At 71.7% G+C, this 44,203-nt stretch carries 43 protein-coding genes, 1 pseudogene and 1 riboswitch (1 of these 45 cut by a window edge); of the genes and pseudogenes, 11 read left to right on the top strand and 33 right to left on the bottom strand.

Translation table 11 applies throughout. The annotated features are described in order from the left end of the window. Window positions 1-48 precede the first annotated feature (48 nt). The 3 genes from ACFWZ2_RS27380 to ACFWZ2_RS27370 are packed head-to-tail and all read right to left on the bottom strand — an operon-like array spanning window position 49 to window position 3,622. Entirely contained in the window at window positions 49-1,185 is a 1,137-nt protein-coding gene (locus ACFWZ2_RS27380; RefSeq protein WP_384550058.1) for a bifunctional 2-methylcitrate synthase/citrate synthase, read from the bottom strand. Between the two features lie 20 nt (window positions 1,186-1,205). Next, the gene (prpB, locus tag ACFWZ2_RS27375; RefSeq protein WP_384550056.1) at window positions 1,206-2,114 is read right to left on the bottom strand and encodes a methylisocitrate lyase; all 909 of its coding nucleotides are present in this window, start codon (window positions 2,112-2,114) and stop codon (window positions 1,206-1,208) included. Then, a complete protein-coding gene (locus tag ACFWZ2_RS27370; RefSeq protein WP_384550054.1) occupies window positions 2,114-3,622 on the bottom strand; it encodes an MmgE/PrpD family protein in 1,509 nt (502 codons plus the stop codon). Before ACFWZ2_RS27370 ends, prpB begins: the two co-directional genes overlap by 1 nt. Window positions 3,623-3,824: 202 nt before the next feature. Here ACFWZ2_RS27370 and ACFWZ2_RS27365 point away from each other — a divergent pair, with 202 nt between their 5' ends. Then, window positions 3,825-5,270, top strand: a complete 1,446-nt coding sequence (locus ACFWZ2_RS27365; protein WP_384550052.1) for a short-chain fatty acyl-CoA regulator family protein — start codon at window positions 3,825-3,827, stop codon at window positions 5,268-5,270. 53 nt (window positions 5,271-5,323) lie between these two features. Then, a complete protein-coding gene (locus ACFWZ2_RS27360; protein WP_384550050.1) occupies window positions 5,324-5,905 on the top strand; it encodes a histidine phosphatase family protein in 582 nt (193 codons plus the stop codon). 16 nt (window positions 5,906-5,921) lie between these two features. On the opposite strand, the gene ACFWZ2_RS27355 is transcribed toward ACFWZ2_RS27360, so the two are convergent. From ACFWZ2_RS27355 to ACFWZ2_RS27335, 5 genes and pseudogenes are all read right to left on the bottom strand, one after another. Then, complete coding sequence (locus tag ACFWZ2_RS27355) at window positions 5,922-6,221, bottom strand: hypothetical protein (protein WP_384550049.1); 300 nt, start codon at window positions 6,219-6,221, stop codon at window positions 5,922-5,924. A 115-nt stretch (window positions 6,222-6,336) separates the two neighbouring features. After that, the gene (locus ACFWZ2_RS27350) at window positions 6,337-7,095 is read right to left on the bottom strand and encodes a CbtA family protein (protein ID WP_384550046.1); all 759 of its coding nucleotides are present in this window, start codon (window positions 7,093-7,095) and stop codon (window positions 6,337-6,339) included. A gap of 21 nt (window positions 7,096-7,116) precedes the next feature. Next, a complete protein-coding gene (locus ACFWZ2_RS27345) occupies window positions 7,117-7,338 on the bottom strand; it encodes a CbtB-domain containing protein (protein ID WP_384550044.1) in 222 nt (73 codons plus the stop codon). A gap of 34 nt (window positions 7,339-7,372) precedes the next feature. Then, window positions 7,373-7,524, bottom strand: a riboswitch (cobalamin riboswitch). A gap of 98 nt (window positions 7,525-7,622) precedes the next feature. Continuing rightward, entirely contained in the window at window positions 7,623-8,348 is a 726-nt protein-coding gene (locus ACFWZ2_RS27340; protein WP_384550042.1) for an alpha/beta fold hydrolase, read from the bottom strand. A 190-nt stretch (window positions 8,349-8,538) separates the two neighbouring features. Continuing rightward, a pseudogene (locus tag ACFWZ2_RS27335) lies at window positions 8,539-9,555 on the bottom strand (alpha/beta hydrolase family esterase); the annotation flags it as partial. Window positions 9,556-9,960: 405 nt separating this feature from the next. On the opposite strand from ACFWZ2_RS27335, the gene ACFWZ2_RS27330 reads away from it, so the two are divergent. Then, entirely contained in the window at window positions 9,961-10,779 is an 819-nt protein-coding gene (locus ACFWZ2_RS27330; RefSeq protein WP_384550040.1) for a 3-hydroxybutyrate dehydrogenase, read from the top strand. A gap of 73 nt (window positions 10,780-10,852) precedes the next feature. After that, the gene (locus tag ACFWZ2_RS27325) at window positions 10,853-12,805 is read left to right on the top strand and encodes a helix-turn-helix domain-containing protein (protein ID WP_384550038.1); all 1,953 of its coding nucleotides are present in this window, start codon (window positions 10,853-10,855) and stop codon (window positions 12,803-12,805) included. On the opposite strand, the gene ACFWZ2_RS27320 is transcribed toward ACFWZ2_RS27325, so the two are convergent. After that, the gene (locus ACFWZ2_RS27320) at window positions 12,768-13,457 is read right to left on the bottom strand and encodes a 3-oxoacid CoA-transferase subunit B (protein ID WP_384550036.1); all 690 of its coding nucleotides are present in this window, start codon (window positions 13,455-13,457) and stop codon (window positions 12,768-12,770) included. The genes ACFWZ2_RS27325 and ACFWZ2_RS27320 overlap by 38 nt on opposite strands. 3 nt (window positions 13,458-13,460) lie before the next feature. After that, window positions 13,461-14,222: a CoA transferase subunit A gene (locus ACFWZ2_RS27315; RefSeq protein WP_384550034.1), complete on the bottom strand. Its 762-nt coding sequence runs from the start codon at window positions 14,220-14,222 to the stop codon at window positions 13,461-13,463. A 474-nt stretch (window positions 14,223-14,696) separates the two neighbouring features. On the opposite strand from ACFWZ2_RS27315, the gene ACFWZ2_RS27310 reads away from it, so the two are divergent. Continuing rightward, window positions 14,697-16,076 carry an alpha-amylase family protein gene (locus tag ACFWZ2_RS27310; RefSeq protein ID WP_384550032.1) on the top strand — a complete coding sequence of 460 codons (1,380 nt, stop codon included), beginning with the start codon at window positions 14,697-14,699 and terminating at the stop codon, window positions 16,074-16,076. A 103-nt stretch (window positions 16,077-16,179) separates the two neighbouring features. Here the strand turns inward: ACFWZ2_RS27310 and ACFWZ2_RS27305 are convergent, their stop codons facing one another. The 4 genes from ACFWZ2_RS27305 to ACFWZ2_RS27290 form a co-directional block, all read right to left on the bottom strand. Beyond that, on the bottom strand, window positions 16,180-17,577 hold the full coding sequence (locus ACFWZ2_RS27305; protein WP_384550030.1) for an MFS transporter: 1,398 nt from the start codon (window positions 17,575-17,577) through the stop codon (window positions 16,180-16,182). A gap of 156 nt (window positions 17,578-17,733) precedes the next feature. Further along, on the bottom strand, window positions 17,734-19,179 hold the full coding sequence (locus ACFWZ2_RS27300) for a tannase/feruloyl esterase family alpha/beta hydrolase (RefSeq protein WP_384550028.1): 1,446 nt from the start codon (window positions 19,177-19,179) through the stop codon (window positions 17,734-17,736). 185 nt (window positions 19,180-19,364) lie between these two features. Next, window positions 19,365-19,721, bottom strand: coding sequence for an STAS domain-containing protein (locus ACFWZ2_RS27295; protein WP_384550026.1), 357 nt, complete (start codon window positions 19,719-19,721; stop codon window positions 19,365-19,367). A 120-nt stretch (window positions 19,722-19,841) separates the two neighbouring features. Then, on the bottom strand, window positions 19,842-20,606 hold the full coding sequence (locus ACFWZ2_RS27290) for an SDR family oxidoreductase (RefSeq protein ID WP_384550024.1): 765 nt from the start codon (window positions 20,604-20,606) through the stop codon (window positions 19,842-19,844). A gap of 243 nt (window positions 20,607-20,849) precedes the next feature. On the opposite strand from ACFWZ2_RS27290, the gene ACFWZ2_RS27285 reads away from it, so the two are divergent. After that, window positions 20,850-21,743, top strand: coding sequence for a helix-turn-helix domain-containing protein (locus ACFWZ2_RS27285; protein WP_384550022.1), 894 nt, complete (start codon window positions 20,850-20,852; stop codon window positions 21,741-21,743). Between the two features lie 35 nt (window positions 21,744-21,778). On the opposite strand, the gene ACFWZ2_RS27280 is transcribed toward ACFWZ2_RS27285, so the two are convergent. The 3 genes from ACFWZ2_RS27280 to ACFWZ2_RS27270 all read right to left on the bottom strand — a co-directional run bounded on the left by ACFWZ2_RS27280 (window position 21,779) and on the right by ACFWZ2_RS27270 (window position 23,844). Further along, a complete protein-coding gene (locus ACFWZ2_RS27280) occupies window positions 21,779-22,183 on the bottom strand; it encodes a RidA family protein (protein ID WP_384550021.1) in 405 nt (134 codons plus the stop codon). 124 nt (window positions 22,184-22,307) lie between these two features. Next, complete coding sequence (locus ACFWZ2_RS27275; protein WP_384550018.1) at window positions 22,308-22,700, bottom strand: PRC-barrel domain-containing protein; 393 nt, start codon at window positions 22,698-22,700, stop codon at window positions 22,308-22,310. 175 nt (window positions 22,701-22,875) lie between these two features. Further along, on the bottom strand, window positions 22,876-23,844 hold the full coding sequence (locus ACFWZ2_RS27270; protein WP_384550016.1) for an MBL fold metallo-hydrolase: 969 nt from the start codon (window positions 23,842-23,844) through the stop codon (window positions 22,876-22,878). A gap of 146 nt (window positions 23,845-23,990) precedes the next feature. Here ACFWZ2_RS27270 and ACFWZ2_RS27265 point away from each other — a divergent pair, with 146 nt between their 5' ends. Together ACFWZ2_RS27265 and ACFWZ2_RS27260 are read left to right on the top strand one after the other, a co-directional pair. After that, a complete protein-coding gene (locus ACFWZ2_RS27265; RefSeq protein WP_384550014.1) occupies window positions 23,991-24,821 on the top strand; it encodes a helix-turn-helix domain-containing protein in 831 nt (276 codons plus the stop codon). A 98-nt stretch (window positions 24,822-24,919) separates the two neighbouring features. After that, complete coding sequence (locus ACFWZ2_RS27260) at window positions 24,920-26,221, top strand: hypothetical protein (protein ID WP_384550012.1); 1,302 nt, start codon at window positions 24,920-24,922, stop codon at window positions 26,219-26,221. Between the two features lie 18 nt (window positions 26,222-26,239). Here the strand turns inward: ACFWZ2_RS27260 and ACFWZ2_RS27255 are convergent, their stop codons facing one another. From ACFWZ2_RS27255 to ACFWZ2_RS27240, 4 genes are all read right to left on the bottom strand, one after another. After that, window positions 26,240-27,880 carry an acyl-CoA dehydrogenase family protein gene (locus ACFWZ2_RS27255; RefSeq protein WP_384550010.1) on the bottom strand — a complete coding sequence of 547 codons (1,641 nt, stop codon included), beginning with the start codon at window positions 27,878-27,880 and terminating at the stop codon, window positions 26,240-26,242. A 28-nt stretch (window positions 27,881-27,908) separates the two neighbouring features. Next, window positions 27,909-28,517, bottom strand: coding sequence for a TetR/AcrR family transcriptional regulator (locus tag ACFWZ2_RS27250; protein WP_384550008.1), 609 nt, complete (start codon window positions 28,515-28,517; stop codon window positions 27,909-27,911). Between the two features lie 55 nt (window positions 28,518-28,572). Then, window positions 28,573-29,331, bottom strand: coding sequence for a hypothetical protein (locus ACFWZ2_RS27245; RefSeq protein ID WP_384550007.1), 759 nt, complete (start codon window positions 29,329-29,331; stop codon window positions 28,573-28,575). 338 nt (window positions 29,332-29,669) lie between these two features. After that, window positions 29,670-30,587 carry a LysR family transcriptional regulator gene (locus tag ACFWZ2_RS27240; RefSeq protein ID WP_384550005.1) on the bottom strand — a complete coding sequence of 306 codons (918 nt, stop codon included), beginning with the start codon at window positions 30,585-30,587 and terminating at the stop codon, window positions 29,670-29,672. 70 nt (window positions 30,588-30,657) lie between these two features. Between ACFWZ2_RS27240 and ACFWZ2_RS27235 the strand changes: the two genes are divergently transcribed. Next, entirely contained in the window at window positions 30,658-30,972 is a 315-nt protein-coding gene (locus ACFWZ2_RS27235) for a hypothetical protein (RefSeq protein WP_384550003.1), read from the top strand. A 127-nt stretch (window positions 30,973-31,099) separates the two neighbouring features. After that, the gene (locus tag ACFWZ2_RS27230; protein ID WP_384550001.1) at window positions 31,100-32,239 is read left to right on the top strand and encodes a PQQ-dependent sugar dehydrogenase; all 1,140 of its coding nucleotides are present in this window, start codon (window positions 31,100-31,102) and stop codon (window positions 32,237-32,239) included. 212 nt (window positions 32,240-32,451) lie between these two features. Here ACFWZ2_RS27230 and ACFWZ2_RS27225 read toward each other — a convergent pair whose 3' ends face one another. After that, a complete protein-coding gene (locus ACFWZ2_RS27225; protein ID WP_384550000.1) occupies window positions 32,452-32,862 on the bottom strand; it encodes a VOC family protein in 411 nt (136 codons plus the stop codon). A gap of 122 nt (window positions 32,863-32,984) precedes the next feature. On the opposite strand from ACFWZ2_RS27225, the gene ACFWZ2_RS27220 reads away from it, so the two are divergent. Next, window positions 32,985-33,518, top strand: coding sequence for a putative immunity protein (locus ACFWZ2_RS27220; protein WP_384549998.1), 534 nt, complete (start codon window positions 32,985-32,987; stop codon window positions 33,516-33,518). A 28-nt stretch (window positions 33,519-33,546) separates the two neighbouring features. Here ACFWZ2_RS27220 and ACFWZ2_RS27215 read toward each other — a convergent pair whose 3' ends face one another. From ACFWZ2_RS27215 to ACFWZ2_RS27165, 11 genes are all read right to left on the bottom strand, one after another. Continuing rightward, window positions 33,547-34,506, bottom strand: a complete 960-nt coding sequence (locus ACFWZ2_RS27215; protein ID WP_384549996.1) for an alcohol dehydrogenase catalytic domain-containing protein — start codon at window positions 34,504-34,506, stop codon at window positions 33,547-33,549. Between the two features lie 28 nt (window positions 34,507-34,534). Next, the gene (locus ACFWZ2_RS27210; protein ID WP_384549994.1) at window positions 34,535-36,298 is read right to left on the bottom strand and encodes an MFS transporter; all 1,764 of its coding nucleotides are present in this window, start codon (window positions 36,296-36,298) and stop codon (window positions 34,535-34,537) included. Further along, entirely contained in the window at window positions 36,298-37,209 is a 912-nt protein-coding gene (gene aepX, locus ACFWZ2_RS27205) for a phosphoenolpyruvate mutase (RefSeq protein WP_384549992.1), read from the bottom strand. The genes ACFWZ2_RS27210 and aepX overlap by 1 nt, the downstream gene beginning before the upstream one ends. Beyond that, complete coding sequence (locus tag ACFWZ2_RS27200; protein ID WP_384549990.1) at window positions 37,206-38,366, bottom strand: thiamine pyrophosphate-dependent enzyme; 1,161 nt, start codon at window positions 38,364-38,366, stop codon at window positions 37,206-37,208. Before ACFWZ2_RS27200 ends, aepX begins: the two co-directional genes overlap by 4 nt. A 2-nt stretch (window positions 38,367-38,368) precedes the next feature. Continuing rightward, window positions 38,369-39,211 (bottom strand): TauD/TfdA dioxygenase family protein, encoded by an 843-nt coding sequence (locus tag ACFWZ2_RS27195; RefSeq protein ID WP_384549988.1) that lies wholly within the window; start codon window positions 39,209-39,211, stop codon window positions 38,369-38,371. Further along, entirely contained in the window at window positions 39,208-40,269 is a 1,062-nt protein-coding gene (locus ACFWZ2_RS27190) for a polyprenyl synthetase family protein (RefSeq protein ID WP_384549986.1), read from the bottom strand. The genes ACFWZ2_RS27195 and ACFWZ2_RS27190 overlap by 4 nt, the downstream gene beginning before the upstream one ends. Further along, window positions 40,266-41,195 carry an SAM-dependent methyltransferase gene (locus ACFWZ2_RS27185; protein WP_384549985.1) on the bottom strand — a complete coding sequence of 310 codons (930 nt, stop codon included), beginning with the start codon at window positions 41,193-41,195 and terminating at the stop codon, window positions 40,266-40,268. Before ACFWZ2_RS27185 ends, ACFWZ2_RS27190 begins: the two co-directional genes overlap by 4 nt. 74 nt (window positions 41,196-41,269) lie before the next feature. Then, window positions 41,270-42,646 carry a cytochrome P450 gene (locus ACFWZ2_RS27180; RefSeq protein WP_384549983.1) on the bottom strand — a complete coding sequence of 459 codons (1,377 nt, stop codon included), beginning with the start codon at window positions 42,644-42,646 and terminating at the stop codon, window positions 41,270-41,272. Then, a complete protein-coding gene (locus ACFWZ2_RS27175; RefSeq protein ID WP_384549981.1) occupies window positions 42,643-43,647 on the bottom strand; it encodes a hypothetical protein in 1,005 nt (334 codons plus the stop codon). Before ACFWZ2_RS27175 ends, ACFWZ2_RS27180 begins: the two co-directional genes overlap by 4 nt. Beyond that, window positions 43,644-43,877 (bottom strand): hypothetical protein, encoded by a 234-nt coding sequence (locus ACFWZ2_RS27170; RefSeq protein ID WP_384549979.1) that lies wholly within the window; start codon window positions 43,875-43,877, stop codon window positions 43,644-43,646. The genes ACFWZ2_RS27175 and ACFWZ2_RS27170 overlap by 4 nt, the downstream gene beginning before the upstream one ends. Window positions 43,878-43,944: 67 nt before the next feature. Beyond that, a protein-coding gene (locus tag ACFWZ2_RS27165; RefSeq protein ID WP_384549977.1) for a hypothetical protein crosses the window boundary here: on the bottom strand, window positions 43,945-44,203 show its 3' portion. It continues 92 nt past the right edge of the window; 259 of the gene's 351 nt are visible here — the last part of the coding sequence; its start codon lies off the right edge, out of view; the stop codon is at window positions 43,945-43,947.

The raw sequence follows: 44,203 nt of genomic DNA, 5'->3' as shown, positions 1-44,203 counted from the left end.
GCATCCCTCACACCGAACCCAACGATCCGATGATCGGAAAGACACCCCCTAGGGCTCCGTCGGCACCGGTCGTTGGCCGGGGCCGTCGTACGAAGCGAGGGGTCGGATCAGGGCGTTGTGGGCGAGCTGCTCGGTGATGTGCGCGGTCCAGCCGGTGATGCGGCTCATCACGAAGATCGGTGTGAAGACCGGGATGTCGAAACCCATCAAGTGGTAGGCCAGGCCCGCCGGATAGTCCAGGTTCGGGTGGATGCCCTTCGTGGTGAGCATGGCCTGCCGCAGTGCGGCGTGCAGGGTGGCCATGCGGGTGGCCTCCGGGTCGGCGGCGCGGGCGACGAGCCGGTCAAGGGCCTCCTGCATGATCGGGACGCGGGAGTCGCCGTGCTGGTAGACGCGGTGGCCGAAGCCCATGATCTTCCGCCGTGCGGCGAGGGCGTCCCGCAGCCACCGTTCCGCGTTCCGCGGCTCGCCGATCTCGTTGAGCATGTGCATCACGGCCTCGTTGGCACCGCCGTGCAGCGGCCCCTTGAGGGCGCCGATCGCGGCGGTGACCGCGCTGTAGAGGTCGGAGAGGGTGGAGGTGACCACGCGGGCGGTGAACGTGGAGGCGTTGAAGCTGTGTTCGGCGTACAGGACGAGGGGGACCTCGAAGCAGTGGACGACGTCCGGGTCCGGCACGGCGCCGAAGCACATGTGGAAGAAGTTCTCCGCGTACCCCAGGGCGGGGTCGGGCGCGATGGGCGCGAGGCCGCGCCGGCGGCGCTGGTCGGCGGCGACCACGGTGGGCAGCCTCGCCAGCAGGGTCAGGGACTTGGTCCGGTGGGCGGCGAGGCTGCCGTCGTCCTCGGTGGGGTCCTCGGCGCCGAAGAAGCTCACCGCGGTGCGCAGTACGTCCATGGGGTGGCATGTCTCGGGCAGCCGGGCGAGCAGCTCGGAGGTGGTGCGGTCCAGGGGGCGCAGGGCGCGCTCGCGGGCCTGGAACTCCCGCAGTTGTCCGGCGTCGGGCAGCTCGCCGTACCAGAGGAGGTGGGCGACCTCCTCGAAGGAGCGGCGGGCGGCGAGGTCCTGGACCGGATAGCCGCGGTAGGTGAGGGAGTTGGTGTCCTGGATGACGGTGGAGATCTCGGTGGTGTCGACGACGACACCGGCGAGGCCGCGGTGGATGCCGGGTGCGGTGGTGGACATGGGCGGATGCCTCCGGTGCGTCAGGTGCCGGGCGGGAGCGTGAAGTCGTAGACGGCCGAGTCGAAGGCCGCGTACTCCTCGTAGCCGAGGAGTTCGTACAGGCGGGAGCGCGTCTGCATGCGGGGCAGCAGCGCTTCCTGGGTGCCGTCGGCGGCGATCGTGCGCAGGCCGTCCTCGACGGCGCCCATGGCGAGGCGCAGCAGGGTGACCGGGTAGAGGGCGATGTTGTAGCCGAGGTCCGCGAGGGCCCGGGTGTCGAGCAGGGGTGTCTTGCCGAACTCGGTCAGGTTCGCGAGGAGCGGCACGTCCACGGCCTTGCGGAACGCCGCGTACTCGGACGCGTCGGCGAGCGCCTCGGGGAAGATCGCGTCGGCGCCCGCGTCGACGTAGGCCTTGGCCCGTTCGATCGCGGCGGGCAGTCCCTCCACGGAGCGGGCGTCGGTGCGGGCCATGAGCAGGAAGTCCGGGTCGCGCCGGGCGTCGACCGCGCCCCTGACGCGGCGCACCATCTCCTCGCGGGGTACGACGGTCTTGCCGTCGAGGTGCCCGCAGCGCTTGGGGTTGACCTGGTCCTCCAGGTGCAGCCCCGCCAGGCCCGCGTCCTCCAGGAGCTGGACGGTGCGGGCCGCGTTCATGGGCTCGCCGAAGCCGGTGTCGGCGTCGATGAGCACGGGCAGATCGGTGACGCGTGTCGTCTGCTGGGCGCGGGCCGCGATCTCGGACGCGGTGGTCAGTCCGATGTCGGGCAGGCCGAGGTCGGCGGCGAGCACCGCGCCGGAGAGGTAGACGGCGTCGAAGCCGGTGTCCTGGATGAGGCGCGCGGAGAGCGGGTTGAGCGCGCCGGGCATGCGCAACAGGCGCCCGGTGGCGAGCTGTTCGCGGAAGGCCCTGCGGCGCTCCGCGGGTGTCGTGCGGGTGTGGAGCAGCATCAGAAGAGACCTTTCGGGAGCCGCGCGTCGTATGCGGCGATCGCGTCGGTGTCCACGGCGGGGAACAGTCCGTCCAGGTCTTCGGCGCCCGGCTCGCCCAGGCGTTCGGCGGCGGCCAGGAAGCGGTCCTGTGCCGCGGGGGCGACGATCCCTTCGGCGAGGGTGCGGAACTTGGCCGTATAGGCGGGGCGGTCGAAGGGCCGGGCGCCGGCCGGGTGGGCGTCGGCGACGGCGAGTTCGTCCTCGATCACCGTCCCGTCGTCGAGGGTGAGGACCGCCCGTCCGCCGAAGGCACGGCGGCCGGGGTCCGGGTCGTGGTAGCGGCGGGTCCACTCCGGGTCCTCGACCGTGCTGATCTTCCGCCACAGTGCGACGGTCCCGGGGCGGCGGGCGCGCTCGGGTGCGTAGGAGCGTTCGTGGTGCCACGTCCCGTCCTCCAGGGCGACCGCGAAGATGTACGGGACCGAGTGGTCGAGGGTCTCGCGGCTGGCCGTGGGGTCGTACTTCTGCGGGTCGTTGGCGCCCGAGCCGATCACGTGGTGCGTGTGGTGGCTGGTGTGCAGCACGATCGACCGCACCCGGTCCAGCGGTCCCGCCTTGTCGCGCAGGCGCCGCGCCAGGTCGATGACGGCCTGCGCCTGGTATTCGGCGGAGTGTTCCTTGGTGTAGGTGTCGAGGATCGCGCGGCGCGGCTCCCCGGGCCCGGGGAGCGGGACGGTGTAGTCGGACTCCGGTCCGTCGAGCAGCCGGGCGAGGAAGCCGTCCTCGCCCTCGTAGATCGGGGACGGGGACGTCTCGCCGCGCATGGCCCGGTCGACGGCCTCGACGGCGGCCTTCGTGGCGAACGCGGGGGCGTACGCCTTCCAGCTGGAGATCTCGCCCTTGCGGGACTGCCGGGTCGCGGTCGTGGTGTGCACGGCCTGCTGGACGGCCTGGTACACGGTCTCGACGGGCAGCCGCAGCAGGGCGCCCAGGCCGCCCGCGGTGGCCGCGCCGAGGTGGGCGACGTGGTCGATGCGGTGCTCGTGCAGGCAGATGCCCTTGACCAGGGCCACCTGGATCTCGTACGCGGCGACGACGCCGCGCAGCAGGTCGCCGCCCGTGCGGCCGGTGTGCTGGGCGACGGCGAGCAGCGGCGGGATGTTGTCGCCGGGGTGGGAGTAGTCGGCCGCCAAGTACGTGTCGTGGAAGTCGAGTTCGCGCACGGCGGTGCCGTTGGCCCAGGCGGCCCATTGGGGCGGGACCCGGGTGCGGGATCCGAGGACCGAGGCGCCGGGCGTGCTCGCACGGTGCGCGGTGGCCTGGGCGCGGGCGACCGCGACCGGGCGCCTGGTCAGCGACGCGACGGCGACCGCCGCGTTGTCGATCACCCGGTTGACGGCCATGGAGACGCTGTCCGCGTCGAGTTCTTCGGTGGCGGTGGCCATGGCGGCGAGTTTCCAGGCGAGTTGGTCCTCGCGCGGCAGTCGGTCGGTGCTGGGGTGTACACGGACGTGGTGCTCGATCACGACGCTCCTCGTGGGGGTTCCCGAAGGTCCTTACGAGAGCGAGACTGCCCCGTCGGCGCCGGGCGGGCCAGCGTCCGCGGCTGTGGAATTCGTACAGCTCTGAGCTGGGAATCTGCGAAATGTGCGAACTCTGCGGATGCTATGTTCGCAAGGACCGCCGCCCCGCCGTGCCGACCGGGCGGCCCGCGGAGCGAGGTGTGCCATGGCCCAGCGAAAGACCGTACGGAAGGTCTACGCGCCCGCCCGGCTGCGTCGGCTGCGCCGCGAACACGGCATGAACCAGATCGACATGGCCCGCGCCCTGAACATCTCCTCCAGCTACGCCAACCAGATCGAACAGGGTCAACGCCCGCTCACCGGCCCGGTGCTGCGCCGGATCGCCGAGGTCTTCGGCGTGGACACGGAGTACTTCTCCGACGCGGACGAGGACCGGCTCGCCACCGATCTGCGGGCCGCGCTCGCCGACGAGGCGTGCGGCGTGCCGCTGCCCGACGCCACGGAGATCGGCGAGGCCGCACGGGATCACCCCGGGGTCGCCCGCGCGCTGGTGGCCCTGCACCGCCGCTACCGCGACGCCGCCGAGCAGGCGGCCGCGCTCGCCGCCCCGCACCCGGGCGGCACCGCCCTGCTGCCGCCGGGTGAACCGCACGACGAGGTACGGGACTTCTTCTACGCCCATCACAACCACTTCGAGCCGCTGGACACCGAGGCCGAGCGGCTCGCCGAGGCGCTGGAGCTCCAACCAGGCCGTGCCTCCGGGCCGTTGGGCGCGCGGCTCACCGACCGGCACGGCATCCGCGTCGTGCAGGCCGCGCCCGGCGGCTCCGGCGACGCCCGGCGCTTCGACCCCGACGCGGGACTGCTGTTCCTCTCCCCCTGGCTCAGCGAAGGACAGCGCGCCTTCCAGCTCGCCACCCAGCTCTGCCTGCTCGAACACGGCACGCTGCTCGACCGACTCGCCACCGCAGCGCCCGAGTTGACGTCACCGGCATCGGCGGCGCTGGCCCGCATCGGGCTCGCGAACTACTTCGCCGGTGCCCTCCTCATGCCGTACACGTCCTTCCACTCGACGGCCGAACAGGTCGGCTACGACATCGAGTTGCTGTCCGCGCGCTTCGGCGTCGGCTTCGAGACCGTCTGCCACCGCCTGAGCACCCTGCAGCGCACCGGGCAGCGGGGCGTGCCGTTCTCGTTCCTGCGTGTGGACCGTGCGGGCAACATCTCCAAACGGCAGTCGGCGACCGACTTCCACTTCTCCCGGCTCGGCGGCACCTGTCCCCTGTGGACGGTCTACGAGGCGTTCTCCGCGCCGGGCCGGATCCTGACCCAGGTCGCCGAAATGCCGGACGGGAAACGCTCGTTCTGGGTGGCGCGGACCATCACCCGCGGCGGCTTCGGTCACCACGCCCCGCGCGCGGAGTTCGCCGTGGCGCTCGGCTGCGAGCTGCGTCATGCGCACCGTCTGGTCTACGCGGAGGGCGTCGCCCTCGACGAGCCACGGGCGGCGACCCCCATCGGCCTGGGCTGCCGCATCTGCGAGCGGCGGGACTGCGCCCAGCGGGCCAGGCCACCGGCCGGTGGGCGGCTCGCCATCGATCCCGACCGGCGGACCTACGTCCCCTATCCCGTCGATGCCCGCACCCGCTGAACCCGCCGCCCGCATGACCGCGCCCGCCCCCACGTACCCGAAGGATTCCCCTGGTGACCAGCCGCGTCCTGTTCGTCTCGCCCGCCATGAACGCGTCGCTGCGCGAGGCCCGTTTCGACGACGGCGCCCCGCTCGACGACCGGGGCCTGACCGCGGCGCGCGCCGCGGCCGGATCCCTGTCCGCGCCCGCCGCCTCCGCCATCGTCGTCTCGGACAGCCCTCGGTGCCGGGGAACAGCGGAGGCGCTCGGGCTCGGCCCGGTGACCGCGCCCAGGGAGCTGACCGGCATGGACATGGGGCGCTGGCGGGGCAGGACCCTGCACGAGGTGAGCGCCGGGGAGCCGGAGGCGGTGGCCCGATGGCTGACCGATCCGGACTGCGCGCCGCCCGGCGGGGAGTCCGTGGCGGCCTTCTGCGCGCGCGTCGCGCGCTGGCTCGACACCGCGCCGACCGGCGACGGACGGATCGTCGCCGTCGTCGAGCCGGAAGTGGTGCGCGCCGCGGCGGTCCATGCGACGGGCGCTCCACCGGCCGCGCTCTGGCGGATCGATGTGGCACCGCTGACGGTCACGGAGTTCAGCGGCAGGTCCGGACGGTGGAACGTGCGGCTCGGTCACGCCCTGGACACGCCCTGAACCCACGGGAGTTGACTCAGTGGGCCGGAGCGTCCCGGTAGCGGCTCAGTGCCGCGGCGACGGCGCAGCGCACACACGTGGCGTCCGCCGACGGCTCGGCGCCGCAGGTGTCCCCCGCGCAGTCGCCGATGAGCAACTCCAGCTCCCGCACCAGGCGTTCGGTCCGCTTCGCCTGCTGGGCGAGGACGCGGACGCGGGCGCTCTGGCCGCCTATCTGCCGTCGGCTCGCGACCAGTTGCTCGTACTCACCGGGGGTCAGGGCCACCGCGTCGCGGCCGCCGAGAGTGATGTGTCGCGGCTGCAGTTGTCTGGCCACTCGGCTCCTCGATTCGTCGCCTGATCGTGGTGGTTCCTGTGCAACGCGAGAGGGCCCCCGGATGGTTCCGGGGACCCTCGCGTACGACGGATCGAGCCAGGTGCGACGGACCGGGTCAGCGCCCGGCCGACACCACCTCACCAGGCGCCGCGACCGGCCGTGGCCGCAGCAGTCGTTCCGCCAACTCGCCGAAGAGCAGGCCGAATCCGGCCCACAGCGTGATCTGCGTGGCGAGCGCGGAGAGCCTGAAGCGCCACAGCAGCGCCGCGGGGAAGTGCTCCGGCACCTCGTTGACCACGGGCAGGATGGCGAACGCGATCCCGATGACCACGGCGAATCCGGCGAGGGAGACGACCGTGGCGTACCAGGTGCCGATCCTGGGGGCGAGCCGCTTGCCCAGGATGGTGGCGCCGACCGCGAGGAGCACGCTCAGCACCATCATCAGCACATACAGGGTGGTCCGCTTGCCGATGGTGTCGGGGTTGCCGACGGCGGGCGGATTGGCCGGGTACTTGAGGAACGGGACGACGTACACCGCGAGCAGCGCGCAGCCGGAGAGCAGCAGCGCGGTGGCGCGCGGGCCGAAGTTCCCGACGCGGCCCAGGGCGTAGCAGTAGGCGAGTGCGGCGATGCCGCCGAAGGCGACCCCGTAGACGAGGACGCCGGTGGCGAGACCGGCCGTGGACTGCAGGCTCCGGGAGACGAGTTCGGCCTCGCCCTCGTGGGAGTGACCCGCGTGGGCCTCCTCGAAGCCGATGGCGCTGTCGACGTTCGGCTCGCCGAGGAAGTAGGCGACGACCAGGGCGAGCACGCCGGCGGCCAGGCCGGCGAGCATGCCCCGAACGAGCAGATTTCTTACGGTTGTCGAGTTCATGTGCGCGCGGCGTTCCTCTGGTCAGTGGCAGGGGAAGCCGAGCAGGTGGCGGGCGTCGTGCACCCACTCATGGACCTCCGCGCCGCTGAACACGGAGGTGGCGCCCTGTTCGGCGCCGACGAAGTACAGCAGGACGAGCATCAGCACACCGAAGAAGACCGCCCAGGGGGCGATCGCCTTCAACGGCAGCTTTGCGGGTACGACAGGGGTGGTGGCGGTCGGCTGGGCGACGTGCTGCGCCATGGCAGGGCCTCCTCGGGAGTTCGCGTCCCATCTCGGTGGTGCACAGGACGACGGCAACGGGTCTGACTCACAAGCGCTCCGGGGACCGCTTGCACACAGTGGCGCGACCGTGCCGGGCTCTCACCGGCTTCCGTTTCGTACCGTCGTCGATAACCAACTGAACGTACCGCCTGTCGCGTGCATGGCCAAGATGGCATCCCTCACTCCCGTTCACGCCCGCGCACGCCCCCCCTCCGGCTCGTCGGCCGCCTGACATGCGCGCCGGTTGCGTCGTCGGACTCTTGTCAGGCGAGCTTGAGCAGCAGCCCGGCGAGGTCCGCCGGTGCGGTGATCATGCAGTCGTGTCCGGCCCGCAGCTCCCACACCTGGGACGGGGTTCCGTTGGGCTGCACCGCGGGGACCGGCCGTCGGACGATGCCTTCCGGCACACCGACCACGCAGTGGATGTGCGTCCGCGGGATCGCGTCGACGGCCGGGGCGTCCAGTCGGACCGGTTGCCGCAGGCAGCGCACCGACTGGTCGGAAAGCATCGAGCGCAGCCAGGCGACGTCCGCCGGGTCGGTGACGCCGAACAGGCCCGCGGGCGGCGGCATTTCGGGGAGCGGCGGAACCCGCCAGCCGCTCTCGGAGCGCACGGCGCGGTCGATCAGGGCCCGGGTCGCGGGCTGGACGTCGGCCGCGCTTTCGCCGTGCTCGGGGACCATGGCGTCGAGGTACACCAACTCGCCGATGCGAGCGGGGACTTGGTTGGCGACGGAGGAGATGACGAGTCCCGCGTAGCTGTGTCCCACGAGGATCACCTCGGTGAGGTCTGCCTCGACGATCAGCCCGACGATGTCGTCGACGTGCGTGTCGAGCCCCACATCGGGGCCGAGCAGATGGGCCTTGTCGCCGTGGCCGGTCAGCGACGGCGCGAACACCCGGTGTCCGGCGGACGCCAGGAGCGGGATCACCCGCTCCCAGCACTGTCCGCTGTGCCAGGCGCCGTGTACCAGCAGATAGGTCGACATGAGGGTGCTCCTTGCTGTGCCGGGGGTCGGCTCGGGGGTCGTCGGCCATGCTGCCGACCGGGCGCCGGGCCAGCCAGTACCTCCCCGGTCCTGGGGGTGACAGGGCCAGGCACGCCGCGGCGGCGCGAACTACCGTGGGGAAGAGGTCGCGATGCTCGCCGGGGTCAGCGCCGAGTGAGGAGTGCCGCTAGCCGCCGAGTCCGAAGAACTTCGTGATCCAGTGGCTGGAGCAGATCGAGTCCAGGAAGTACGGGGCGCCGGTGCTGCCGCACTGTTCGGGGCCGGTCCCGGGGTCGACGGGAGTGCCGTGGTTGATGCCGGGAACCTTGTTGACCTCGACGGCCACCGTGCCGTCGGAGGCCACGTATTCGTCGTGCTGGGTCGCGTTGGGGCCGATGGTGGAGCTGCGGGTCGGAGTCTGGGAGAGCCCGTGCAACTCCGTCCACTGATCGCGCAGTTCGGTCGCGTTGCGCGGTACGACCGTCGTGTCCTTGTCGCCGTACCAGATCGCGGTGCGCGGCCACGGCCCCCCGTACGACGGGTATGCGTCACGCACCCGCTGGGCCCACTCGCCCGGGCTCAGATCCACTCCCGGGCTCATGCACTGGAAGGGGGTGCTGCCCTTCGTGCAGTTGTAGGGCAGGCCCGCGACGATCGCCCCCGCGGAGAAGACGTCGGGGTAGGCGGCCAGCATGACCGAGGTCATGGCACCGCCCGCGGACAGGCCGGTGACGAAGACCCGCTCGGCGTCGCCGCCGTAGGACGAGACGGCGTGGTCGGCCATCTGCCGGATCGAGAGGGCCTCACCCTGGTCGCGCCGGTTGTCGGTCGACTGGAACCAGTTGAAGCACTTGTTGAGGTTGTTCGACAGGGTGGTCTCGGCGAGGACCAGGATGAACTTGTCACGGTCGGCCATGTCCGGCAGGCCCGAGTGGTCGGCGTACGTCTGGGCGTTCTGTGTGCACCCGTGCAGCGCGACGACCACGGGCGCGTGCGCGGGCAGCGACGCGGGCTTGTACACGTACATCTTCAAAGCACCGGGATTGGAGCCGAAGCCGGACACCGGCGTGAGGCCGACCGCGGCGCTCGCGGACTGCGCGGGACCGGTGAGGACGAGCGGGAGGGCGAGGGCGGCGACGGCGACGAGACCTGCCGTGAGACGGCCCCACCGTCCTCGTGGCCGCGCGTGATGTGGGGGGACAGACATGCGGAACACTCCTTGATGTCGATGCACGCCCGGCGTCTCGGGGTCGCCGACGCGGCGGTGTGATGTGCGATGCCGCGCCGGAAGCACCGGGCGTGGTTCGGAACCGTAAGGTCCGCCCCGTCCCGCCACCATGGTCGCGGGCACCACATGCGCGGGTACGGCCCGCGCCGGCACACGGATTGCGCGGCCCCGGCCGCCCTGCTATCCGACTCGGCCGTCACGCGGGCGAGTTCAGGGATGTCGCCCCACGGGCACGAGCACGGGCACGAGCACGACGAGGGACCGCACCGGGCGGTGACCTCGTGCCGCGTACGCTCACCATGTGTTCCCCACCCACCCGTTCGCCGTCGGGCATGGCGCCTCACGCCATGTCCGGACCCGGGCCCGCTGCCTACCGTGAAGGCCATGAACAGCACCCGCACCACTGAGGGCGACGCCGTCCGCGCCGTCGGCCCCGATGCGTCCTTCGCTCCCGCAGACCGCTTCCTCAAGGGGCGAACCGCCCTGGTGACAGGCGCCGCGAGCGGCATCGGGCGGGCCTGCGCCGTCGCCCTCGCCGACGCCGGGGCCCATGTGCACGTCGTCGACCTGGCCGCGGAGGCCGCCGAGCGGGTGGCCGAGGAGATCGGCGGCGTCGCCCGCGTGGCCGACCTCTCCGACATGGCGGCCGTCGACGGTCTCCCCGCCGACGTGGACATCGTCGTCAACAACGCCGGGCTCCAGCATGTCGCGCCGCTGCACGCATTCCCGCCCGACCGCTTCGCCCTCATCCAGAAGATCATGGTCGAGGCCCCGTTCCGCATCATCCGGCGCACCCTCCCCCACATGTACGCGCAAGGGTGGGGCCGCGTCGTGAACATCTCCTCCGTGCACGGGCTGCGGGCCTCCGCCTTCAAGGGCGCGTACGTCGCCGCCAAGCACGCGCTGGAGGGGCTGAGCAAGGTCGCAGCCTTGGAGGGGGCCGCCCACGGCGTCACGTCGAACTGCGTGAGTCCCGCCTACGTCCGCACCCCCTTGGTCGAGGCCCAAGTCGCCGACCAGGCCCGCTCGCACGGCATCGCCGAGTCGGACGTACTGGAGAAGATCATGCTGGAGCGCAGCGCCGTCAAGCGCCTCATCGAACCGGAGGAGGTCGGCTCGGCGGTGCTGTGGCTCTGCTCCGAGAACGCCGGGTTCGTCACCGGCGCCTCGCTGCCGCTGGACGGGGGCTGGACCGCCCACTGACCGTGCCCCGTGTCCCCCGTATCCGCGGGTGCGCGCGACGACGCGCGCACCCGCCCTGCCCGAGGTTCGCTCCATGTCCCAGACCACCGCTGCCGCCACCACCGCACTCCGTCACCTGATGGAGCTGCTTGCCACGGATGCCTCCGCCGAGGAGTACACGGCGGTGGCCGCGCGGGCCCGCGCCGACGGAATCGACGACCGCGACGTCAAGGAGATCGACAGGGCGGTGTCGACCGCTCTCGGGGTCCGCAAGGTGCTCCGCCGCCAGCGCCGTCGCGAGGCCGAACTGACCGCGCTGTTCGACACCGCGAGCGATCTGGCCGCGCTGCGCGATCTCGACGCCGTCCTGCACTCGATCGTCCGCCGGGCCAGAACACTCCTCGGCACGGACACCGCCTACCTGACCCTGGTGGACGAGGCCGCCCAGGACACCTACATGCGGGTCACCGACGGCTCGGTCTCGGTCGCCTTCCAGGAGCTCAGGCTCAACCTCGGTGAGGGCCTCGGCGGCCTCGTGGCCCAGTCCATGCGCCCTTACGCGTCCCCGGACTACCGCACGGACGAACGGTTCCAGCACACCGAGACCATCGACCACGGGGTCCTGGACGAAGGCCTTGTCGCCATCCTCGGCGTACCGCTGCTGCTCGGCTCGGGCCCGGCGGGCAACCGCAACGTCATCGGCGTGCTCTTCGCGGCCGACCGCGGCCCGCGCAGCTTCTCGCCCGACGAGGTGGCCCTGCTCGGTTCGCTCGCCGCGCACGCCGCCATCGCCATCGACACCGCCCGCACGCTCGACGACGCCCGGACCGCGGCGGCGGAGCTCACCGAGGCCAACACCGTCATCCAGGACCACGCGGCCGCGATGCAGCGCGCCGCCGAAGCCCACGACCGGCTGACCGACCTGGTGCTGCACGGCTCGGAGGTGTCCGAAGTGGCCGCGGCGGTGGCCGAGTTCCTCGGCGGCCGACTGACCATCTTCGACCCGAGGGGTGACGTCCTCGCCCGGGCGGGCGGTCGGGAAAACTCCCCCGCACCCGACTCCGACGCCCTGTCCCAGGCCGTCGCCCGGGCCCGCGCCGAGGGCCGTTCCGTGCGCCACGGCGACCATTGGCACTGCGCCGTCCTGGCCGGACAGGAACTCCTCGGCAGTCTCGCCTTCCACGGACGCCCGGACCTGGAAGGCCCCGACCGCCGCCTGTTCGAGCGCACGGGCACCATCACCGCGCTGCTCCTGCTGCTGCGCCGCACCGTCGCCGAGACCGAGAACCGCGTGCGCGGCGAACTGCTCACGGACCTCCTCGACGGTGCGGGCCGCGACCCCGCGCTGTTCGCCGAGCGCGGCCGCCGCCTCGGCGTGGATCTGACCCGGCCGCACCTGATGCTCGTCGCCGAGTCCGACGCGGATGCGGACGGCAGGCTCACGGCCGGGGCCCAGCAGTACCTCTTCGGCCGCGAGGGTCTGTGCTGCGAGTACGAGCAGCACGTCGTCATGCTCGTCCCGGACGACGGCACCGAGCCCGGCCAGGCCGCACGCGCCGCCGCCGAACACCTCTCCCAAGGACTCGGCGAACCCGTGAGCGTGGTCGCGGCCGGACCCTGCCAGGGGCCGGCCGCGCTGCCCGATTTCCACCTGGAGGCCCGCCGCTGTCTGAGCGCCATGCGGGTACTCGGCCTGACCGGCGACGGAGCCTGCGCCGCGGACCTCGGATTCCTCGGCGTGCTGCTGGGCAAGGAACAGGACACCAGCGGCTTCGTGGAGAGGATCCTGGGCCCCGTCCTCGACTGGGACGAGCGCAGGGGAACGGAACTCGTCCGGACGCTCCAGGCGTACTTCGCCGTCAACGGAAGCCACATCCGCGCCAAGGGCCTCCTCCACGTCCACGTCAACACCGTGGTGCAGCGCATCGAGCGGATCGGCGCGCTGCTCGGGCGGGACTGGGAGACCCCCGAGCGGGCGTTGGAGATCCAGCTCGCGCTGCGGATCCACCTCATCTCCCAGCTGGGCCGCACCCGGACGGACCGGTAGGACGGCGGGCCGCGGTACCGGCCGGGACGCGCAGTTCCGGCACGGTGGCCGCCCGCACGTCGTCGATGCCGACGCCCGGCGCGAGCTCGGCCAGGACGAGCCCTTCGTCCGTCACGTCGATGACGGCGAGGTCGGTGATGATGCGGTCGACCACGCCGCGCCCGGTGGCGGGCAGGGTCAGCTCGTCGACGATCTTCGGTGAGCCGTCCTTCGCGGTGTGCTCCATGACGACGATGAGGCGGCGGGCGCCGTGGACCAGGTCCATGGCGCCGCCCATGCCCTTGACCATCTTCCCGGGGATCATCCAGTTCGCCAGATCGCCGGTGGCCGAGACCTGCATGGCGCCAAGGACGGACACGTCGATGCGCCCGGCGCGGATCATGCCGAAGGAGAAGGCGGAGTCGAAGGAGGCGGCGCCCGGCTGGAGGGTGACCGTCTCCTTGCCCGCGTTGATGAGGTCCGGGTCCTCCGCCCCGTCCACCGGGTACGGGCCGACGCCCAGGATGCCGTTCTCGGCGTGGAGGACGACGTGGATGCCGTCGGGGAGGTGGTTGGGGATCAGCGTGGGCAGACCGATGCCCAGGTTGACGTACTGCCCGTCCGCCAGTTCCCGGGCGGCGCGGGCGGCGAGCTGGTCGCGGTCGAGTGCCATGGGTCAGGCCTCCTGGGCTGCGGGGCGTACGGTGCGGCGCTCGATGCGCTTGTCGGCGGGATCGGCGGCGACGATCCGGTCGACGTACACGCCCGGCAGATGGACGGCATCGGGGTCCAACTCGCCCGGCTCCACCAGGCGTTCGGCCTCCACCAGGGTGGTCCGCCCGGCCATCGCCGCCAGCGGGTTGAAATTGCGGGCGGCGCGGTGGAAGACGCAGTTGCCGTGCCGGTCCGCGACCTCCGCGCGGACGAGCGCGAAGTCCGCGGTGATGGACTCCTCCAGCAGATGGCGGCGGCCGCGGAACTCCCGGACCTCCTTGGGCGGGGAGGCCACGGCCACGCTCCCGTCGGCGGCGTACCGCCACGGCAGCCCGCCCTCCTCGACCTGGGTTCCCGCGCCGGCCGGGGTGAAGAACGCGGGGATCCCGCTCCCGCCGGCCCGCAGCCGCTCGGCGAGCGTGCCCTGCGGGGTGAGTTCGAGCTCCAGCTCACCGGAGAGGTACTGCCGCGCGAACTCCTTGTTCTCGCCCACGTACGACGACGTCATCCGGGCGATCCGTCCGGCCCGCAGCAGCAGGCCGAGCCCCCAGTCGTCCACGCCGCAGTTGTTGGACACGACCCGCAGGCCCGTCGTCTCCGTACGGGCCAGCGCGGCGATCAGCGTCGACGGGATCCCGCACAGTCCGAAACCGCCGACGGCGAGGGTCGCCCCGTCCGGGATGTCGGCCACGACGTCCGCGGCCGGATCCACCACCTTGTCCATGCTCGTCTCTCCCACATTCCTCGGCCCAGGGTGCACCGGCTCGTCCCGGCCGATGGCCCGCGAACCCGCCCTGGGGTCTGGTGCCTTCACCCTTCACCGCGGTACGGCCCTACGGGTATGTGTTCCGGCCCTATGACCTCGCCGATGCGTATGGCGCCGCCGGCGTCGGGACGGCGTGCGCCGAGCGCGGACGCCGTGTTTCAGCAAGTTCTTGCGAATGGAACCCGAGGGGCACCAACGGAAGGGACAACCCCTTGCCCCGACCATGAACTTCCACACCATTACTGCAAGTTGATGGCCCTTTGCACCCGTCGGTCCCGTCCAAAGATGCAATCCATTGATGAATCTTGCAGCAAATCTTGACGCGCTCATGCACGGACGGCAATCTCAGCCGCGGACCTCCCCCCACGGCAGCCTGGCGCAGGGCTGTCTTCGTGGGCACAGCCATGCCCACTTCACCGAAGGAGCCGCAGAATGCACCATCGATCCCGCCTGTTGGGCGGAGCGCTGGCCGGAACACTGACGGCGGCGGGACTCGCCGCCCTCGCGCCCTGGCAGTCGCAGGCGACACCCCCCGGCGAGAAGACCGTCACCGCCACCCTCTTCGAGCGGCCGTTCAAGGACGTCGCCGCGGCCTGCACCGACCAGTTGGGCCCCGCCGGTTACGGCTACGTCCAGGTGTCCCCCGCCTCGGAGCACATCCAGGGCGACCAGTGGTGGACCTCGTACCAACCCGTCAGCCACAGGATCGCGGGGCGCCTCGGTGACCGGGAAGCCTTCAAGGGCATGGTCGACGCCTGCCACAAGGCGGGCGTCAAGGTCATCGCGGACGCCGTCATCAACCACATGAGCTCCGGCTCCGGGACGGGTACAGGAGGGACCGCGTACTCCAAGTACGACTACCCCGGCACCTTCCAGGACAAGGACTTCCACACCTGCCGCAAGGACATCAACGACTACACCGACCGCGACAACGTCCAGAACTGCGAACTCGTGGGCCTCGCCGACCTGGACACCGGCAGCGACGCCGTCCGCACCACCATCGCGAAGTACCTCGGCGACCTGCGCTCGCTGGGCGTGGACGGATTCCGCATCGACGCGGCCAAGCACATGGCGGCCGCCGACGTCGCCGCCATCAAGGGCAAGATGGGCGACCCCGGGTTCTGGGTCTCCGAGGTCATCCACGGGGCCGGGGAGGCCGTCCAGCCCGACGAGTACACGGGTGTCGGGGACGTGGACGAGTTCCGTTACGGCGGGCACCTCAAGAGCGCCGTCCAGGGCGGGAACATCGCCCAGTTGAAGTCGGTCGCGGACGGCAAGCTGAGCAGCGGCTCGGCCCGTACGTTCGTCGACGACTGGGACACCGAGCGCAACGGCTCCACGCTGACGTACAAGGACGGCGAGCGCTACACCCTCGCCAACGTCTTCATGCTGGCCTCGCCCTACGGCTCCCCCAACGTCTACTCCGGCTACGAGTGGACCGACAAGGACGCGGGCCCGCCGTCCGGCACCGACGGCTGGACCGACGTCCACACGCAGAAGGCGATCACGGGACTCGTCGGGTTCCGCAACGAGGTGGGCTCCGCCGAGCTCACCGACTGGTGGGACAACGGCGGCAGCGCGATCGCCTTCGGCCGCGGCAGCAAGGGATTCGTCGCCCTCAACAACGGCGACGGCGAGCTGACCCAGACCTTCACCACGTCCCTGCCGGCCGGTACGTACTGCAACGTCGCCAAGGCCGCGCCGGGCGACTGCGCGGGCGACACGGTCACCGTCGGCGCCGACGGAAAGGTCGCCGCCACCCTGCCCGCGCGCGGCACGCTCGCCCTGCACACCGGGGCCCTCGCCGACTGAGCGGCGACTGAGCGGCACACCAGGTGAGTTCGGGTCCGAGGGGCGGCGGCGATCGGCCGTCGCCCTCGGTCGCTCCAATCCCTCTTACGAGGAACCGTGGCCGTCAGACCTCCTGGACCGCCTTGTCCGACGCCGCAGGGTTGCCCTCCGGCGTCGGCCGCTCTGACGTGATGTCGCGCAGGTCGCGGCCGCGGGTCTCCTTCAGCATGGCCACCGTGATGGTGGTGACCACCGCCGCGGCGGACACATAGAGCGCGACCGGTGTCGCCGAGCCGAAGTCCTTCAGGAGTTCGACGGCGATGATCGGGGCGAGTGCCCCGGCGATGATCGAGGCGAGCTGGGAGCCCATCGAGGCCCCGGAGTAGCGGATCTTGGTGTCGAACATCTCCGAGATGAACGCGGCCTGCGGCCCGTACATCGCGCCGTGCAGCACCAGGCCGACGGTGACCGCCAGCGTGATCATCCCGAACGACTCCGTGTCGACCAGGCCGAAGAACGCGAACGCCCAGAGTGCCATGCCCGCGGAGCCGATCAGGGTCACCGGCCTGCGGCCGATCCGGTCCGACAGGGCTCCCCACAGCGGGATGGTGACGAAGTGGACGGCCGAGCCGATCAGCACGGCGTTCAGCGCGACGCTCTTGGACAGCTCCAGGTGCGTGGTGACGTAGACCAGCACGAAGGAGGTGATGACGTAGTACGAGATGTTCTCACCGAAGCGGGTGCCGATGGCCCCCAGGACACCGCGCCAGTTCTTGCGGAACACCTCCACCACCGGCGGCTTCTGAGCAACGCCCTGGGCGGCGGCGGCCTCGGCCTTCGCCTGCGCCTCCAGGAAGACCGGGGATTCACTGACCGAGACCCGGATCCACAGGCCGATCATCACCAGCACACCGGAGAGCAGGAAGGGAACGCGCCAGCCCCAGGACTCGAACGTCTCGTCCGACTGGACCGCGGCCAGCAGCGCCAGGACGCCGGTGGCCAGCAGGTTGCCGCCGGGGGCACCGGACTGCGGCCAGGCCGCCCAGAAGCCGCGGTGCTTGTCGCCGCCGTGCTCGGAGACGAGCAGCACCGCACCGCCCCATTCACCGCCCAGGGCGAAGCCCTGGACCAGACGCAGCACGGTGAGCAGGACCGGGGCGCCGACGCCTATGGAGTCGTAGGTGGGCAGCAGGCCCATCGCGAAGGTGGCGCCGCCCATCATGAGCAGGCTGACCACCAGGAGCTTCTTGCGCCCGATCTTGTCGCCGAAGTGTCCGAACACCACGCCGCCCAGGGGCCGGGCGGCGAATCCGATCGCATACGTGATGAAGGCGATCAGCGTGCCGACGAGCGGGTCGCTGTGGGGGAAGAACAGCGTGTTGAACACCAGCGCGGCCGCCGTGCCGTAGAGGAAGAAGTCGTACCACTCGATGGTGGTGCCGATCAGGCTCGCGGCGACGATCCGGGCGATGCCGCCGGAGTGGCCTCCGTCGGCCGTCTCGGCGGTCTGGGTGTCGTTCATGGGTGGGGTCACCGCTTTCGCTTGCGGGTGGGGAGGGTGTGTCGGTCGAAGGGTGGCCGAAAACATAAAGTCGGGGAGGACCCCGCAGCCATGTGCCGGACTGCTACACCGCTCGTCACGGCTATGGGTCCGAGGGCCATGTGGGGGGCGCGCCCGCTACTCCAGCGGGCAGCTCGTGAGCAGTGCCGCGGAGCCCGCGTCGGCCGGGCGCCGGACCGTGCGGTCGCCCGGCGGCCGCCCCTTGCCGCCCAGCCAGTCCTCCATGGCAGCGAAGGCGGCACGGTGGCAGGGGACCATCGGGCGGAGCTTGTCGGGGAAGGTGTCGACGAGCGAGTCGACGTGCGTGCCGTCCTCGATGCGGTAGTAGCGCAGCAGCGCGCCGCGTCCCGCCTTGTGCACCATGCGGGCGTAGACGTCGGAGTCCTTGCTGATGGGCAGCAGCACATCGAGCGTGCCCTGCAGCGTGATCAGTGGTTTGCCGATGCGCCCGGTCAACGCGATGCGGCCGACGGCCCGTTGGACCGCGGGCGGCCGGGCGGCGTAGTTGTAGTCGGCGTCGCAGTCGGGGGTGCCCGGGGCGCAGTAGGGGGTGCCCGCCTCGGTCGCTCCGTCGAAGTCCGGGTCCAGTTCCTCGCGGTTGATGCGCTGCGTCAAGTCCCAGTAGACCTTGTGGTGGTAGGGCCACAGGAACTCCGAGCCCGCCGGGTATCCGGCCTTGTGCAGGGCCTGTTGGGCCTCTTGCGCTCCCGGGCCTCCGGCGGCGTACGCCGGGTAGTTGCGCAGCGCGGGTGGCAGGAAGGTGAGCAGATGGGGGCCGCCGGTGCGCCACAGGGTGCCCTCCCAGTCCACTCCGCCGTCATACAGCTCGGGATGGTTCTCCAACTGCCAGCGCACCAGGTAGCCGCCGTTGGACAGGCCGGTGGCGAGGGTGCGGGCGGGAGGCCTGTGGTAGCGCTGGGTGACGACTGAGCGTGCGGCACGCGCGAGTTGGGTGACGCGCTGGTTCCACTCGGCGATGGCGTCACCGGGCTCGCGGCCGTCGCGGTAGAAGGCCGGGCCGGTGTTGCCCTTGTCGGTGGCGGCGTAGGCATAGCCGCGGGAGAGCACCCAGTCGGCGATGGCGCGGTCGTTGGCGTACTGCTCTCGGTTGGCCGGTGTTCCGGCGACCACCAGGCCACCGTTCCAGTGATCGGGCAGCCGGACGACGAACTGCGCGTCGTGCTTCAAGCCGTGGTTGGTGTTGGTGGTCGACGTGTCGGGGAAGTAGCCGTCGATCTGGATCCCCGGAACGCCACTCGGTACCGGCAGGTCCTTGGGCGTGAGTCCCGCGAAGTCGGCCGGGTCGGTATGACCCGACTCGACGGTTCCCGCGGTGGTCAACTCGTCCAGACAGTCGGCCTGTTGGTGTTCGGCGCCCGGAACGCGCAACAGGGCACGGGCGGCACAGTGACCGCCCGGTGCACCCTCCCCACGGTCCGAGGGCAGGGCCGCGGCCGACGCACCGACGAGCGGCAGGACGCCCGCGAGCGCCAGAGCGCCGAGAACGGCACGCCGCCCGGGGCGACCGCGGGGTGGGGTGATGGCCGTGCGGGGTCGCGACATCCGGTTCCTTCACGTCGTGCGGCGGACAGGCAGGTCGAGCCAGGGACGTGCGGAACGCTAGAGCCGCGCTCACCGCGAGCGACATGTGCGGGCCCGCCATGGCGGCGGCCCCGACCAGGGGGCCGGACACCATGGCGGGCCGTGTCACCTCGCCGAATGCGATGGCTGCGGACGGTGATGCACAACTACAGACCGGGCCGGGGCCCCTCGCCTTCCGGCGGCTCCTGACGGTGGGTGAGGATGCCGTCGACTCCCAGCATCTGCAGAACTCTTCGTACGAAGGAGGATGCGTGCGTCACGGTCATGCTGCCGCCGGCCAGTTGGCATTCCCGGAGGTGGACGAGCAGCGCGTTGATCCCGGACGAGTCGATGAAGCCGACCTCGGCCAGGTCCACCTCGACCGAGCGGTGCGGCAAGGACGCCAGGGCGCACCGGAGCACGGGCGCGCTCTCGACATCCAGATCACCACGCACGCGCACCAAGGCCGGGTCGAGGCCCGCGACGACGTCGACGTGCAGCGGTACGGACGAGCGGGGAGCCATCCACGCCTTCCCTGTTCGATGGGCCCCGATACCCATCGCGGCGCCGAGCCCACGGTACTGATGCCCTGTCGCCCTGGAAATTCACCGGGAGACTCCCGCCCGCCGGGCCTGCGGTGGACTTCAGCGGGTGGTGTAACCGCCGTTGAGGAAGATGGTCTGACCGTTGGCCCACCAGCCGTCGGTGAGCAGATGGCGCACCCACGGCACGATGTCCTCGATCTTGGTGAGATCGCCGTTCATGGCCGAGGACTTGTGGTAGGCGATGGAGCCCTCGTCCTCCGCCGGGTAGAAGAACGGGGTGTCCATCGGCCCCGGAGCGATGTTGTTCACCGAGATGTTCCGGCCGAACAGCTCCTTCGACAGTGCCCGGGTGAAGTGCTCGACGGGGGCCTTGCTGCCCGCGTACGAGGAGTACAGGCCCGTGTAGGCGGCCAGCAGTGACGTGACGATCGTGATGATCTTGCCGCCGTCCGCCATGCGCCGGGCGGCCTCACGCATCACGAAGAACGCGGCCTTGGAGTTGACCGCGAACATCTGGTCGTACTCCTCCTCCGTGATCTCCGTGAGCGGCTTCTTCAGCACCATCCCGGCCGTGTTGACGCTGTAGTCGAGCGTGCCGAACCGGGCCACGACCTCATCGAAGACCCGTTCCACCTCCGCGGCGCGGGTCAAGTCCGCCTGGATCGCGAAGGCTTCACCGGGTCCTGCGTTGATCTGCGCCACGACGTCCTCGGCCTTGGCCCGGGAGGAATCGCTGTTGTAGTGCACCGCCACCAGGGCACCCTCGGCTCCCAGCGTCGTACTGATCAGTCCGCCGAGATTGCGTGAGGCGCCGCCGACGAAAGCGACCTTCCCCGCCAGCGTCTTGTCCGGGGTCTTCACCATGACAGCCTCCTGTGGATTCCATGTTCACGGCACGCACCGGGGCGACAGGGCCCGGAACGATCACATCCGGAAGCATGCAGGGGACGGACGACGGTGTTCTTGAACAATCACGCCACCTTTAGAAGGATCCGATCATCCCGGGCACCGCCTGACCGCTGCGATTCCGGGACCCCGGACCGGGCCGACCAGGGCCGGGGAACGCCGACCCTGCACGATCGGCATGTCTGTTGAATACTGTTGTGAGTGGTTACGTCTCGCATCAAGCCCCACCTGAAGTGCCTCACCAGCAGTGGTGACGACCTCCAGCACGCTGTGGTGGAACGCGCGGTCGAGTTCGCCGCCGGACGTGCGGACACGGCGCCACCACCGGTCGGTCCGGGCTCCCACGTCCTGGTGGTGCACACCGGGCGCTCGGCCAATCTGCGCTGGAGTGACGGCAGCGCCGTGCGCCGGGCGCGGTTCCACACCGGCGAGGCCCTGATCAACCCGGCGGGCCACGCCGCCCGGCCCCGCTGGCAGGACGACGTCGAACTCGTCCTTCTCGCCCTCGACCCCCTGTGGCTGAAGGAGCTCACCGCGGAGAGCGGCCTGCCGGACGCCGTGGAACTCGCCCCCGCCTTCCACTTCACCGACCCGCTGCTGACCCTGCTCGTGCACCGGCTTCTCGACGCGTACGAAGCCGACGGCCCCGCCGACCCCCTGTACACGGAATCACTCGCGCAGGCGGCCGCCGCCCTCGTGCTCAGGCAAGGCACCCAGGGCAGAGCGCTGCCCGTCCGCGAGGGCGGCATGCCCGCCCGACGCCTGGCGGAACTGCGGGACTACATCCACGTCAATCTCTCGCGCCGCATCACGCTCGCCGAACTCGCCGCCGTCGCCGGAGTCAGCACCTCGCACCTGAACCGCGTCTTCAAGGCCTCCACCGGCGAGACCCCCCATCAGTACGTGCTGCGCCAACGCGTCGAACACGCCCGCAACGCCTTGCTCCACACCGACCGCAGCATCGCCGACATCGCCCTGTCCGCCGGTTTCGCCGACCAGAGTCATCTCACCCGCTCCCTGCGCCGCGCACTCGGCCAGACCCCACGGACCCTGCGCGCCGGGAACGCCGACGGGGGCCGCCGCCCGTCCCGTTGAGGCACGGCTGCGGCGGCCCGGGGCGGGCGGAACCGCTACGGCCGTACCGCCACCGCGTCCACCTCGAACAGCATTCCCGGCAGGGCGAGCGAGGCGACACCGCTGAGCGTCTGCGCGGGGAGCCGGTCGCCGAAGCGGGCGTGCAGCGCCTTGCCGAGGGTCTCCAGCTTCGCGAGGTCGTGGTCGACGACGAACGTGCCGAGGCGGACCACATGCTCGTATCCGAGGCCGACTCCCTCCAGTGCCGACCGCAGCCGGTCGAAGGCGAGGTCCACCTGGGCGGCGAAGTCGCCGGGCACGGGCGCGCCGGTGTCGTCGGAGGCGTACTGGCCGCCGATGAAGACGAGTTCGCCGGGCGCCGAGGCGGCGTGGCTGTAGCCGAACGGGGTCGGGTCGTGGAGGGTGGCGGGGTTGGTGAGGGTGCGCTGATCGTTGCTCATGTTCCGTCGAACATCCGCGCGGGCGGGGTCATTCCGCGTCGCCGAGCCGGGCGGCGCGAACGCCGCCCGGCCGCCCGGGTCGGCCCCGCGCTTCAGACCCGCCCGCGCAGGTCGGCCCCGTGCTTCAGACCCGGCCGCCCGGAGCCCCCGGCCCGGTGCCCGGCGCGCCCGGGTGGTGGGCGCCGTAGTAGCGGCCGAGCTGGTCGTGATAGGCCGGGTCGCCGAGGTGCTTCTCCTTGTCGAACTCCGGTGCGTCCTTGATCTGTTCCTTGGTGCGGGCCACCTGGATCGTCTTCGCCTCGGGGTCGATGCCCGTGATGGTCCCCGCGGGCAGCAGGACCTCCTTGCCGAAGATCCAGACGCCGGTGTCGACGACGATGTACTGCGAGCTGACATCGTTGGAGTGCTTGTCGACCTTGCCGATGTGCCCGTCCGTCGCCTCGACCTTGTACCCGGTCAGGTCGGCGTTGGGCGTGAGACCCGCCGACGTGGGGTAGCGCCAGATGCTCTCGGTCATATGGTGCCTCCGTTCCTCAGCCGCTCCGGCCAGGCGGTGCGGGGCCGCACCGTGCGTCCTGCCCGTCGGCACCACCCCGACTGTCCGAGCATGCCGCCCGTAAACAAAAGATCCGGACAAGCACCGGGCTTCGAGCGCGCCCACGGCCTCCCGTGCGTCAACTGGCGCAAGAAAGCTACGTGTTTCGGCTCCCGCCCGCCCCGGTGGCTTCCGGACGCCGGGCCGGTACGAAGGGCCGGTTGAGGTGGGCGGTGGCCAGCAGCGCCCGGTCGCGCCCGGCATCGGCGAGCAGCCGCTCCCTGCTCCGCCGGGCGGTCTCCTTGTCCCGTTCGAACCCGTACGCCACGGCCGGGTCGACGAGTTGGACCGCGTGGACGAGCACATCGCCCGTGACCAGGATCCGGCGCACTCCGCCCTCCACGAGGACCGACTGGTGCCCGGGGGTGTGCCCCGGCGTCGGGACGAGCGTGACCGCACCTCCCCCACCGCCCGACAGCCGTGTCCGCCCGTCGACTTCGCGCAGGAGCCCGGCCGCGCGCAGCGGGGCGACCACGTACGACAGCGCACTGTCCCCCTCGCCGAGCGCGGCGGTCTCGGTGCGCTGGACGACATGGCGGGCGCCCGGGAATATCGGCGACCCGTCCGTACCGACGACCCACCCGTAGTGGTCTTCGTGCAGATGGGTCAGGACGACCGCGTCCACGTCGGCCGCGCCGATGCCCGCCTCCGCGAGCACCTCCGGCAGGTGGCCGGGCACGGGCGCCCAGTCCGCCGCGGGGCTGCCCGCGGGCCCGACCCCCGTGTCGACCAGCGTGACGCGCCCGCCGGGACCGCGGACCGCGTAGCAGCGGAAGTCCAACTCCCAGGTGCCGTCGGGTCCGAACGCCGCCGGGTCGATCCGCTCGGCCCGCTCCCAGTCGGCGTCCGACGCACCGGCGAAGTGGTCCCGGACCTTGCCGGGGAACGGCCCGTGCGCGTCGAGCAGGGCCAGCACCTCGAACGCCCCGGCCCGCCGGGCGACAACCCCCGTACGCCGCCCGGCCGCGCCCGCCCTGCCCCCGCCCCCCAGCACCTGCCCCCACCCCGCGAGGGCCGCACCTCCCACGACGGCCCGCAGCACATCCCGCCGGTCGAGCCCGCTCATCGCCATCCCCCCCTCGCCCTGACCACCCCATCGGTCTTCCTCGTACGAGAGACTGCCGCTCAACAGCACGGCACGGCTTGTAAGTTCTTGCTCACTCCGCACCACCCAGGGCAAGACGGCGGACGCGTCATGAGGGGGCGGTGGTCATGCCGGTGGAGCGCCGCACCCTGCTGCGCACGGACGACGTCCTCCTGGCCGACGTGCGGTGCGGCGGCGCGCCGCGGGGCTGGACGCCGATGCGCCAGGCGGCCGTGTTCGGCCTGGTCATGGTGCGCCGCGGCCTGGTGCGGGGCCGCGTCCAAGGGGTGGAGCAGCTGCTCGACCCGGCCAGCGTGTACGTCGAACGCCTCGGCTGCGAGCAGCAGTTCTCGCACCCGTGCGGCGACGACGTCTACACCGAGATCATCCTGTCCGAGCCCCAGGTCGCCGCGCTCCTCGGCGGCGACCCGACGGTCCCGCAGGGTCTGGTGTTCACCACGCCCGAACTCACCCTGGCCCACCGCCTGTTGCTCGCCCGCGCGCGGACCGGGGCGCAGCCCGGTGGTGACGCCTTCGAACTGGCCGAGCGCACCACCGCGGTCGCCGCCCGGATCCTCGGACAGCTGGCCCCGACCCGTGTCGCGAGCGGCCACCCGCGGTCGGCCCGGGCCCGGCGCCTCCTCGTCGACGACGCCCGCGCCTCGCTGGGAACCGACGTCACCCAGGGCCTCGACTCCCTGGCCCGCGCCGTCGGTTGCTCACCGCACCACCTCAGCCGGGTCTTCCGTACGGAGACGGGCACCACCCTCACCCGCTACCGCAACCGCCTCCGCGTCGCCCACGCCCTGGAACGCCTCACCGAAGGCGAACGCGACCTGGCCCTCCTCGCCAACGACCTGGGCTTCAGCGACCAGCCGCACCTCACCCACGCCCTCCGCCTCGGGACGGGCCACACCCCGGGCCGCCTGCGCGCCCTGCTGGGCCCGGTCCTGCCCTAGCCCCTCCTGGTTCACCCGGACGGGCGAGCCCGCCTCGCCGGGGGCCGGAGCCGGGGATCCCCTGGGGGCAGCACGCTCGCGCCCCCGAGGAGGCCCCAGTGACGGACGGCAAGGCGCCCCCGGGCCCCGACGAGCGGGCGGAACTCCTGGAACTGCGCGACCGGGTCGCGACGCTCGAGGCCGAGCGCGGCGCCGGGCGCCGCCGTCACCGGGGCCGGTCCTTGCTCGCCGCCGTCCTCATCGTGGTCGGCTGCGTGCTGGCGCCGCTCTCCGTGGTCGCCGCCTGGGCGGCCGACGAGATCGGCGACACCGACCGCTATGTGGCGACGATCGGCCCGCTCGCCTCGAACCCCGACGTGCAGGACGCCGTCGCGGACCGGGCGACGGACGCCCTCATGTCCCGGATCGACCTGTCGGCGCTCCTGTCCGACGTGGCCGCCGACGACCGGCCCCGGCTTGCGAAGGCCCTGGGAAAGCTGGGCGATTCCCTGGAGGACGCGGTCCGCGGCTTCGTCCACGACAAGGCCCGCGCCGTGGCGGGCTCCGACGCGTTCCAGACCATCTGGGAACAGGCCAACCGGCAGGCCCACCGCGCCCTGGACAAGGCGCTCACCGGCAAGGGCGGCGACGCCGTCCAGCTGCGGGACGGCGCCGTCACCGTCGATCTCGCGCCCCTGGTCGACCGGGTGAAGCAGCGCCTCGTCGACGACGGCATGACCGTCGCGGGCCGGATCCCCGAGGTCCACACGGACTTCACGCTCCTCACGTCGGACGACATCGGCAAGGCCAGGACGTACGTACGGCTCCTGCAGCTGGCCGGGAACTGGCTCCCCGTCGTCGCCCTCGTCCTGGTCGCCGCGGGCGTCCTGCTCTCCGTCCGCAGACGGCGGGCGCTGGTCACCGGGGCGCTGGCCCTCGCCGTGGCCACCGGGCTGCTCGGCATCGGCCTGCGGGTGTTCCGCGTGATCTACCTCGACCGGCTGCCCGCGGACGTCTCGCAGGACGCGGCAGCGGCGGTGTACGACACCATGACCCACTTCCTGTTCACCATGGTCCGCATGGTGGTGGCCCTCGGTGTCGTCGTCGCCCTCGGCGCCTGGCTGACCGGATCGGGGCGCCGTGCCGCACTGGTGCGCGGCCTGTGGACGTCCGGCATCGGGGCCGTGCGGACGACCGCGGAGCGGGCCGGACTGCGCACCGGGCCCGTCGGCGCCTTCGTCCGCCGCCACCGCACCTGGATCAGCTGGATCCTGGTGGCCGCCGCCCTGCTCGGCTACGTGCTGTGGTCCCATCCGACGGGCTGGGTGGTGGTGGGCATCGCCCTGTGCCTGCTGTGCGCGCTGGCCGTCGTGGAGTTCCTGGGCGGCGAGCGGCAGGACGAGGCCGCGCCGTCGGGGTGAGCCGTCGGCGCCCGCGGGTCAGGCGGGCAGGCGTTCCAGCAGCGCCGCGAAGTCGGAGCCCGGCGGCAGCGTGCCGAAGGCGAGGCCCCGGTCCCCGGCCAGGCGGGTGGCGCAGAACGTGTCGGCGACCGCGGCGGGCGCGTGCCGGACGAGGAGGGAGCCTTGCAGGACGAGGGCCGCGCGCTCGATGACGCGGCGGGCGCGCAGCGGGGCGTCCTCGGTGAGGACGAGTTCGCCCTGCAGTTCCCGCCAGGCCGCGTCGAGGCGCCCATCGCCGCCCGCGGCCGCGTCGATCTCCGCGCGGAAGGCCGCGAGGGACTCCGGTTCACGGGCCAGCGCCCGCAGCATGTCGAGGGCGTTGACGTTGCCGGACCCCTCCCAGATGCCGTTCAGCGGGGCTTCGCGGTACAGCCGCGGCATGCCGGACGCTTCGTCATATCCGTTGCCGCCGAGGCATTCCAGGGCCTCGGCGACGGCGGCGGGCTGACGCTTGCACACCCAGTACTTGCCGACGGCCGTGGCCAGCCGCAGGAACGCGCGCTCCCCGTCGTCCCCGCGCTGGGCCCGGTCGACGGCGCCGGCCAGGCGCAGCGCGAGCGTGGTGGCGGCCTCGGACTCCACGGCGAGGTCGGCGAGGACGTTGCGCATCAGCGGCTGGTCGATGAGCCTGGCGCCGAACACCGAGCGGTGGCGGGCGTGGTGGGCGGCCTGGGCGAGCGCGGCACGGGTGCCGGACGCGGAGCCGAGGACGCAGTCGAGCCGTGTCATGGTCACCATGTCGATGATGGTGCGCACACCCTTGCCCTCGTCGCCGACGAGCCAGGCCACGGTGTCGTCGAACTCCGGCTCGCTGGACGCGTTCGAGCGGTTGCCGAGCTTGTCCTTGAGGCGCTGGATGCGGAAGGTGTTGCGGCTGCCGTCGGGCAGGACGCGCGGCACCAGGAAGCAGGAGAGCCCGCCGGGCGCCTGCGCGAGCACCAGGAACAGGTCGTTCATGGGGGCGCTGGTGAACCACTTGTGACCCCGCAACCGCCAGGTACCGTCGGGGAGTTCGGTGGCGGTCGTGGTGTTGGCACGGACGTCGGTGCCTCCCTGCTTCTCCGTCATGCCCATCCCGGCGAGCAGCCCGCGCTTGTCGGCGGGAGCGCGCAGGCCGTGGTCGTAGACGCGGCTGGTGAGCAGCGGCTCGTACGTCTTGGCGAGCTCGGGCGAGTGGCGCAGGGCGGGCACCGCGGCGTACGTCATGGAGACCGGGCAGCCGTGTCCCGCCTCGGCGCTGCTCCACACCATGAACCCGGCGGCGCGCGCCACATGGGCGCCCGCGCGCTCGTCCGCCCAGGCGCTGCCGCCGAGGCCCTCGCCGATCGCGACGTCCATCAGCAAGTGGTAGGCGGGATGGAAGTCGACCTCGTCGACGCGGTTGCCGTAGCGGTCGTGGGTGCGCAGGACCGGCTCGTACCGGTTCGCCTCGTCGGCCCACCGCTGCACCTCCTCGCTCGCGGCGCGCCGGCCTATGCGGTGCAGGTCGTCCAGGTACCACGCGGCGCCCTCGCGGCGGACCCCGGCGAGGAGGACCGGGTCGTCCGCGACGTCGTGACCCGTCAACGGCGGTACCTGGTTGGTCACTTCATGCGTCACGGCGGTGGGCTTGCTGGGCATGGGGCATCCTCCGGAGGAGCGGACGGGGTCAGTCGGTCGGGGCGCCCGCGCAGCGCAGGGCCAGGGCGGTGAGGTCGGCGAGGAGTGCGTCCGTCGCGTTCTCGTCGGGGGTGCCGAGGGGGTCGACGAGCACTTCGCCGATCGCCCCGGTCAGCGCGGCGGCGGTGATCTCACCGTTCTGCGGCGGCAGTTGGCCCCCCGCGATGCCTTCGCGCACCACCTCGGCGAACAGCGCACGGTAGCGGCGGCGGAAGTCGAGGCGCTCGGCGCCGACCGCCGGTTCGGCGGGGGCCGCCAGCAGGGCGTAGGCAAGGCCCCGGTTCTCCAGGGCGCGCCGGGCGAACACCTCGACGCCGCAGCGGAGCCGCTCGACGGGGTCGCCCGGGCCGTGCAGCACCTCGCCGATCACGTCGACCTCGCGTCCGGCGGCGCGCCGGAAGACCTCCACGGCGAGCGCCGCCTTCGACGGGAAGTGCTGGTACACCGACCCGGCCGCGATCCCCGCCGCGTCGGCGACGGCGGTCACGGACGCCTGCGACCAGCCCACTTCCGCGACGGCCGACGTGGCGCAGGCGACGAGGCGCTCGCGCGCGGCTGCGAGACGGCTGAGCTCGGCAGGGGTCTTGCGGTAGGCCATGAAAGAAGTGAACCATCATTCAGAGCTTAAGGCCACGGCCGCCGCGGGAGTCGGCCTACGAGATGAAGCCGCGGGTGATGTGCGTGCCCGATCCGTCGTTCTCGGCCTGGTAGTTGGCCTCGCCGACGCAGTCGCTGTACTCGTAGTTGGCCCTGGAGGTGCCGCTCAGGCCGCCCGCCCCGGTGGAGGTGGGGCCGCCGAAGACGACGTCGGACCTGGGCATCTCGGCGCAGCTGGGGATCCCCGCGTAGTACTCGACGAACCCGCCCTGGGAACCCTGCAGATTGCCGCTGCCGGAGGGCAGGGTGTAGGTGCCCAGGTGCGTGGAGACGCCGGTGACCGTGTCCTTGGCCGTGCCGGTCCATGTGTCGGTGCCGGTCCGCTCGACCTTGATGTCGTACCGGTGGCCGTACACGCCGTCGAAGTCCACCGCGCAGGTCACGCCGGGCCCGCCGTCGGCTCCCTCGTGGCAGTTCGGGTCGGAGGTGGTGGCGCCCGCGGTGAAGGTCGAGAAGCGGGCGGAGAACCGCTCGCTGCCGCCGCTGTTCTCCCTCGGCTGGAGGCCCGTGTAGCCCATGCCGTTCGCGAAGTCGTACTGCTGGGCGAAGTAGATCCCCGCCTGGTGGGCCGTCGCGGGGTTCACCGTGATGGGGAAGGTGAGGTCGGTGAGACCGGCGGACGGGGTGCCGGGCAGCGACCAGCTGACCGAGACGTTGCCGCCGCCGACGGAGGCGGCGGCTGTTTGGGGCGCGAGCAGCAGGAGCGCCGCGGCCGCACCGGCGGTGGCGCATCTGCGCAGAGTCCGGACCGACATGTGGGGGTTCCTCTCTGGGGGCGTCGAATCTGTGGGGGGCCGAGGAGACGGCCGCCACCCGCGTCCGTTGCGCGGTGGGGTCCAACAGCCGTACCTCTTACGGCACTTGTACTCAGGTGCCGACCATGGCGACATGGACTAACGCGCGACCGGGATTGGACTCTTGGGACGGCGGGCGCGAGGGAGCGCCGCGAAGACGCGGAAGGGCCCGCACGGGACTCCCGTGCGGGCCTGCGGCGTGCCCCCGGGCCCTGTTCGGCCCCCGCTGCCCGGCGGGCCACCGTTCCGCTCGCCCGCGACACCCCCCGTCGTCCTCGATGCCCCGGACTCTTCGCACCCTAGGCGCGACCGCGGCGCTGCGGACCCTCGGAAGTCCTGGGGACCGCGCTGACCGCCGCGTCGACGAAGGAGGCGACCAGCGGGCGGTGGTCCAGCTCGGACCAGGCGATGACCATGTGGTTCGCGGGGGCGTCGATGACCGGCCGGTAGACCAGGCCCGGGTGCTCGGGTTGGGCGAGCGAGCGGGGCAGGACCGCGATCGTGCGTCCCACCATGATCAGTTGAATGAGCTGCGGCACGTCCGTGACCTCCGGCCCGTTCCCGTCGTCGAGCGATCCCGTCCAGTGCACGCCGCTCCGGCGCTCGCCCTTCCTGTGCACGCCCTTCCAGCGCGGCAGCGTCTCGCCTTCGAGGTCGGCGAGGCGGAGTTCGGCGCGGGCGGCGAGCCGGTGGTCGCGGGGCAGGACCGCCACGCGCCCCTCCACGGCGAGCGTCTCGTGGTCGAGCCCGGTGAGGTCGTCGAACGGTGCGTACAGCAGGGCCAGATCGGCCCGGCCGTCGCGCACGTGGTCGGCCCGGTCGGTGGCGCCGCCGAACAGGATGTCCACCCGGCGCGCGTCATGCGTGCGGGCGTACTCGGCGAGGATCCCGGACAGCAGGTTCCCGTCGCCACCGGGCTTGATCACCAGCCGGAGCTGCGCCTGCGCCTCCCCGGCCCTGCGTGCGCTGCGGGCCGCCGCGCCGACCGCGTTGAGCGCGTGCCGCCCGTGGTGCTGCAACGCCTCGCCGGCCGGTGTGAGCGAGACATGCCGACTCGTACGCACCAGCAGCTGGACCCCGAGCCGGGACTCGATGCGCCGGATCGCCTTGGACAGCGCGGGCTGGGCGATGGACAGACGCTCGGCGGCCCGGCCGAAATGCAGCTCCTCGGCGACCGCGGCGAAGTACTCCAGCTCCCGCGTCTCCAGATCAGCCATTCCTCCAGGTTATCGCCGATGATCCAGCAGGTCTTGGACTCGGCGGCCGCACCGCGGCTTCAATGGGCGCATGATCTACCACACGATGATTGTCTCGTTCGACTCCGGCATGCCCGACGCGGAGCTGGATCGATACCTCAAGGACATCGAAGACCTGATGCTGGGCTCGGGCCAGGTCGAGACGTTCTCGGCGCAGCGCCACATCCGCGTACCCGGCGACGATCACAGCCCGATGTTCATCGCCAGCGCGGTCGTGCAGCTCGGCCTCGCCGACATCGAGGCGCTCAACGCGACCTTCGCCCTGCCCGGGCTGGGACAGCTCATCAAGCGGTGGCAGTCCCGCTATCCGTACCGGGTCACCTGGGTCAATCACCAGGCACTCTGAGGGGTGCGCCGGATCGCCGAACTGCCTTAGGTGAAACGGGTCTTGGTCTACACCAAAAACCCCTGCCCCAGTATCCTCTTGCGTGGCCAGGAGCACACCATCCCCCGCTGTCGCCAGGAGGATCACGGTGAAAGTTCGCACCAGAAGCTCGGCGATCATCGGCACCCTCTGCCTCGTTGCTTCCCTCGCACTGACCTCGGCGTCCGCCGACGAGCCCGCCGCCCCACGTCAGGCGGCGAAGGTCGCGCTCACCAAGGTGGCCACGGCCACGAACCCCATCGCGGGCGCCACCGGTCCCGGCGGCAGGCTCTGGGTCGCCGAACGCGCGGGCACCGTAAGGGTCTTGGGCCCCAACGGTCTCGGCGAGCCCGTCCTCGACATCTCTGCCGAGACCACCACCGACGGTGAACGCGGCCTGCTGGGCATCGCGTTCGACAAGAAGCGCGCGCACTTCTACATCTCGTACACGAACCTCGAAGGCACCAGCACCATCGACGAGTTCGCCGTACGGCACGGCAAGCTCCAGCCGCAGACGCGGCGCACCGTCCTCACCCAGACGCAGCCCTACTCCAACCACAACGGCGGCGACATCAAGTTCGGCCCCGACGGCTATCTCTACATCGCGTTCGGCGACGGCGGCTCGGGCGGCGACCCGCACGGCAACGGACAGAACCTCGACACCCTGCTCGGCAAGCTGCTGCGGATCGACCCGCGCGGCGGCAAGCCGTACGCGATCCCCTCGGACAACCCGTTCGTGGACGACCCGAAGGCGAAGGACGAGATCTGGTCGTACGGGCTGCGCAACCCGTGGCGGTTCTCCTTCGACGCGGGCACCGGCGATCTGCTGATCGGCGACGTCGGCCAGAGCGCCTGGGAGGAGATCGACTGGGCGTCGGCGAAGAGCGAGGGCGGCGAGAACTACGGCTGGTCCCAGATGGAGGGCAACCACCCCTTCCGGGACGGCACCGAGCCCGCGAACCACGTCCCGCCGGTCCACGAGTACGACCGCACCGGCCTCGGCTGCTCGGTGACCGGCGGATACGTCTACCGGGGCAGGGCGATCCCGGAGCTCAGGGGCCAGTACGTGTACAGCGACTACTGCGACGGCACCCTGCGCACCCTGAAGATCGAGAACGGCAAGGTGACCGCCGTGGGCGACCTCGGGGTCAACGGCGGCGAGGTCGTCTCCTTCGCGCAGGGCGCCAGGGGCGAGCTGTACGTGTTCGACCTCGGAGGCACCATCTCCCGCATCGACCGCGGGCAGTGACTACCCCTCGGGCGATCCGGCTCCCGCCCGGGACTCCGGCCCGCCCGAGGAACTCCCGACGGCCATCGCACATACCGCCGCGTGCCTGTCGTTCGCGTCAAGTCCGGTCGGTGGTACGTCTGTTGTGCTTCCATCGCGGTCCCGGCCCCGTCGCGCGAGATCGTCCAGGCGCTGCGCCTCCGCACGGGCACGCCCCCACGCGGGGCGGCACATCAGCGGAGCTCCTGGATGCGGATGAGGTTGCCCGCGGGGTCGCGGAAGGCGCAGTCGCGGATGCCGTACGGCTGCTCGGTCGGCTCCTGGGCGACCTCGGCGCCACCGGCCTTCACCTTCGCGAAAGTGCCGTCGAGGTCATGGGTGGCCAGCAGGATCCAGCCGTACGTCCCCTTGGCCATCATCTCGGCGATGGTGCGGCGTTCGGCCTCGGTGATGCCGGGGTCCACGGCCGGCGGCGCGAGGAGGATGGACGTGCTGGGCTGGCCGACGGGGCCGACCGTGATCCAGCGCATCGTGCCCTGCCCGACGTCGCTGCGGACCTCGAAGCCGAGGACGTCGCGGTAGAAGGCCAGGGACGCGTCCGGATCGTCATGGGGCAGCGCGCTCGTGTGAATCGTGATGTCCATGACGGCCAGGCTATGCGCGGCTCCCGGCCCGCGCTTCTCGGATCCTGACCGATCCGGGCGCACGTTTCGCCCCGCACGGTCCCGCCTCTTCGTCGGACCGCGCAGTGGTCGAGGATGGAGCCATGGCAGGGGAAGCGAGTGACGTCGTTCTGAGCAAGCAGGACCTTCGTGAGGTCACCGGGTTCGCCGCGGCGTGCGCGGAGGCGGCCCTCGGGATCTTCGAGGCCGACCGGCCGGACGACGCGCGGCCTCGGGAGGCGATCGGTGCCGCGTGGGAGTTCGCCCGGGGCGGTGAGCGCGGGAAGGCGCTGCGCGACACGGCGTGGGCGGCGCTCAAGGCGGCCAAGGACGCGGACAGCGCGGCCGCAGGCGAAGCGGCGCGGGCCGCGATGGCCGCGGCGGGCGCCGCCTATCTGCATCCGCTGGCCAAGGCCACCCAGGTCAAGCACATCCTCGGATCGTGCGCACATGCCGCCCGCGCGGCCGAACTCCTCGCCGCCGACGACCGCGCCGTGGGCGCCGAGCACATCGAGCGGGCGGTGCGCCGTGCGACACCGGCCGTCGTCGACGTACTCGCACGCTATCCGGCCGCTCCGCCCGGCGGCGGACGGGTCGGTGAGCTGATCCGCGCGCTGGACGCCGGGCTGCGCCGCTGAGCCCCTCGGCGTGTGCGGTGGCGCGCTCTCACCCGCAGGTCAGGACGACCTTGCCGAACTTGCCCGGTCCGGCGAGCCGGGCGTAACCGTCGGCGTACCGGTCGAGGGAGAAGGCCGTGTCCACGGGGACCCGCACACGGCCGTCGGCGAGCAGCGGCACGACCGAGGTGCGCACGAGGCCGGCGAGCAGCGCCTTCTCCGCGTGCGGGCGGCCGCGGATGGTCGTACCGATCAACTGGCCGCGCACCAGCATGAGGTCGAACATTCGCAGCGGCACCGTGGCGCCCGCCTGGACCCCGACGATGAGGACTTTGCCGCGGCTGCGCAGCAGGGGGACGCGGCGCAGGCAGTCCTGTCCGCCGACGAGCTCCACGATCACGTCGTACGGACCGTGCTCCGCCTCGTCGGCGGGTGTGACGACGTCGACGCGCGCACCGTCCGGGGCGAGCGCCCGCACCCGGTCGTGCAGCTCCGGACGGCGCACACTGGCCACCGTGTACGCGCCGGACACCGCGGCGACCTGCACCATGGCCGTGCCCACACCGCCCGCCGCACCGGTGATCAGCACCCGGTCCCCCGCACGCACCCCGGCCTGCGTGACCAGGGCGTCCCAGGCGGTGCTGAAGGCTTCGGGAAAGCCTCCGGCCTCCTCCCAGGACAGGGCCTCCGGCACCGGGAGCAGGAGGTCGGCAGGGACGGTGATCCGCTCGGCGTGACCACCGCCGCCGACCAGCGCCATGACGCGGTCTCCGGCAGATATCCCGGTGACGGCGCTCCCGACCTGCTCGACCTCCCCGGCGACCTCCAGACCCGGCACGTCGCTCGGCCATCCCGGCGGCGCCGGATAGTCCCCGCGCGCCTGCTGCAGGTCGGCGGCGTTGAGACCTGCGGCGCGCACGCGGACCACCACTTCTCCCGGCCCCGCCACCGGCTCCGGCCGTCGCTCCAACTGGAAGTGCCCGTCGGCATCGATGACTACAGCTCGCATGACCGCACCCTAGGGCCTGTCCGGCGGATCAGGTCGCGTGCGGGTGGCGCCCACCGTCCGGTGCTGGTGAGCGGGGTCTGGTGCGTGCAGCTGCAAGGCGGAGGAGGGCGGCAACGCGGAGCGTTGGCAACCGACGACAACGCCGGAGGGGGTACCTCCCTGCTCGAGCGGAGCCGAGAGCTTGGGGGCGTGCGTGCCAGACCCCGCGACCCGCGGCATGATCCGCCGGACAGGCCCTCGGTGACCGCGTACGACGCACGTCCTGGGGATGGCCCGTCGGCCGCCCCGGTATGAGCAGCCACACGACGAGGGCGGTGGCGAGGACGACCGCCGCCGCGGTGACCCAGGTGATCCGCATGGCGTGGCCGAAAGCTTGGTACGCCGCTTGGGCGACGGAGTGCGCCCGCGCTGCGTGCCCGTCGGCCGAGAGGCCCTGTGCGACCTTCAGCGTGGCCGCGACGGATCCCCGCGCCTGGTGCTCCAGCGGGTCGTCCAGGCCGTCGACCGCAGGGCGGATCCGGGCGCCGTACGCCGCGTTCAGCACCGACCCCAGGACGGCGGCGCCGAGTGAACCGCCGACCTGGCGAAAGGTGTTGTTCACCGCGGAGGCCGCGCCGGACTCCTCGGCGGGCAGGGCGGACACGATCGCTCCGGTCGACGGGGGGTGTACGTGCGCGGTCCCGGCACCGAAGACGAACAGATACGTCTCGAACAGCCAGATCGGGGTGTCCTGGTCGACCGTCGCGAGGCCCAGCAGCGCGGCGGCCATGACCACCAGGCCGAACGTGCACACCGCGCGCACACCGAGACGGGTCACGAGGTTCGGTACCCGCGGCGCGCAGATGATCAGGGATGCCGCGAGCGGCAGCACGCAGACGCCCGTCGTCAGCGGGCTGTAGCCGCGGACGCTCTGCAGATAGAAGGTGATGACGAAGGTGCCGCCGAGGAGCGCGAAATACAGCACGGCCAGCGAGAGCGCCGCCGCCGCGAAGCCGCGCTCGCGGAAGTGCCGCAGGTCGAGTGCGGGCTGCGCGGCACGCTTCTCCCACAGCACGAACGCGGCGAGCAGCACGAGGCCCGCGGCGAGCGGCAGTCCCGCCGCGCGGCTCGTCCAGTCGTTCAGCTCGCCCGCGCGGATCACGCCGTACACCACACCGAGCAGGCCGAGGCCCGAGAGGGCGACGCCGGGCAGGTCCACGCGGCGGCCCGGGGGCCCGCCGGAGCGTTTGGTACCGGGCACGACCCGGAGCATCGCGACGAGGGCCACGGACACCACCGGCACATTGACCAGGAACACCGAACCCCACCAGAACCGTTCGAGCAGCGCGCCGCCGATGATCGGCCCCAGCGCGACGGCCACGCCGACCACGGCGGTCCAGATGCTCAGGGCCCTGGTGCGCTGCTCGCCGGGGAACTCCGCGGAGATGATGGCCAGCGTCGCGGGCATGATGAGCGCCCCGGCCGCCCCCATGACGGCGCGCAGCGCGATGAGTTGGCCCGGTGTGTGCGCGGCGGCCGACAGGGCCGACGAGGCGCCGAACAGGGCGACGCCCACGACGAGCAGCTTCTTGTGTCCGAGCCTGTCGCCGAGCAGACCCGAGCTGAGCAGCAGGCCCGCGAAGGCGAGCGTGTAGGCGTCCACGGCCCACTGGAGCTGGCCGTGGTCGGCGCCGAGGCCGACGGGTGCGGGCTCGGCGAGGGTTTTCAGCGCCACGTTGAGGATGGAGGTGTCCATCGACACCAGCAGTACGGAGGCCAGCAGCACGGCGAGGACGGTGCCCTGACGGTGCATCAGGGCCGTCGGCCGTTCCGCTTGGGCAGCCAGCGCTGCTCCGCCCGCGCCAGTTCGTCCTCCCCCTGCAGATCGAAGACCTCGGCCAGCGACGCCACCGTGTCCTCCACGCTCCGCAGATTCTGTTCGGCGAAGATCCTCGAAGCGGTGATCTGCATCGCGCGCAGCGCCGAGCGCATGAGGTGGTTGGCCCAGATGACGGTGGAGAACCCGTGCTCGGCGAAGACCTCGGTGGGCGTCATGTAGTACGTCGTCGGCACGATGACGACGGGCAGACGCTCCGCCCACTCCCCCTTGAACGCGAGGACCTCACCCGCGTCGGGGCGGGCCGAATGGATCAGGATCGCGTCGGCGCCCGCACACCGGTACAGCTCGGCGCGGCGCAGCGCCTCGGCCAGGCCCTGGCCCGCGACCAGCGCCTCGGTCCTTGCCACCACGACGAAGTCCGGGTCGCGCTGCGAGGCCTTCGCCGCCTCGATCTTCCCTGCGAACTCCTCGGCGTCGGCCAGGGGTTGGGCGCCGTCACGGACGAAGCTGTTCAGCTTCGGGAACAGCTTGTCCTCGATGCAGACCCCGGCGATGCCCCGCTGTTCGAGTTTGCGCACGAGGCGTCGTACGGAGTTGAAGTTGCCGTAGCCCGTGTCGCCGTCGAGCAGGATCGGCACCCGGGTCGCGTCGCTCATGAACTCGGCGATCTCCAGGACCTGGGTCCAGCTCGCCTCGTTGCTGTCGCGCACCCCGAGGGCCGCCGCGATGGACAGGCCGCTGGCCCAGATGCCCTCGAACCCCGCCCGTTCGACGAGCTTCGCCGAGAGGCCGTTGTGCGCCTCCATCAGGAAGCTCAACTCCGAGCGCTGCACCAGGTGTCTGAGCATCGCCGTCTTGCTGGACGTCCGGCTGGTGGCCGTCATGAGGCCGGTGCCGTGGTGGTGGGGCCGTACAGCGCGCGCAGCCGCGTCGCGATGTCGGGGAGGCGCAGCGGGACCCGGGGGGCGGGGACCGGGTCGGCCGACACCTTGATCTCCAGGAGCCGGGGCCCTTTCTGGGCCATCACCTTGTCGTAGGCGGCCGCCAGTTCGGCGTGCGAGCCGCAGCGCGTCGCGGCGGCGTAGCCGAGCAGTTCGGCGGTCTCGGCGAACGGCACGGAGCCCTGGACGGGCTGCCCTCCGGTGGAGTCGTAGCAGCCGTTGTTGAAGATGACGTGCAGGAGGTCCGATCCGGTCGACGCGGCGGCGCTGACCAGTGTGCCGAAGCGCATCAGCGCCGCTCCGTCGCCGTCGAACACCGCGACGGGCCGCCCGCCCGACCGCGCGAGGCCGAGACCGACCGCTCCGGCGCATCCCATGGAACCGCTGAGATAGAGATGGGTGACGCGGTCACCCGTGGCGTACAGCTCACGGCTGGTCAGTCCGGTCGTCGTGACGACCACTTGGTCCTGCGGCAGCCGCGCGCGCAGCCACCTGATCGCTTCGGCGCGACTGAGGGCGCGACTGAGCACGTCCCCGGCGTCCGGCACCGGCTCGGGCGGGCTCGCGGGAAGGTCACGGAGGGACCCCTTCCTGACCAGCAGGCAGTAGGGGCGCCGCTGGGTCTCCATCGCGCGCTCGGCCTCCTCGACCGCGGCGGCGAACCCGGCGGGGTCGGTCGGCAGCCAGGCGTGGCGGATCCCGACGTCGTCCAGGATGCGGTCCGTCGTGCGTCCCATCACGTCGTGGTGCGGCTCGTCCCGTGTCCCCGGCTCGCCGCGCACCGAGACGAGCAGCAGCACCGGTATGCCGTAGGGCAGGCACAGGGAGGCGAGCGGGTTGAGGGCGTCGCCGAGCCCTGAGTTCTGCAGGGCGACCACCACGCGCCGCCCGGCGAACCAGGCTCCGGCGGCGACCGACACCGCTTCGCCCTCGCAGGTGGCGGGGAAGTAGTCGATGTCAGGTCGCCGGGCCGCCCGCTCCAGCAGCGACTTGAGGTAGCTGCACGGCACGGCGGCCATCTCCCGGTAGCCCCGGGCCAGCAGCGTGTCGATGACGAAGTCGGCGTCCAGGACCGGGGGTTCTTCGTGCGCGGAAGTCATGGTCACCTCGCCTGGATCCGGTGCATCAGCCGACGTGCCCCGTCCGGCAGGGCGTCCCTGCGGTGCATCACGGCCCTGTTGTCCCAGACCACCAGGTCCCCCGGCCGCCAGCGGTGCGCCCACGCCAGGGCGGGGTCGTCGCAGTAGGTCCAGAGTTCGTCCAGGAGCGCGTCGGACTCGGTGAGCGGCAGACCCGGTACGTAGGCGTTCAGGCGGCGTCCCAGGTACAGGGCCTTGCGTCCGGTCTCGGGCCGGACGCGCACCAGGGGGTGCACGGCGCCGGATGACGTGGTGACGTCCGCGACGGGCCCGCGGCCGTGGCGCAGGTCACCGGCGGCCGTGCGGCTGTCGTCGTGCTTGCAGGACAGGGTGGCGATCCGCCCGCGCAGGGGCGCGGGCAGGCTGTCGTGGACGGCGGTCATGTCCAGGAACCAGGTGTCGCCCTGCCCTTGGGGGACCTCGACGGCGTACAGGGCGCTCGCGACCGCGGGTTCGGGGACGTAGCACATGTCGGTGTGCCAGCTCAGTTCTCCGCCGCCCAGGTGGCCCACGTTGCGGCCGTTCTCGACGATGTTCGAGACGATCATGATTTCGGGCGGCAGTCCCGCGGTGTCGACGACGCCCTCCTGGGGCGGCACCGGCACCGGGGCGCCGAAGAGCGCGCCGAACGCCACGAGGTCCTGCGGCGTCAGCCGGCACGCGTGGAACACCAGCACCGGATGGCGCAGCCACGCCTCCTTGATGCGGGGGGCGAGTTCGGCGAGGCGTGCCGAGGTGAGCGGTGGCAGGGTTGCGAACGGTGGCGCGGCCGGGTCCGTGCCGCCGGCCGGTGAGTGCGCTGTCACGTGGATCCTCCTTGCGACAGGGAAGGCGCCGAGCCGGCGAGCCCGCCGAAGAGAGTCTCGGTCAGCTCGACGAGTTCGGAGACCACGAACCGCGCCAGCGGCGGCCCGTGCAGCGTCTCGACGGCCCGCCGCGACAGGCGGGCCACTTCGTGCAGGGTGGCGCCACCGGCGTCGGCCTCGTCGAGCAGCTCCATGATCGCCGCGATCTCGGCGTCGCCCGGCTCGGGATCGGCGAGCAGCGCGCGGAGCCTTCGGCGCGCTGCGGGTGTGGAGCGCAGATGGCCGACGACGATCGGGTAGGTCTTCTTGTGCCTGCGGATGTCGCTGCGCAGCGGTTTGCCGTTGCGTTCCTCGCTGCCCCACAGCCCGCGGAAGTCGTCGATGACCGAGAACGCGGTGGCGAGCAGCGCGCCGAACTCGCGGAAGGCGGCCCGCACTCCGCGGTCCGGGGTGCTGACGGCCGCGGCGAGTTCGATCCCGCACCGCAGCAGGCAGGACCGCCCGAGCGCGACGGCCTCGACCTGGTCGAGCGTCATGTCGAGCCGCCGCTCCCAGTCCAGGTCGACGTGCTGGGCCTCGGCCATCTCCAGGCAGGAGTCGAGCAGGGTCCTGGTGAGGGCCCGCGCCTCGACGTGCGGGCGGGCCTCGTCCAGGGATTCCTGCAGGGCGTCGAGCCCGATGACGTAGAGCCCGGCCGCCGCCGTCATCGCGTGACCGGTGCCGTAACTCACCCAGAGCGCGGGGCGGTTACGGCGCATCCGGTCGCGGTCCATGATGTCGTCCAGGATGATGCTGAAGTCGTGGACGAGCTGCACCGCGATGGCCGCGGGCATCGCACCACGGTGGTCGCCCGCGATGGCCCGCGCGGTCAGCAGGGCGAGCAGGGGCCGCACCCGCTTGCCGCGGGCCTGCGCCGTCGTCGGCTCGCCGTCGTCCCAGGAGCGCCAGGCCATGTGGTCGCTGACCATGCGGCGGAAGGTCTCCGAGCGCGGCTGCTCGCGGTGCAGATACGCGAACAGCTCCTGGTCGAACTGGGTCAGGAGCGCGTCCGCCGTCATCGCCCGACCCGTTCCGCCGCGACCATGAGGTAGGCGATGGTCGAGGCGCGGTACCCGTCGATGAAGAGCTTCTCGATGGTGTCGCTGTGCTCGCTGCGCTGCCGCAACTCCCAGTACGGCAGCGCGTCGCCGTCCATCTGGGCGACGTGGTGCGGCACGAAGCCCGCGTCGAGGAGGGCTTTCAGGTAGGCGCCCCGGGTGTGCATGGTGCAGGCGTAGTGCCGGTCGATGGCGGCGATCACGTCGCCCGCGGAGCCGCGCTCGTCGACCGCCCAGGTCGCGAGGACATAGCGCCCTCCCGGTTTGACGATCCTGGCCAACTCCTTGAACAGCACGGGGAGTTCGATGTACATCGTGACCTCGTTGGTCAGGGCCGCGTCCATGCACGCGGTGGGCAGTCCGGTGCGCAGCATGTTCATGAAGTGGAACCGGACCTTGGCGTCGCAGCCGCGCTCGCGGGCGCTGCGCTCGGCGAACTCGCGCTGGTAGCGCGAGATCGTGGCGCCGTCGACGTGGCAGCCCAGACGCTCGTGGGCCATGAACGCCGTGCCGCCGCGGCCCGACCCGCCGTCGAAGACGTGGTGTTCGGGTCCGATGCCGGTCAGCAGGTCGAGCAGCCGCTCGGTCTGGGCGTTCTCCAGCTCGTGCAGCCTGCGCTGGATGTCGGGTTCGTCGCGCAGCGCGCCGGGCGAGCGGTCGAAGTCCCCGATCCCGAAGTGGTGGTGGACGAGGTGGGTTTCCTTGCCGAGCAGCAGGTTGAAGTCGTCCTGCTTCTCGTCGTACATCCGGGCGACTTCCCGTTCGTACGCGGTGGCGATGACGGCCCGGTCCCCGGCCGGTCCTGGCGGCTTCGGCTCGGGAGGGTTTGGCTTCGGCTCAGGAGGGTTCGGCTTCGACTCAGGAGGGTTCAGCGAGACTTCTCTCATGTGCGGCCTCGTCAAGGTGAGTAGCTGCCTGCACTTCTGGTGGTGTGTCGCACGGCGGCCGTGCTGGGAAGCGATCAGCGTGGGGCGATGCCGAGAATCAGCGGTTCCGCACGGCGCAGGAAGGAGACGGGCTGGAGTCGGGCGGGCGCTCTGTCGGCGAGGGTGAACCGGAAGCGCCGCAGCAGGGTCGCCACGATCATCTTCAGTTCCATCAGCGCCACTCCGCGCCCGATGCAGACGCGTGGCCCGTACCCGAACGGCAGGAACGCGGCCTTGTGCGCCTCACCGTGGGTGCTGTCACGGAAGCGGTCGGGGTCGAACCGCTCCGGGTCCTTCCAGTGGGCGGGGTCCCGGTGCAGCGCGTACGGAGAGACCAGCAGCACCGCGTTGCGGCGCAGGTACAGGTCCCCGAGCGCGAAGGGGCGCCGCACCCGTCTGCTCAGGAGCCAGCCCGGCGGGAAGAGCCGCATCGCTTCGAGGATCGTGTTCTCGACGTACGTGAGCCGGTGCAGGTCGTCGTAGGTCAGGGGGCCGTCGTCCGGCAGCGCGTCGAGTTCGTCCACCACGCGTGCCGTGATCCCGGGATGGCGTCCGAGGAGGTCGAACAGCCAGACGGCCGCGGTCGCGGTGGTCAGCCACCCCGCCACGAACGTGGTCTTCACCTCGGCGAGGAGTTCCTCGTCGGTCCAGCCGAGGCCGGTCGTCCCGTCGCGGCACTCCATCAGCATCTTCAACAGCCCTGCCCGCTCCGGGGGGTTGCTGCGGTGGTCCTCGATGATCTCGACGATGCTGGCGTTGAGCCGGGCCACCCCGTCGTGGAACTTCCGGTTGGCGGGGGTCGGACACCACAGCGGCAGGCCCGCGAGCGACCAGCGCCGCCGCTGGCGGTACTCCAGGCCGTGGTCGAAGGCGCGGCTCAGCTGCGCGGCGGTCTCCGGGACGGCCACCCCGAACATCATCCGCACGATCATGCGCTGGAGCAGGTCGAGCAGTGCCGCGCTGCAGTCGACGGAGCCGCCCGCCTCGGCGACCGGCTCGAACTGCGCGACGGTCCGGGCGATCTCCCCCGCGGCCGAGCCGAACAGCTCGGGCAGGTTCGACGTCCTGAACGCGGGCTGCAGTTCGTCGCGCCGCTTGCGCCAGGGCTCGTCCTGCATCGTGAAGACCGACTCGCCGAACAGGATGCCCAGTACGTCGCTGGTCCGCGTCATGCCGACGTCCGCACGCGGCGCGGTCATCACCGACCGCACCAGGTCGGGGTCGTTGACCTGGTAGAACGATCGCCTGCCGAGCCGCCCCAGGCGCACCACGGGCCCCCGCCCGCTCGCCTCGGCGAGATAGCCGATCGGGTCCTTCTTCATCCGTACGATGCCGCCGAAGTACGGCAGGCCCGGCATCGCCGCCGGACCCGCACGGAAGGTGTGCTCCTTCGGTGCGGCGGCCTCGGTCACCGGGCCGCCTCCGGTAACCGCCGGAAGTACGCGTCCGCCCAGCGCTCCAGGGGCGCGGCGAGCCCCGGCACGGCATCGGCCACCGCGCCGACGGCCAGCGAGATCCGGTCCCGGATCAGGAACTCCAGGAAGGCCCGGGCCTGGACGGCGTCGAGGATCTCCCGCGTCCGCCGCACATCGCGTTCGGCGGCGGGGGTGTGCAGCAGGTCGACGAGTTCGTCGCGGTCCGGGTGTTCGATCGTGAGGGCGTACGCGAGCGGCGAGATCACCTTCACAGGGTCCTTCTCCAGGTCGTCGCCGACCCCCCACACTCCCCCGGCGTCGTCGAGGACCTGCACGGCGAAGCCGACGTGGTGGCCGAAGGTCGCGAGGGCCTGGACGGCGCCCTCGGGTGCCCGCATGGTCAGTGCCGCACAGCGCATCAGGCACTCGTAGATCACGGAGGACTTCCAGCCGACCAACTGCTCGTAGAACAGGGCGACCTTGGCGGCGGTCTCCACCGGGTAGGGCGGCTCGGAGCGCAGTTCGGAGTACCCGACGATGTCGAGGTACTCCCCGATCGACGCCGTCAGACAGGCCGATGCGAGTTCGACGGTGGCCCGGGACACCGCGTGGACGGTCGACGCGTCGGCCCGCGGGTCCAGCGCCTCGAGCGGCGCCTGGAACACCTGGTCCTTCAGCGCGAGGACGAGTTCGATGGCGCCCGCCCCGCCGAGTTCGCGCCACTGCTGCGACATCGGGTCACGGTCCACCAGCTGATCGATCGGCGCCGAGAGGTGGACCATGGTGAACCAGCCGCTCATCACCCGGGCCGATGCCTCGGACGGGCGGTGGCCGAACTCCGTGGCCAGCAGGCTCAGCAGGGGCTCCCACAGCCGGGTCCGCTTGCGCAGCGAGCGGCCGAACTCGGCCCTGATGGCGGTGTGGGCCTCGAACGCCGGGTAGGACACGGCGTGTTCGGCCAGGTTCCATACGATGTCGTCGCGCACGGGAGCGTTCATCGGCGCCCGACCTCCTCCTCGACCTCGAAGTCGACCATGTCGGTGTCGGCCAGCGGCAGCCGCAGCATCCGCTCCTCCTCCGGACTTGCGAGCAGCCCCGCGAGGACCTGCTCGATCCTGCCGCGCTCGGCCGGCGGGACCCCGTCGAGCGCCCGCGGCCCTGCCCCGGGATCGGCCGACACGGTCTCCGCGAAGAGTCTTGCGAGGACGACGAGGTTGATCGGGTTCATGGCGGCAGTCACCTCGGTTCGGCAGTACGGATCGGTTCGGCAGTACGGATCAGTTCGGTAGTGCGGATCAGTTCGGCAGTGCGGAGTCTTCGATCACGGTGGGCCTCACGACGCGCCCCTCCTCCATGGACTTCTCCATGGCCGCCTGGATGTAGTGCGCGTTGATCCTGGAGATCGCGCTCCTGGCGAGGTCGGGGCTTTTGACCACGGAGTTGGCCGCGGTGACGGCGAGCTCGGCCACCGCGGGCCCGCAGTCCGCGAGCAGGTTGCCGCGCCGGAAGGTGTTCCCCGCGATGACGGATGCGGCCGCATGAATGCTGAGATAC

The organism is Streptomyces sp. NPDC059002 (assembly GCF_042740435.1).
Lineage (GTDB): Bacteria > Actinomycetota > Actinomycetes > Streptomycetales > Streptomycetaceae > Streptomyces.
This window is presented reverse-complemented; position numbering and strand designations above follow the sequence as displayed.

Coding starts and splice junctions, on each gene's coding strand:
- ACFWZ2_RS27200 (WP_384549990.1), bottom strand. CDS start 38,366: ATGACTTCCGCGCACGAAGAACCCCCGGTCCTGGACGCCGACTTCGTC.
- ACFWZ2_RS27235 (WP_384550003.1), top strand. CDS start 30,658: ATGATCTACCACACGATGATTGTCTCGTTCGACTCCGGCATGCCCGAC.
- ACFWZ2_RS27365 (WP_384550052.1), top strand. CDS start 3,825: ATGGCCCAGCGAAAGACCGTACGGAAGGTCTACGCGCCCGCCCGGCTG.
- ACFWZ2_RS27175 (WP_384549981.1), bottom strand. CDS start 43,647: ATGAACGCTCCCGTGCGCGACGACATCGTATGGAACCTGGCCGAACAC.
- ACFWZ2_RS27350 (WP_384550046.1), bottom strand. CDS start 7,095: ATGAACTCGACAACCGTAAGAAATCTGCTCGTTCGGGGCATGCTCGCC.
- ACFWZ2_RS27315 (WP_384550034.1), bottom strand. CDS start 14,222: ATGGACAAGGTGGTGGATCCGGCCGCGGACGTCGTGGCCGACATCCCG.
- ACFWZ2_RS27330 (WP_384550040.1), top strand. CDS start 9,961: ATGAACAGCACCCGCACCACTGAGGGCGACGCCGTCCGCGCCGTCGGC.
- ACFWZ2_RS27250 (WP_384550008.1), bottom strand. CDS start 28,517: ATGGCCTACCGCAAGACCCCTGCCGAGCTCAGCCGTCTCGCAGCCGCG.
- ACFWZ2_RS27240 (WP_384550005.1), bottom strand. CDS start 30,587: ATGGCTGATCTGGAGACGCGGGAGCTGGAGTACTTCGCCGCGGTCGCC.
- ACFWZ2_RS27310 (WP_384550032.1), top strand. CDS start 14,697: ATGCACCATCGATCCCGCCTGTTGGGCGGAGCGCTGGCCGGAACACTG.
- ACFWZ2_RS27275 (WP_384550018.1), bottom strand. CDS start 22,700: ATGACCGAGAGCATCTGGCGCTACCCCACGTCGGCGGGTCTCACGCCC.
- ACFWZ2_RS27225 (WP_384550000.1), bottom strand. CDS start 32,862: ATGGACATCACGATTCACACGAGCGCGCTGCCCCATGACGATCCGGAC.
- ACFWZ2_RS27295 (WP_384550026.1), bottom strand. CDS start 19,721: ATGGCTCCCCGCTCGTCCGTACCGCTGCACGTCGACGTCGTCGCGGGC.
- prpB (WP_384550056.1), bottom strand. CDS start 2,114: ATGCTGCTCCACACCCGCACGACACCCGCGGAGCGCCGCAGGGCCTTC.
- ACFWZ2_RS27215 (WP_384549996.1), bottom strand. CDS start 34,506: ATGCGAGCTGTAGTCATCGATGCCGACGGGCACTTCCAGTTGGAGCGA.
- ACFWZ2_RS27270 (WP_384550016.1), bottom strand. CDS start 23,844: ATGAGCGGGCTCGACCGGCGGGATGTGCTGCGGGCCGTCGTGGGAGGT.
- ACFWZ2_RS27265 (WP_384550014.1), top strand. CDS start 23,991: ATGCCGGTGGAGCGCCGCACCCTGCTGCGCACGGACGACGTCCTCCTG.
- ACFWZ2_RS27210 (WP_384549994.1), bottom strand. CDS start 36,298: ATGCACCGTCAGGGCACCGTCCTCGCCGTGCTGCTGGCCTCCGTACTG.
- ACFWZ2_RS27170 (WP_384549979.1), bottom strand. CDS start 43,877: ATGAACCCGATCAACCTCGTCGTCCTCGCAAGACTCTTCGCGGAGACC.
- ACFWZ2_RS27340 (WP_384550042.1), bottom strand. CDS start 8,348: ATGTCGACCTATCTGCTGGTACACGGCGCCTGGCACAGCGGACAGTGC.
- ACFWZ2_RS27345 (WP_384550044.1), bottom strand. CDS start 7,338: ATGGCGCAGCACGTCGCCCAGCCGACCGCCACCACCCCTGTCGTACCC.
- aepX (WP_384549992.1), bottom strand. CDS start 37,209: ATGACGGCCACCAGCCGGACGTCCAGCAAGACGGCGATGCTCAGACAC.
- ACFWZ2_RS27255 (WP_384550010.1), bottom strand. CDS start 27,880: ATGCCCAGCAAGCCCACCGCCGTGACGCATGAAGTGACCAACCAGGTA.
- ACFWZ2_RS27220 (WP_384549998.1), top strand. CDS start 32,985: ATGGCAGGGGAAGCGAGTGACGTCGTTCTGAGCAAGCAGGACCTTCGT.
- ACFWZ2_RS27190 (WP_384549986.1), bottom strand. CDS start 40,269: ATGACGGCGGACGCGCTCCTGACCCAGTTCGACCAGGAGCTGTTCGCG.
- ACFWZ2_RS27320 (WP_384550036.1), bottom strand. CDS start 13,457: ATGGCACTCGACCGCGACCAGCTCGCCGCCCGCGCCGCCCGGGAACTG.
- ACFWZ2_RS27305 (WP_384550030.1), bottom strand. CDS start 17,577: ATGAACGACACCCAGACCGCCGAGACGGCCGACGGAGGCCACTCCGGC.
- ACFWZ2_RS27380 (WP_384550058.1), bottom strand. CDS start 1,185: ATGTCCACCACCGCACCCGGCATCCACCGCGGCCTCGCCGGTGTCGTC.
- ACFWZ2_RS27290 (WP_384550024.1), bottom strand. CDS start 20,606: ATGGTGAAGACCCCGGACAAGACGCTGGCGGGGAAGGTCGCTTTCGTC.
- ACFWZ2_RS27325 (WP_384550038.1), top strand. CDS start 10,853: ATGTCCCAGACCACCGCTGCCGCCACCACCGCACTCCGTCACCTGATG.
- ACFWZ2_RS27185 (WP_384549985.1), bottom strand. CDS start 41,195: ATGAGAGAAGTCTCGCTGAACCCTCCTGAGTCGAAGCCGAACCCTCCT.
- ACFWZ2_RS27300 (WP_384550028.1), bottom strand. CDS start 19,179: ATGTCGCGACCCCGCACGGCCATCACCCCACCCCGCGGTCGCCCCGGG.
- ACFWZ2_RS27280 (WP_384550021.1), bottom strand. CDS start 22,183: ATGAGCAACGATCAGCGCACCCTCACCAACCCCGCCACCCTCCACGAC.
- ACFWZ2_RS27245 (WP_384550007.1), bottom strand. CDS start 29,331: ATGTCGGTCCGGACTCTGCGCAGATGCGCCACCGCCGGTGCGGCCGCG.